Origin of the sequence: Hyalangium ruber (genome assembly GCF_034259325.1) — a bacterium.
Lineage (GTDB): Bacteria > Myxococcota > Myxococcia > Myxococcales > Myxococcaceae > Hyalangium_A > Hyalangium_A rubrum.
The window spans coordinates 516,103-573,773 of the sequence record NZ_JAXIVS010000007.1; the positions used below are offsets into that span (position 1 = coordinate 516,103).

The 57,671-nt window shown below is 71.1% G+C and carries 43 protein-coding genes (2 of these 43 only partly in view); 19 read left to right on the forward strand and 24 right to left on the reverse strand.

Going from position 1 to position 57,671, the window contains the following annotated elements; all coding sequences use genetic code 11:
- Positions 1-884, reverse strand: partial view of an amidohydrolase family protein gene (locus SYV04_RS22840; protein ID WP_321547966.1) — the 5' portion only. Its footprint begins 196 nt before the window's first position; 884 of the gene's 1,080 nt are visible here — the first part of the coding sequence; it begins with the start codon at positions 882-884; its stop codon lies beyond the left edge, outside the window.
- 51 nt (positions 885-935) lie between these two features.
- Positions 936-2,369, reverse strand: a complete 1,434-nt coding sequence (locus SYV04_RS22845) for a DUF1565 domain-containing protein (protein ID WP_321547967.1) — start codon at positions 2,367-2,369, stop codon at positions 936-938.
- Between the two features lie 305 nt (positions 2,370-2,674).
- Between SYV04_RS22845 and SYV04_RS22850 the strand changes: the two genes are divergently transcribed.
- A complete protein-coding gene (locus SYV04_RS22850; protein WP_321547968.1) occupies positions 2,675-2,944 on the forward strand; it encodes an HU family DNA-binding protein in 270 nt (89 codons plus the stop codon).
- Between the two features lie 58 nt (positions 2,945-3,002).
- Here the strand turns inward: SYV04_RS22850 and SYV04_RS22855 are convergent, their stop codons facing one another.
- Both SYV04_RS22855 and ltaE read right to left on the reverse strand, forming a co-directional pair.
- Positions 3,003-4,016, reverse strand: a complete 1,014-nt coding sequence (locus SYV04_RS22855; protein ID WP_321547969.1) for a M23 family metallopeptidase — start codon at positions 4,014-4,016, stop codon at positions 3,003-3,005.
- 32 nt (positions 4,017-4,048) lie between these two features.
- On the reverse strand, positions 4,049-5,074 hold the full coding sequence (ltaE, locus tag SYV04_RS22860; RefSeq protein WP_321547970.1) for a low-specificity L-threonine aldolase: 1,026 nt from the start codon (positions 5,072-5,074) through the stop codon (positions 4,049-4,051).
- 52 nt (positions 5,075-5,126) lie between these two features.
- Here ltaE and nth point away from each other — a divergent pair, with 52 nt between their 5' ends.
- Positions 5,127-5,837 (forward strand): endonuclease III, encoded by a 711-nt coding sequence (gene nth / locus SYV04_RS22865; RefSeq protein ID WP_321547971.1) that lies wholly within the window; start codon positions 5,127-5,129, stop codon positions 5,835-5,837.
- Here nth and def read toward each other — a convergent pair.
- The 6 genes from def to SYV04_RS22895 form a co-directional block, all read right to left on the reverse strand.
- Positions 5,803-6,324 carry a peptide deformylase gene (def, locus tag SYV04_RS22870; protein ID WP_321547972.1) on the reverse strand — a complete coding sequence of 174 codons (522 nt, stop codon included), beginning with the start codon at positions 6,322-6,324 and terminating at the stop codon, positions 5,803-5,805. The two genes, nth and def, sit on opposite strands and share 35 nt — an antisense overlap.
- A 64-nt stretch (positions 6,325-6,388) precedes the next feature.
- The gene (locus SYV04_RS22875) at positions 6,389-6,841 is read right to left on the reverse strand and encodes an inorganic diphosphatase (protein ID WP_321547973.1); all 453 of its coding nucleotides are present in this window, start codon (positions 6,839-6,841) and stop codon (positions 6,389-6,391) included.
- Between the two features lies 1 nt (position 6,842).
- Positions 6,843-12,161 (reverse strand): DnaJ domain-containing protein, encoded by a 5,319-nt coding sequence (locus SYV04_RS22880; protein WP_321547974.1) that lies wholly within the window; start codon positions 12,159-12,161, stop codon positions 6,843-6,845.
- Between the two features lie 15 nt (positions 12,162-12,176).
- Positions 12,177-14,459: a replication restart helicase PriA gene (gene priA, locus SYV04_RS22885; RefSeq protein WP_321547975.1), complete on the reverse strand. Its 2,283-nt coding sequence runs from the start codon at positions 14,457-14,459 to the stop codon at positions 12,177-12,179.
- 202 nt (positions 14,460-14,661) lie between these two features.
- Entirely contained in the window at positions 14,662-17,154 is a 2,493-nt protein-coding gene (locus tag SYV04_RS22890; RefSeq protein WP_321547976.1) for an HD domain-containing protein, read from the reverse strand.
- A gap of 66 nt (positions 17,155-17,220) precedes the next feature.
- Positions 17,221-18,015: a hypothetical protein gene (locus SYV04_RS22895; RefSeq protein WP_321547977.1), complete on the reverse strand. Its 795-nt coding sequence runs from the start codon at positions 18,013-18,015 to the stop codon at positions 17,221-17,223.
- A 61-nt stretch (positions 18,016-18,076) separates the two neighbouring features.
- On the opposite strand from SYV04_RS22895, the gene SYV04_RS22900 reads away from it, so the two are divergent.
- Positions 18,077-18,931, forward strand: coding sequence for a PorV/PorQ family protein (locus tag SYV04_RS22900; protein ID WP_321547978.1), 855 nt, complete (start codon positions 18,077-18,079; stop codon positions 18,929-18,931).
- 3 nt (positions 18,932-18,934) lie between these two features.
- Here the strand turns inward: SYV04_RS22900 and SYV04_RS22905 are convergent, their stop codons facing one another.
- Positions 18,935-23,428: a tetratricopeptide repeat protein gene (locus SYV04_RS22905; protein WP_321547979.1), complete on the reverse strand. Its 4,494-nt coding sequence runs from the start codon at positions 23,426-23,428 to the stop codon at positions 18,935-18,937.
- A gap of 21 nt (positions 23,429-23,449) precedes the next feature.
- On the opposite strand from SYV04_RS22905, the gene SYV04_RS22910 reads away from it, so the two are divergent.
- Complete coding sequence (locus SYV04_RS22910) at positions 23,450-24,463, forward strand: glycosyltransferase family 2 protein (protein ID WP_321547980.1); 1,014 nt, start codon at positions 23,450-23,452, stop codon at positions 24,461-24,463.
- Here the strand turns inward: SYV04_RS22910 and SYV04_RS22915 are convergent.
- Positions 24,414-25,388, reverse strand: a complete 975-nt coding sequence (locus tag SYV04_RS22915) for an RluA family pseudouridine synthase (protein WP_321547981.1) — start codon at positions 25,386-25,388, stop codon at positions 24,414-24,416. The genes SYV04_RS22910 and SYV04_RS22915 overlap by 50 nt on opposite strands.
- 113 nt (positions 25,389-25,501) lie before the next feature.
- On the opposite strand from SYV04_RS22915, the gene SYV04_RS22920 reads away from it, so the two are divergent.
- On the forward strand, positions 25,502-27,025 hold the full coding sequence (locus tag SYV04_RS22920; RefSeq protein WP_321547982.1) for a peptidase M3: 1,524 nt from the start codon (positions 25,502-25,504) through the stop codon (positions 27,023-27,025).
- A 20-nt stretch (positions 27,026-27,045) separates the two neighbouring features.
- On the opposite strand, the gene SYV04_RS22925 is transcribed toward SYV04_RS22920, so the two are convergent.
- From SYV04_RS22925 to SYV04_RS22935, 3 genes are all read right to left on the reverse strand, one after another.
- A complete protein-coding gene (locus tag SYV04_RS22925) occupies positions 27,046-27,387 on the reverse strand; it encodes a hypothetical protein (protein WP_321547983.1) in 342 nt (113 codons plus the stop codon).
- A 148-nt stretch (positions 27,388-27,535) separates the two neighbouring features.
- Positions 27,536-28,063: a hypothetical protein gene (locus tag SYV04_RS22930; protein ID WP_321547984.1), complete on the reverse strand. Its 528-nt coding sequence runs from the start codon at positions 28,061-28,063 to the stop codon at positions 27,536-27,538.
- Positions 28,064-28,242: 179 nt separating this feature from the next.
- On the reverse strand, positions 28,243-29,259 hold the full coding sequence (locus SYV04_RS22935; RefSeq protein ID WP_321547985.1) for a hypothetical protein: 1,017 nt from the start codon (positions 29,257-29,259) through the stop codon (positions 28,243-28,245).
- 425 nt (positions 29,260-29,684) lie between these two features.
- Between SYV04_RS22935 and SYV04_RS22940 the strand changes: the two genes are divergently transcribed.
- Both SYV04_RS22940 and SYV04_RS22945 read left to right on the forward strand, forming a co-directional pair.
- Complete coding sequence (locus SYV04_RS22940; protein WP_321547986.1) at positions 29,685-30,185, forward strand: DUF2058 family protein; 501 nt, start codon at positions 29,685-29,687, stop codon at positions 30,183-30,185.
- Positions 30,186-30,260: 75 nt separating this feature from the next.
- Positions 30,261-30,614, forward strand: a complete 354-nt coding sequence (locus SYV04_RS22945) for a hypothetical protein (protein WP_321547987.1) — start codon at positions 30,261-30,263, stop codon at positions 30,612-30,614.
- On the opposite strand, the gene SYV04_RS22950 is transcribed toward SYV04_RS22945, so the two are convergent.
- Entirely contained in the window at positions 30,607-31,788 is a 1,182-nt protein-coding gene (locus SYV04_RS22950) for an acyl-CoA dehydrogenase family protein (RefSeq protein WP_321547988.1), read from the reverse strand. The two genes, SYV04_RS22945 and SYV04_RS22950, sit on opposite strands and share 8 nt — an antisense overlap.
- 80 nt (positions 31,789-31,868) lie before the next feature.
- On the opposite strand from SYV04_RS22950, the gene SYV04_RS22955 reads away from it, so the two are divergent.
- From SYV04_RS22955 to SYV04_RS22975, 5 genes are all read left to right on the forward strand, one after another.
- A complete protein-coding gene (locus tag SYV04_RS22955) occupies positions 31,869-32,630 on the forward strand; it encodes an SDR family NAD(P)-dependent oxidoreductase (protein WP_321547989.1) in 762 nt (253 codons plus the stop codon).
- A gap of 101 nt (positions 32,631-32,731) precedes the next feature.
- Complete coding sequence (locus SYV04_RS22960) at positions 32,732-33,154, forward strand: hypothetical protein (protein ID WP_321547990.1); 423 nt, start codon at positions 32,732-32,734, stop codon at positions 33,152-33,154.
- Between the two features lie 127 nt (positions 33,155-33,281).
- Positions 33,282-33,704 carry a hypothetical protein gene (locus tag SYV04_RS22965; protein WP_321547991.1) on the forward strand — a complete coding sequence of 141 codons (423 nt, stop codon included), beginning with the start codon at positions 33,282-33,284 and terminating at the stop codon, positions 33,702-33,704.
- Positions 33,705-33,714: 10 nt separating this feature from the next.
- On the forward strand, positions 33,715-34,284 hold the full coding sequence (locus SYV04_RS22970) for a hypothetical protein (protein WP_321547992.1): 570 nt from the start codon (positions 33,715-33,717) through the stop codon (positions 34,282-34,284).
- 474 nt (positions 34,285-34,758) lie between these two features.
- Positions 34,759-35,781 (forward strand): hypothetical protein, encoded by a 1,023-nt coding sequence (locus SYV04_RS22975; RefSeq protein ID WP_321547993.1) that lies wholly within the window; start codon positions 34,759-34,761, stop codon positions 35,779-35,781.
- 130 nt (positions 35,782-35,911) lie between these two features.
- On the opposite strand, the gene SYV04_RS22980 is transcribed toward SYV04_RS22975, so the two are convergent.
- Complete coding sequence (locus tag SYV04_RS22980) at positions 35,912-37,744, reverse strand: methyl-accepting chemotaxis protein (protein WP_321547994.1); 1,833 nt, start codon at positions 37,742-37,744, stop codon at positions 35,912-35,914.
- Between the two features lie 171 nt (positions 37,745-37,915).
- On the opposite strand from SYV04_RS22980, the gene SYV04_RS22985 reads away from it, so the two are divergent.
- Genes SYV04_RS22985 through SYV04_RS22995 form a run of 3 tightly spaced genes read left to right on the forward strand, consistent with a single transcriptional unit; the run spans position 37,916 to position 42,946 of the window.
- Positions 37,916-41,254: a hypothetical protein gene (locus tag SYV04_RS22985; RefSeq protein WP_321547995.1), complete on the forward strand. Its 3,339-nt coding sequence runs from the start codon at positions 37,916-37,918 to the stop codon at positions 41,252-41,254.
- A gap of 11 nt (positions 41,255-41,265) precedes the next feature.
- Complete coding sequence (locus SYV04_RS22990) at positions 41,266-42,183, forward strand: DUF6310 domain-containing protein (RefSeq protein ID WP_321547996.1); 918 nt, start codon at positions 41,266-41,268, stop codon at positions 42,181-42,183.
- A gap of 1 nt (position 42,184) precedes the next feature.
- Positions 42,185-42,946, forward strand: coding sequence for a DUF5953 family protein (locus SYV04_RS22995; RefSeq protein WP_321547997.1), 762 nt, complete (start codon positions 42,185-42,187; stop codon positions 42,944-42,946).
- A 46-nt stretch (positions 42,947-42,992) separates the two neighbouring features.
- Here SYV04_RS22995 and SYV04_RS23000 read toward each other — a convergent pair whose 3' ends face one another.
- Positions 42,993-43,949, reverse strand: a complete 957-nt coding sequence (locus SYV04_RS23000; RefSeq protein ID WP_321547998.1) for a serine/threonine-protein kinase — start codon at positions 43,947-43,949, stop codon at positions 42,993-42,995.
- Positions 43,950-43,971: 22 nt separating this feature from the next.
- Here SYV04_RS23000 and SYV04_RS23005 point away from each other — a divergent pair, with 22 nt between their 5' ends.
- Both SYV04_RS23005 and SYV04_RS23010 read left to right on the forward strand, forming a co-directional pair.
- Complete coding sequence (locus SYV04_RS23005; protein ID WP_321547999.1) at positions 43,972-45,324, forward strand: sigma 54-interacting transcriptional regulator; 1,353 nt, start codon at positions 43,972-43,974, stop codon at positions 45,322-45,324.
- Between the two features lie 285 nt (positions 45,325-45,609).
- Complete coding sequence (locus SYV04_RS23010; RefSeq protein WP_422723963.1) at positions 45,610-49,095, forward strand: glycoside hydrolase family 78 protein; 3,486 nt, start codon at positions 45,610-45,612, stop codon at positions 49,093-49,095.
- Between the two features lie 128 nt (positions 49,096-49,223).
- Here SYV04_RS23010 and SYV04_RS23015 read toward each other — a convergent pair whose 3' ends face one another.
- Both SYV04_RS23015 and SYV04_RS23020 read right to left on the reverse strand, forming a co-directional pair.
- Entirely contained in the window at positions 49,224-49,748 is a 525-nt protein-coding gene (locus SYV04_RS23015; protein ID WP_321548001.1) for a hypothetical protein, read from the reverse strand.
- Positions 49,749-49,785: 37 nt separating this feature from the next.
- A complete protein-coding gene (locus SYV04_RS23020) occupies positions 49,786-51,189 on the reverse strand; it encodes a CPBP family glutamic-type intramembrane protease (RefSeq protein WP_321548002.1) in 1,404 nt (467 codons plus the stop codon).
- A 172-nt stretch (positions 51,190-51,361) separates the two neighbouring features.
- On the opposite strand from SYV04_RS23020, the gene SYV04_RS23025 reads away from it, so the two are divergent.
- The gene (locus tag SYV04_RS23025) at positions 51,362-52,684 is read left to right on the forward strand and encodes a LysM peptidoglycan-binding domain-containing protein (protein ID WP_321548003.1); all 1,323 of its coding nucleotides are present in this window, start codon (positions 51,362-51,364) and stop codon (positions 52,682-52,684) included.
- Between the two features lie 13 nt (positions 52,685-52,697).
- Here the strand turns inward: SYV04_RS23025 and SYV04_RS23030 are convergent, their stop codons facing one another.
- The 3 genes from SYV04_RS23030 to SYV04_RS23040 are packed head-to-tail and all read right to left on the reverse strand — an operon-like array spanning position 52,698 to position 56,629.
- Entirely contained in the window at positions 52,698-53,366 is a 669-nt protein-coding gene (locus SYV04_RS23030) for a DUF4956 domain-containing protein (protein WP_321548004.1), read from the reverse strand.
- Positions 53,353-55,032, reverse strand: a complete 1,680-nt coding sequence (tmk, locus tag SYV04_RS23035) for a dTMP kinase (RefSeq protein ID WP_321548005.1) — start codon at positions 55,030-55,032, stop codon at positions 53,353-53,355. Before tmk ends, SYV04_RS23030 begins: the two co-directional genes overlap by 14 nt.
- 7 nt (positions 55,033-55,039) lie before the next feature.
- Positions 55,040-56,629, reverse strand: coding sequence for a CotH kinase family protein (locus SYV04_RS23040; protein ID WP_321548006.1), 1,590 nt, complete (start codon positions 56,627-56,629; stop codon positions 55,040-55,042).
- Positions 56,630-56,872: 243 nt separating this feature from the next.
- Between SYV04_RS23040 and SYV04_RS23045 the strand changes: the two genes are divergently transcribed.
- The gene (locus SYV04_RS23045; RefSeq protein WP_321548007.1) at positions 56,873-57,208 is read left to right on the forward strand and encodes a TerB family tellurite resistance protein; all 336 of its coding nucleotides are present in this window, start codon (positions 56,873-56,875) and stop codon (positions 57,206-57,208) included.
- 24 nt (positions 57,209-57,232) lie between these two features.
- Here the strand turns inward: SYV04_RS23045 and SYV04_RS23050 are convergent, their stop codons facing one another.
- Positions 57,233-57,671, reverse strand: the 3' portion of a protein-coding gene (locus SYV04_RS23050) for a PP2C family protein-serine/threonine phosphatase (protein WP_321548008.1). Its footprint extends 308 nt past the window's final position; only the last 439 of its 747 coding nucleotides appear in the window; its start codon lies off the right edge, out of view — the gene reads right to left on this strand; the stop codon is at positions 57,233-57,235.

Sequence of the window (57,671 nt, forward strand, 5' to 3'; positions counted from 1 at the left end):
TCCGGTAGCTGGAAGTCGCGCCAGAACTTCTCCAACGCCGGCTGGGGATGGCAGAAGACCGTGCCAGAACCCCACATGATGCGCGCCGGGCCCGCCCACTTGAGCAGCCCCGTCAGCGCCTCCGCGAACCAGCGCTCGCGCTTCACGATGAGCGCTCCCGTCACCTCGAGGTTCACGTACACATTGGGGAACAGCGACAGCTGCATCCCCGTCTCGTCCAGGAACGCCATGCCTCCGTGGACGATCTCGAAGTTCAGATCCGGGAACGCGTCGGCCGCGCCACCAATGTCGTCCACCTTGTAGGCCTCGATGGGCACTGAGCCCATCGGCAACCCCTTGTGGACCGCGATGTTCTTGATGCCCAGCTTTCGCGCCCGCTCGAAGAGCGGAAAGGCGATGCGCGCGTCATCCATGCGCCAGCCCGTGTGCTTGAACGCCTCTCCCAGCCACGCCGCTGGGTACAGCTTCAGCCCACTGGGACGCAGCGCCTCGACCTGCTGCTCGAGGTCATCCAGCGCCGCGGTGCCCCGCAGCGGATCCACGCCCGCGTAGAGCAGGAAGCGGTCCGGGTAGAGCTTTCGGATCTCCAGGCTCTTCTCGTACGAGCACAGCCCATCGTCATAGAGCGTCTGCAACGGCAGGACGTGGTGTACCGCCAGGTCGATGCCACTCTCGACGAACAGGATGTGGGCCAGTTCCTGGACCGACCAGTTCTTGAGGAACCGCTGAGGCTCCTCGACCCGATAGCCGTCTCCCGACAGGCCGACATGCAGCCCGTAGATCAGCTGCGCGAGCGACTCCGCGTACTTGCCGGCTCGATAGTTGGACCGATCGAGGTTGTAGGCATGAGTCACCGCATCAATGACGAAGCCGCCGTCAATCACCGCGCATCTCCTTGCGAAGAGAGCCCCCAGGATACAGCGGCTCCTTCGAGCTCACCGAGGGAGTGTCTCCACACAGGGCGCGGGGAGGCCCCGGCGATCCTCCGTCTTCAGGCGTCCCAGGCGCACCCGCGTGGCCCCCTCGCACTCGGCCCAGAGCAGGCCCTCCTCGAGCCCGCTCGCGCTCAGCACGTCCACCGAGACCTCTCCGTCTCGCAGCACCGCCAGCGCCGTGCCCTTCGTGCCGCGCACCTCGAGCCCCTGCGCCTTCACCCGCGCCAGGCTCTCCACCAAGAGCCCCGTGTTCTCGCACCCGCGCAGCGTCACGTCGCGCAGCGTCACCTCCGCCCCCTGCGCCGCCAGCACCCCCGCTCCCTTCGCCTCGCGCACCTCCACCGACTCGATGTCCGCCTCCACCCCGCGCAGGTGCAGGCCATCCCCCGTGAAGCCCTCGGAGGAGCGCACCCGGGAGATGTTCCCCTCCCGCGCCCGCAGCTTGCCCTTCGTGGCCGCCACGCCGTAGCCGTCCACGTCATCCACCCGGAAGCCCCGCACCTCCAGGTCCGAGTCCACGAGCTGCAACGCCCCGAAGCTGCCGCTCTCGCGCACCCGCAGGTCCTCGAGCAGCCCCGTGGACCGCGTGAGCCCCAACCCCGCCCGCTCCGCCCGCACCGAGGTGAACCCTCGCACCTCCAGCTTCGCGCCGTGGCTCGCCAGCCCGTACTCGTGCCCCGTCACCGTCACCTCCTCCACTTGGAGTGTCCCGTCACGCACCAGCAGGCCCGCGCCCCGCCCTCCCTCCACGCTCACCCGCCGCAGCCGCACCCGCCCCCCTTCCTGGTCCAGCGCCATCACCGCCTCGCGGAAGCCCACTCCTTCCAACAGCGCCTCCGCCCCCGCTACGCGCACCCCTCTCCGAAAGGGCCCGGTGAAGGTGCTCTCCCGTACCTCCGCCGTGACGGGCCCCTCCAATGCCAAGCCCACCGTCTCCGAGATGCTCGCCTCGAAGCGGCTCTCCTTCGCCACCAGCCGCCCCGCCGTCATTCGCACCGCCCCCTCCCGCTGCCCGCTGAAGGCCACCTCCTCCAGGCGCACCGCCCCCGCCCCCTCCACGCCCCATCCCCCCCCCTGGATCGTCAGCCGCTCCAGCGAAGCCCCCGTCGCGATACGGGCCACCGGCTCTCGCCCCTCCACGTACAGCACCGTGCTCGGCCCTACCCCCACCAGACGAGCGCCCGTGGGCAGCACGAACGGGCCCTCATGCAGGCCCGCGGCGACGTACACAGTGGGCGGGGGACGTAGGGCCAGCGCCTCTCCCAGGGTCCGGAACGGCCGCTGCCGCGAGCCATCCCCCGATTCCCCCCGTGCGCCATCCACCCACACCTCGGAGAGCCCGGCCGCCGGCTCCGGGATCGGCGAGGGGGGCACGGTGGACGCACGGCAGGCGGCGATCAGCAGCAGCGCGAGGAGGGAGACGCGAGGGCTCATGCGGAGGGCCACTCTAGCCGCCGTCAGGATCAGCCAAGGCGCGTAAACGATCGAAACGACGAAGAAAAACCATTTCAATCGATCACAATCCCTCTCATTGCGTCGCGGATGGGACGTGTGACGTTGTATCGAATTTCGCGATCATTCCCTCTCTACCGCGTGTGTTTCACACGTCAAAATTTCCGATCACGGGCCAGTTTTCAGAGGGGCGGGGACGGTCTATCATTGACAGGGAAAAGAGCGATTTGTTACCAAGCCCAACCGATTTCGCATTCAACGCCAGACAACCCCAGACGGAGGGGCGAATGACCAAGGCAGAGCTCGTGGAGGTGGTGGCTGCGCAGTCCAAGCTGACCAAGAAGTCAGCGGCGGAGCTCCTGGACATCGTCTTCAGCAACATCGGCAAGGCCGTGAAGAAGGATGCGCGCTTCAGCTACCCCGGCTTCGGCACCTGGTCGGTCCGCTCTCGCAAGGCGCGGAAGATCCGCAACCCCCAGACCAACGAGATGATGAAGCTCAAGGCCTCCAAGACCATTGGCTTCCGCCCCGCCAAGGAGCTGAAGAACTCGCTGTAGTCTGAAGTCATACCCCGCGCATGCGCCCACCCAAGGAGCGCGCGCCGGGGCCTTTCACTCAGGGGCGTCGTCCGGAAGGGCGGCGCCCTTGGTGCTTCTTGGGGGGCTGAGCGGGGGACTCGCCCACCACCACGGCCTCCGTGGGCTGCCCCAGCTCGTCCAGCGGGTTCATCGGCTGCCCGTCCTTCCACAGCTCGAAGTGCAGGTGGACCCCGGTGGCCATGCCCGTATCCCCCGCCAGCCCCAGCACGTCCCCGCGCTCGAGGATCTCCCCCGGCTCCACCAGCACCCGGGAGAGGTGGCTGTAGCGGGTGTAGATGCGCGAGGCGTGCTGCACCTCCACCTGGTAGCCGTGCGAGCCGTTCCACCCGGCGCGCAGCACCACGCCGGGGGCCGCCGAGAGGATGGCCTGCCCCCGCTTGGCCGAGAGGTCCACCCCCAGGTGGTCCCTCAACTCGCCCTTGATGGGGTGCTCGCGCTCTCCGAAGTCGCTCGTGACGTAGACGGGGAACAGGGGCCAGGTGAAGCGCGGCACCTCGCGCACCGTCTGCACCATCAGCCGGCGCACCTCCGACATGCGCGCCGAGAGCTGCCCCACCCTCCCCATCACCGACTCGGCCAGCTCCGCGGGGATGTCGCCGTAGGTCCGCGCGTCCTCCTCCAGCTCGGCCTCCAGCGTCACCCGCGCCCGGACGATGTCCAGCGAGGACGTCTTCGCCGCGGGACGGTCCAGGAAGTCGTCCAGGGCGCCCGTGACGTCGCCCCAGTTCTCCACCTGGTCGTCCGGCATGGCGCTGCCACGCTGCACCGTGCGGCGGTACTCCCGCGCCCGGTTGACGAAGGAGGCCAGCGCGGCCTGCAGCTCCGGCGAGATGCTCGCCGTGGGCAGGTCCTTCCCCGGCGCGGCGGCGGCCTTCGGCTTGCGGCGCACGGGTACCTTCGTCAGGGAAGGCGGAGGCTCCAGCGACTCGGGGCGGGCCGCGAACGCCTCTTCAAAGCTCACCTTCTCCGTGTGCGACGTGGCGCACGCGGTGAGCACGAGCAGGGAGAGGGCGGCAAGGCAGCGAGGCAAAGCCCCCCGAGCCTACCACGCCCTTCCCCGCGTCAAGATTCCACGGCCCGGCGGATCCGGGCGAGCGACTCCTCGACGTCGGCGGCCGACACGTCCATGTGGCACACCAGGCGGATGGTGTAGGGGCCGAAGGCGTTCACCAACACGCCCAGGGCGTTCAGCCGGGAGGCCATCTCCCCCGAGGGCCGAGCGAACTCCACCAGGAGGATGTTGGTCTCCACCCGGGCCGCCTCCACCTTCACTCCCGGTAGCTCCGACAGGCCTGCCGCCAGCCGGCGCGCGTGGGCGTGGTCCTCGGCCAGCCGCTCCACGTGGTGCTCCAGCGCGTGGAGCGCCCCGGCGGCCAGCAGCCCCGCCTGACGCATGCCGCCTCCCAGCCGCTTGCGCAGCCGCCGCGCCTCCTGAATCAGCGCCTTCGAGCCCGCCAGCGCCGAGCCCACCGGCGCCCCCAACCCCTTGGAGAAGCACACCGAGGTGGTGTCCGTCAGCTTCGCCCAGGAGGACGCCGGGGTGCCCGTCGCCACCTGCGCGTTGAACAGGCGCGCTCCGTCCAGATGCACGGCGAGCCCCGCCTTGCGGGCCACCTCCACCACCGCCCGGAAGCGCTCCAACGGCCACACCGTTCCGCCGCCCCGGTTGTGGGTGTTCTCCAGCGAGAGCAGCTTCGAGCGCGGGGCGTGGATGTTCTCGGAGCGCACCGCGGCGGCCACCTGCTCCGGCGTGAGCAGGCCATGGGCTCCCGGCAGCCCCTGCGGCTGGATGCCCCACAGGGCCGACAGCGCGCCGCCCTCGTACTGGACGATGTGGCTGCCCAGCTCCGTAATCACCTCATCCCCCGGTCGGCAGTGCAGCCCCATGGCGATCTGGTTCGCCTGGGTGCCCGAGGGGACGAAGAGGGCCGCCTCCAACCCCAGCCGCTCGGCCACCCGCTCCTCGAGCCGGTTCACCGTGGGGTCCTCTCCGTACACATCGTCGCCCACCTCGGCCTCGGCCATGGCGCGGCGCATGGCGGGGGTGGGCTTCGTCACGGTATCGGAACGGAAGTCGATGGGTCTCATGAGTTTCGGCCTACCTGTCAGGTGGGATGCCTCTTCAAGCGCGGACGGCGTTATGCCATACAACACGGGCGTGGGGCGCGAGACGAAAGAGGCGAGGAAGCAGCGGGCCGTGCAGGTGCTGGATCGGCTGGGCACCGAGATGCCAGAGGTGCGCATCGAGCTGGACTACCGCACCCCGCTGGAGTTGCTGGTGGCCGTCATCCTGTCCGCCCAGTGTACGGACAAGCGGGTGAACATGGTGACTCCCGCCCTCTTCCAGCGCTTCCCGGATGCCCAGGCGTACGCCGGGGTGAAACCGGAAGCGGTGGAGCCCTTCATCCAGACGTGCGGCCTGTACCGCGCCAAGGCGAAGAACCTCGTCGCGGCGGCCAAGGCGCTGGTGGCCGAGCATGGCGGCGAGGTGCCCCGCTCCCGAGAGGCCCTGGAGAAGCTGCCCGGCGTGGGGCGGAAGACGGCGGGCGTGGTGTGCATCCACCTGGGCGGGGACAACTCCTTCCCGGTGGACACGCACGTGAAGCGACTGGCGTACCGGATGGGCTTCAGCTCCCAGCAGCACCCGGACAAGATCGAGCTGGACCTGCAAGCCCTGCTGCCCCCGGAGCGGTGGATGAACGGTCACCAGCTCCTGGTGTGGCACGGGCGGCGGACGTGCTTTGCCCGCTCACCCGCCTGCGAGCGCTGCGTCGTGGCGGACCTCTGCCCCAAGCGCGGCGTTCGCGAGAAGAAGCTCACGCCGACGGGCGATCCTCGCGCTCCGTCTTGAGCTTCTTCATCCGCTTGCGGATCAGCTCGCGCTTGAGCGTGGAGACGTGGTCCACGAAGACGGTGCCGTTGAGGTGGTCCGTCTCGTGCTGCACGGCGATGGCCAGCAGCCCGTCACAGGTGAGCGTCTGCTCCTTGCCGTCCACGTCGAGGAACTTCACGGTGACGACGGCCGCGCGGTCCACGTCCTCGGCCTCGCCAGGGATGGACAGGCACCCTTCCGTGTACGACGTCTCGCCCTCCATGCCGACGATCTCCGGGTTGATCATCGCCAGGGGCTTGGACTCCGGCTGCCGGGGCGTCGTGTCCAGGACGATGACACGCTGCAGGATGCCGATCTGCGGCGCCGCGAGGCCCACACCATCGGCGGCGTACATCGTCTCGAACATGTCCTTGACCAGGGTGCGGACAGCGTCGTCCACCTTGGCCACCGGCTTGGCCTTCTGCTTCAGGATGGGATCGGGCCAGATGAGGATCTCACGAACCATGGGCCCCTCTTAACCCCGTCGGAGCGGACGGGCAACCGGGGCCGTGCCCCATGCGTCACTCGCCCTACAGGCCCCCGGACGGGCCGGCGAGCCAACCCCGGAACCGGGTGTCGGGTTCATGACCTCGGACGCGGTGGAGCACCCGCTTGAACTGGGCGTAGACGCGGAAGAAGCGCTCCAGGCCCACACGCTCCGCGTCCCCCAGCGGCTGGGTGCTGCAGATGACCTTCGGGTCGCCCCGCCCCGCGTCGATGAAGTCCACCACCCCCACCACCGGCACCCGCAGGCGCTGGCCCCGGGGCAGGCGTGGACCGAGCACCACCACGTCCAGAGGGTCTCCATCGTCCGACGGGAGGTCGGGGATGCAGCCGTAGTTGTAGGGACAGGGCACCGGGGAGATGAAGTCCACGCTGCCGTCGTTGCGCCGCTTCACCAGCGACCCGCGCGGGCACTCGATGAGGACCTCCGGCTCGGGCGGCAGTCCGGAGAGCAGCGGGGCTTGGGGTCCAGAGGCCATCTCAGTCCATCAGGTTGCGGGCGTACTCGGCCCGGAGCCTGTCGTCGGCGAGCGCTCGCACCGCCTCCGACAACACGTCGCGGATCTGCTGCGCCCGGAACTGGAGCGAGACGTCCGGGTGCCCCGCGAAGCGCAGCGGGTGGAACTCCGTCGACAGCCGCTCGTAGGCGCGCTTCACGTCCTCGCCTCCCGCCGTACGCGCAAGGCCCAGCACCGTGAAGTAGTCCGCCTCCTGGACCTCCTCGAACTTGGCCTCCAGGCGGAGGACGTCCAGCTCCGGCGGCAACTCGCCCGGAGCCTCGCTTCCAGGCCGCAGCGCCACCAGCCCCAGCGCCCGCGCCACCGCGAACGTCTTCAGGGCCGTCTCCTGCGGCAGCCCGGCTCCCAGCAGCAGCTCCTCCAGCGTCCGCTCTCCGTCCACCTCCGAGAGCAACTGCAGCTCGCGCGAGGGGAGCCCGAAGAGCTCGGGCATCAGCCCCGCGTCTCCCCGGGCCACGATGGCGCGCAGCCCTCCGGACTGCTCCATGAAGGACTCGGTGGAGATGGAGTTGCGCAGCGCCTCGGCCAGCAGGTGCGGAGGTGGGCGTGTGGCGGCCGCGAGCGCCACCTCGTGCGGCGGCGGCTCGTCCACCAATCGGTAGAGCGAGGAGGGCTCGGAGAGCGCGTCGAGGAAGACCTGCTCGGTGTAGCGCTGCACCAGCGGCACGGCCTCGGCCTCGCGCAGGTAGCCCCGGCCGCGCAGCGCGTCCAGCAGCGCTCCCGTGGAGGCGGCTCGCACCAGGCGCAGCTCGTTCTCCTGGCGCGCGTTGATGAGCCCGTCCCGGCGCGCGCGGTCCACCAGCGACTCGCCCGGCGCCGAGGAGAGCGCCCCCACGAGGCTCCCGCTCCGCAGCCAGAGGATGCGCAGGGCCTCGGTCGACTTGAGCTCCAGGCGCACCTCGGCCCGGCCCTCGCAGAGCCGGAGCAGGAGCTGCGCGAGCCCCTCCTGCGTCACGCTGCCGCTCCGGGGGACCGACACGTGGGGCTGTCCCGGCGCATCGAGCTGGAGGATCGCCGACTGCATCCGGATCGCCAGCTGCTCCGCCTCCGCCCGCGCCTTGGCGATGACCTCGGCCTCGCGGCGCGCCGCCTCCTCGGCCTCGCGGCGCGTGCGCTCGGCGGCGGCGAGGCGCTCGGCGGCTTCGGATTCCACCCGTGCCTTGTCCGCGTTGAGCCGCTCCAGCTCCTGGCTCAGTCGCGTGAGCTGTTCCTGGAGGTGCTGCTCGCGCTGCGTGGCGGCCTCCGTCTCGTGGCGTGCCGCTTCCTCGGCCCGCTCCGCCTGGGCCTTCCAGCGCTCCAGCTCTTCTCGCGTGTGTGCTTCCGACTCGGTGCGCGTCTGGAGCTCGCTCTGGAAGCGAGCCTCCGCGGCCATGCGCTTCTCGCGCTCCTGGCGGGCGCGCGTCTCGGCCTCGCTTCGCGCCTGCGCCTCGGACTCGAGGGTCGAGCGCAGCTCCGCGATGGCCTGCGCCTCGGCATCGAGCCGCGCCGTCTCGGCCTCGGCCTGGAGCCGGAGGGCCTGCTGGAGCCTCTCCACCGCCTCGGACTGAGCCCGCGCCGCTTCCTCCGCCCGTGCCTCCGCGGTGGCTCGGGCCTGGCGCTCCTCTTCCGCGCGCGCCTCCGCCGCCTCGACCCGGGTCCTGGCATCGACTCGGGCATGCGTCTCGGCCTCGGCCCGGGCTTCCGCCTCGGCGTGCCCCAGGGCGACCGTCTTGAGCCGTGCCTCCAGGTCGGTCCGCGCCAGGGCCTCCGCCTCCGCTCGCGCCTCCGCCTCCGCTCGCGCCAGGGCCTCTGTCTCGATTCGGGCCTCGACCTCGGCCCGCGTCAGGGCCTCCGTCTCGGCCCGCGACTCCGCCTCTCCTCGCCCTCGCGCCTCGGCCTCCGCTCGCGCCTCGGCTTCCGCTCGCGCACGGGCCTCGGCCTCGGCTCGCGACTCCGCCGCCGCGCGCGCCTTCCCCTCGGCCTCGGCTCGCGACTCCGCCGTACGCCGCGCCTGGTCCGCCTCCTCCGCCCGCTCCTCTGCCGCCACCCGCGCCTGCTCCGCGGCCTCGGCCCGAGCTTCCGCCTCCGTACGCGCCTGCTCCGCGGTCTCGGCTCGCGACTCCGCCTCCGTGCGCGCCTGCTCCGCGGCCTCGGCCCGGGCTTCCGCCTCCTGGCGTGCTCGCGCTTCCGTCTCCGCACGCGCCTCGACTTCCTGGCGCGCCCGCTCCTCCCCTTCCGCGCGTGCCTCCGCCTCGCTCCGGGCCTGGAACGCCGCGTTGACCCGAGCCTCGGTGGCCGCCCGGGCCTTCGCCTCCTTCTGCAGCCGTGCCTCGAGCTCGGCCCGCTTCTGGTGCTCCTCCGTCGCCCGCTCTTCCGCCTTGCCGCGCGCGAGCGCCTCGGCGTCCGCGCGAACCTGGGCGTCGAACCGGGCCAGCTCTTCCTCGCTGACCCGCGCTTCGATCTCGGCCCGTGCCCGCGTCGCGCGAGACTCCGCCTCGGCTTCGCCCTGGGCAGCGGCCTCGGCCCGCGCTTCCGCCTCGGCCCGGCGCTGAGCCTCCGCTTCCGCCCGCGCCTCCGCCTCGACCTGCGCATGGCCGGAGATCTCCGCCTGCGCCTCCGCTTCCCGCCGCTTCCGGGACTCTTCCTGCGCGCGTGCCTCGAGCTCGGCCTTCACCCGCCCCAGCTCCGACGCCTCCTGCTGAAGCGCCGTCACCTGCGTCCGCAGCCGGGACAGCTCCGACGCCTCTTGCTGGAGCGCCGTCACCTGCGTCCGCAGCCGGGGAAGCTCCACCGCCTCCTGCTGGAGCGCCGCCAGCTGCAGCTTCAGCCGGACCAGCTCCTCATCCTGCGACTGGAAGCGGGATTCCTTCGCGCGCGCCGCCTCGGCCTCGACCTCCATGGCCTTGCGGCGCTTCTCCTCCTCCGCGCGCGCCTTGGCGTTGGCCGCCTCGCGCCCGCGGAACTCCATCACCCAGCGCTCCGCTTCGGCGCGCAGCCGGGCCTCGTGGTCCCGCTCCTTCGTCAGCGTCGCCAGCTTCGCCTTGAGCCCCTCCGCCTCGCTCTCGGCCGCGCGGCGCAGTTCCTCCTCCTGTGCCCGCGCCGCCTCCGCTTCGGCCCGCTGCGCGGCCTCGCGCTCCATCTCCGATTGCAGCGCCTCGAGCCGCTGCCGCTCCACCTCGGCCTCGTGCTCGGCCTGCAGCCGGAGCACGGACTCCACTTCCAGCTCGGCCTTCGCCGCGCGCATCAGCTCGCGGGAGTCCTCGAACCCCGCGGCGCTTGCCTCCGGTGTCGGCTCCTCGCTCTCCTCCACGGGAGGAGCCGCCGAGTCATCCGCCACGGGCGGTGGGAAGGCCTCCGGCGGCAGGTCCTCCAGCTGCTGCGCCGACAGCTCCTCCGAGAGCGATGGCTCCTCGGGAGTCGTCCCTGGCTCGACCCACTGCACCGGCGCGGACCGCTCCACCGGCATCTCGGGCTCCGGGCCTCCCAGCTGTGCCCAGCGTGCCGTGCGCTCCATCCGCTCCTTGAGCGTGGCGCCACTCCCATCACCGAACTGTGCCCAGCGCGCCGTGCGCTCCATCCGCTCCTTGAGCGTGGCGCCACCCCCATCCGCGAACTGTGCCCAGCGCGCCGTGCGCTCCATCCGCTCCTGCGGCGTGGGCCCCGGCAACGCTGGCTCCTCGCCGCTCGCCTCCGGCGCCTCGACGGGCGCGGCGGATTCCTCCACGCCAGCGGCGGGCGCTTCGCTCTCCGTGCGCAGGGCCTGGAGCTCGGCCTCGGCCGCCGCCAGGGCCCGGGCCCGCTCTTCGTCCGCGTCGGAGACGTCGAAGAACCCCTCTTCTCCGAGCCGAGGCGCCGCCGCCACCGGGCCCTCCGGAGGGGCTTCCGGCGCGGAGTCCTCCTCCGCCGAGGGCGCCACCGGCGGGGGCATGCTCGCGGCCGCGAGCGCCTCCTGCTCGCGAGCGAGGGTCGCGTCGATCTCCAGCTGCGCCAGACGCTCGGCCTCCGCGCGCAGCTCCTCCTCCACGCTGCCGCCCGCCGAGGCGGCTCCCGGGGCGATGCCCGCCCAGCCCTCCACACGGCGCCGCGTCGGCTCGGACACCGGCGCATCGTCCTCGGTCTCGGAGAGCGAGAAGGCCTCTTCCGCCGGCACCGTCACGAAGGTCTCACGGGGCTCCGGCGCGGGCTCCACGGCGGCCTCGGGCTCGGAGGGCTCGGAGGGCTCGGCGCTCACCTCCTGCTTGCGTCGGCGACGCTCGGCGGCCTCGCGGCGAACCTCCTCCTCCATCCGCCGCAGCTCGTCCTCGTCGACGTCCGTGGCCGCTGCCTCCGCCGGGGGCGCCGACTCCGGTACGGCCTCGGCCACGGGCGGCGGGGACGACGGATCCTGTACGGTGATCTCCTCCGCGCCGGAGAAGATCGCGTCCATCCCCTCCGAGGGCGCCTCGAGGGTGTCGGGCACCGACTCGGACGGCAGGCCCGACTCCAGGCCCTCGGAGAGCGGATCGTCCAGCACGGGGTCCCCCGCGACGGACAGGGCCTCCTGCACGGAGACCGGCTCGCTGCTGACGAACGTGAAGGCAGGCCCGTGCGGCGCGGCCTCCTTCGTCGTTGGAGTCGACTCCACCCCGGCGGAGGGCGCACCGGAGGCCAGCGCCGTCTCCACCGAGGCCAGCGCCTCGGCCTCCATCTCCTGGTGGGCCTGCTCGAAGGCCGCGTCCATCGCGAGGGTCGCCTGCTGCTCGCGCAGTCGCGGCCCCTCGGGTACCGCTGGCACCGCCTGCGACTCCACCCAGCCAGCCGGCTCGGCGGGAGCCATGTCCCCGAACAGGGCGTTGACCAGCGCGGGGTTGCTGGGCTCGGAGGGAGGCGGCACCTGCCAGGGCTCGCTCTCCGGCGTCACCTCGGGCGCGGGCGCTACCTCGATGGCGCGCTGCTCCACCACGCGCCAGGCATCCGCCGGCGAGGGCGAGCGCACCAGCCCATCCACGGTCTGTAGGAAGCTCTGTGTGTCCAGCGGCAGCGGCGCCACCGGGGCGCTGTAGCCAGGGATGGACCCGCCCAGGAGCAGCACCCGCGCCTGATGGCCCTCGGGGTGCTGCGAGAGTTCCTCCAGCACCAGGTGCCCACGGCTGCTCTCAACGGCCGGCGCCAGGATGATGAGGGCCGGCTGGTGGTGGCCGAAGCCGATGAGGGCATCCGCGACCGACGTGGCGAGGATGACCTCGTACCGCTCTCGCAGCAACCGGCGAACGGTGGCGATGGTGGCGATGTCGTCGTGAACGAGGAGGACCGGGGCGGCCATGGAAGCCGCGCGAGTCTACAGCATGGCCCCAGGGTCTACATCGATAGTAACTTTGACCCCCGAGGGGACATCCTCCAGCTTCATCTCCAGGCGGGCGAGCAACGGGGCGAGGGCCGCGTGTGTCGGCCCCTTGAGGAGCAGCTGCCAGCGCGTCCGGCCCCTCAGCCGGGCGATGGGCGCCAGCGCCGGCCCCAGCAGGCGCACCCCGACGGAAGGCGGCGGCATGCGGCGCGAGAGGAACTCTCCGAGCATCCGGGCCACACTGGCGGTCTGCTCCGGGTGCTCTCCCTCGAGCCGGATGGCCGCCAGCCGGGTGAAGGGCGGGTAGGCCAGGGCCCGGCGCCACTCCAGCTCCTGTAGGGCGAAGCCCTCGAAGTCATGGGCGAGCACGCGCTTCACCGGCTCGGAGTCCGGGTTGTACGTCTGCACCAGCACCCGGCCCGGATCCTTGCCGCGCCCCGCCCGCCCCGCCACCTGGGTGAGCAGGTGGAAGGTACGCTCGGCGGCGCGGAAGTCCGGGATGGCCAGCGAGGTGTCCGCCATCACCACGCAGACCAGGGTGACGCCCGGAAAGTCATGCCCCTTGGCCACCATCTGCGTGCCCACCAGCACGTCGATCTCCCGGCGCGCGAAGGCCGCCAGCAGCTCGGTGACGCGCTCGGCGCTGGTGGCCGAGTCCCGGTCCAACCGCGCCACGCGGGCCTGGGGCAGCCGCTCGGCCACCTCCGCCTCCACGCGCTCGGTGCCGATGCCCAGCTTGAGCAGCGGACCGGTACACTCGCGGCACCTCTCGGGCACGGGAGTAGCCAGCCCACAGTAGTGGCACATCACCCGCGAGGCGCTCCGATGGAGCGTGAGACACACGTCGCAGTCGCTGCACTTGAGCGTCAGCCCGCACACCTCGCACAGCAGGAACGTGCTGTGGCCGCGGCGGTTGAGGAAGAGGATGACCTGCTGTCCCTTCTCCACCGTCTCCCGCATCGCCTCCAGCATCGGCGGGGAGAGGATGGGGGCCTCCTCCGTGACGGGGCCTCCGTCGCGCGGCCGCTCCACGCGCAGGTCCACCAGCTCGATGGTCGGCATCGGCCGGTCGTCCACGCGGTGCTTCATCTCCAGCAGCCGGTAGCGGCCCTTGCGCACATTCTCCAGCGACTCCAGCGCGGGCGTGGCCGAGCCCAGCAGCACCAGCGCCCCGGCCTGCTTGCCGCGCACCACCGCCATGTCGCGCGCGTTGTAGCGAAGCTTGTCCTCCTGCTTGAACGAGGGGTCATGCTCCTCGTCCACCACCACCAGCCCCAGGTTCTCCACCGGGGCCCAGATGGCCGAGCGCACCCCCACGGCGATGCGCACCGTGCCCTTGCGCAGCGCCTGCCAGTGGAAGAGTCGCTCGCGGTCCTTCAGCCCCGAGTGCAGCACCGCCACGTCCGAGCCGAAGCGGCTGCGGAAGCGCCCCACCAGCTGCGGGGTGAGAGCGATCTCCGGCACCAGCACGAGGCTGCCCTTGCCCTGGGAGAGCGCGTGCTCCACCGCGCGCAGGTACACCTCCGTCTTCCCGCTTCCGGTGACGCCGTGCAGGAGCACCGTCTGGAAGCCCCCCGCGTCGAGCGAGGCTTGCAGGGACTTCACCGCGACGTCCTGCTCCGGGGTGAGCAGCTCCGGGCGGCCCTGCGCCAGCCCCTCGCGCACGCCCGGCTTGAGCACCTGTTCCTCCAGGCGCACCAGCCCGCGCGTGGCCAGCTTCTTGAGCATCTCGCGCGCGCCGGGGATGGCGTGGGCCACCTCATCCAGCGGGGCTCGGCCTCCCACCGCCAGCAGATATGCGAACGCGGCGGCCTGGGCCGGAGCGCGGCGCAGCTCGGGCGGGGGCTCGGCGACGAGCGCCACCGCGAAGTGCTGCACATCCGGCCGGGCCTCCTTCTCGTCCTCGGCCTTGCTGAGCCCCGGCGGCAGGGCGCCGCGAATCACCTCGCCCAGCGGATAGCGGTAGTGCTCGGCGGCGAAGCGCAGCAGGGCGATGAGGTCCGTGGGCAGGGAGGGCGACTCCTCCAGCACCCGGTGGATGGGCTTGAGGTTGACGCCCTCCTCGGCAGGCGGGGAGGCAGGCCCCAGGAAGAACCCCAGCGCCGTGCCGCGCCCGAAGGGCACCAGCACCCGCTGGCCGGGGGCCAGGCGCCCCGAGAGCGTCTCGGGGACGACATAGGTGAACTCTCCCCGGACAGGGCGGCCGACGGCGACGGAAGCAAGGGCGGCAGGCGAGCTCACGGGGGTCACTGTAGCGGGATGATCCGACACGACCATTTCCCGTCCAGGCAACCTGGAACTCTCGGTGTGCTCGGGCGTACCACTCTCCGTGGTCGAGGGCTCCAAGCTCAAGTTCCCCTGGGAAGGCAAGTCCATGACATTGCCTACAACCCGTGGAGTGGGCCCGACCGTCCTGAGTTCCCTCGCGAAAGAGAGGAAGAAGGGAGAGGGTGTGGACTTCCCTCTCCCCGCGCTCAGCTCAGTGGATGCGCGGCGTCGTCGGACGCTGGAAGACCCAGGTCCTCCGCTTGCGCCCATCCACCACGTTCCACTCCTTCTCGGACACCTGCACGTTCGCCACGATGTCCTCGAGCGGCAGGCCCCACGCCTTGGCGATGTACACGCCGATCAGCGCCGGCAAGTGGACCAGCAGCCGGCCCGCCGCGGTGTGACCCGCCTCGTGGCACGGAATCACCACCAGCTCCTGGAGCTTGCGCACCGAGCGCTCCGAGCCGTCCACCAGCGTCACCTCGTCCCGCTCCGCCACGAACTCCTGGAGCTGCGCCAGAGTGACAGGGTTTCCGCCCCGATAGCCGACGGGCAGCTCTCCCGGCTCGCCTCCCCAGGAGAGCACCGCCAGGCCGATGTCGTGCCGCTTGCCCAGCTCGTAGCCCTCGAAGTTGAGCTGGTACTTCTCCCACAGCCGCGCCTGCTCCGTGGCCCACCGGGCCAGGTCCTCGCGCAGCGCCAGCGGCTCCGCGTCGTCTCGCGTGGCCACGTCCGTGGTCCCCAGCAGCGCTCCGGTGAACTCGCGCGAGTACCGGGCCCGCAGCCCTCCCGCGCTGATGACCGACAGCCCCGCCCACCGCTGCATCGCCCCCGAGGCGATGCAAATACGCCCGATGCACTGGCCGTTGGCGTCCAGCACCGGGCGCACCATGGGCGCCAGGAACGACATCAGCGAGGTGTTCACCCCCCGCGTGGTGTTGCCGATGCGGCGCAGCAGCCGCGTCGCATCCAGCGTCCGCCAGTCGTTGGCCTCGATGACCGTCGACGCCTGGCCCGGCCGCTCCTCCAGCCGCAGCGTCACGTCCAGCGTGGGAGCAATCCGCCCCAGCAGCTCGGTGAACGAGATGCGCTCCTCCGCGTCCGACCAGTGGTCCCACTGGTCACTGCGGTCCAGCAGCATCTGCTCCCAGTCCCGCTCACGCGACAGCCACACCCGCACCCGCGTGCCCCCGTCCGCCAGCTGCTCGTCCGGCTCTCCGGGCCGCAGGATGGGGTGCGCGCCGAGCCCGTTGTCGAACTCCAGCACGTGCGTCACCGACTCCTGGAACGGCCGGGAGGTGACCCGCAGCCGCTCTCCCCACATGAACACCGAGAAGAAGCCGATGCCGAAGCGCCCCGCCGGCACGAAGCCGCTCGCCGACAGCCCCGGGTAGTCGCGGCGCATGTCCTCCGTCATCCAGTAGCTCGTGCCGAAGTCGAGCAGGTGGCGCGTGAGCACCCGCTGCGTCATGCCCACGCCCGTGTCCGCCACTTCGATCCACCGCCCGTCCGAGTCCCGGCCGGTGCGCACGGTGATGGTGCCCCAGTTGTCGCGAAGCCCCACCAGCGCCCGCCGGGCCCGCACCGCGTCCGCCGCGTTCTGGATGAGCTCTCGCAGCGGAACCGAGGGGTCCTTGCGGTAGAGCTGGGCCCCGCCAATCTGAGCGATGAGGCTCGGCACGTCCGAGACGTGGACCCGCGCATCCACCGGCATCCAGCCCTGCGTCTTCACGTGCGTGGCCAGCCGCGTCGCGTCGTCCGCGTCCAGCACGCCCCGCGCCAGGAAGCGCGGCCGGCCGCTCGTGGTGAGCAGCGCGTCCACGTCATGCAACTCGCGGTCGATGGCCCGCAGCGCCTCGAAGCAGCTCCAGAACACCTCCGCCTCGGCCCGGGAGAAGGGCTCCCCCGGCTTATAAAGGAGGCGATCATGCACCAGCGTGGGCCGGCCGAGCCGCCGGCGGCGCTCCTCCACCAGCACCGTGTCCGCCGCCCGCAGCGCCGCGGCCACCTTCAGCGCGTCCACCGTCCACTCAGCCGGAGCCGGCGCCGGGGCTTCGATCTTCCGCCCCGACAGCATGCGGCCCACCTCGGCGATGTCCCACCCGTGGCTGTAGGCCAGCTCGCCCAGCAGCTCCCCGAAGTGCTTGCGCAGCCCCGCCTCCTCCACGAGGGACACGTCCTCCCCGTCCGTCCCCTTCCACGTGCGCAGCGCCAGCAGCCGGGACTGCTTCAGCGCCAGCATCTGGAGCGCGTCCTCCGTCGCCATCCGGGCGTACTCCTCGGAGGGACTCTCCATCTCCGTCGGCGTGGGAGCCCGGTCCGTCTCACGGCGGATGCGCGCGGCCAGCGCGTCCTTCCACTCCTGGGTTCCCCTCAGGCCCGCCTCTCCCTCGGGCATGCCCGCCAGGCCGTGCCCCAGGTCGTAGACGATGAGCGCTCCACCCAGCACGAAGGCCTCGGCGGGGTTGAGCGGGTACTGGGGCCCGAGGATGAGGTCCATCCGCTCCCACAGCGCATCGAAGCGGTTGCCGCCCGTGGACTTCAGGGACGGGTAGGCCTTGCGGATCTGCTCGGCGAATCTCCCCGCCCGCTCCCGAGCGCGCCGCAGCTGCTCACGCAGCCAGGCCCGCGCGTCCTGAGCGGCGTCGGCCTCCCGCTCGCCCAGGGTCCGCTTCCAAAGTTCCGTTCGCTCGCAATCGAACATGCCCCCAGGATAGGGGCGGGCAGCCAGCGGGAGCTACATTTGAAACGCCCACGGGTGCGCCGGGGCTCAACGCCCCGTTGCTTCGGGCACGAAGAGCTTGTCGGGAATGGAGGCGCGGGAGTCCGACTTGATGGCGGTGAAGCGCAGCACCCGCTCGCCGCCGCGCCAGACTTCCAGGCTCCGAGGCATGCCTTCCCCCGTCGCCGGCGAGGCGTAGTCGATGAAGCGCACGTCCCACGCCGTCCCCGCCTTGTCCGTCCAGCGCACCCGCGCCGGGCGGAAGTCGTCCTTGTATACCCAGAACTGGGGTTTAGCCTCATCGGGCTCGCCGAGAACGTACGCCACCTCACCGCCAAAGCGCGCCAGGCTCGTGGTCCGGGTGGCGATTCCCAGGCTTTGCAGGTGCTGCTCCACCAGGTCCCGGGCATCCCCCTCCGAGGTGGAGCGCGTCGCCAGCAACGGGCAGAGCTGGCTCAGGGCCGTGGACAGCGAGGGAATCTCCGTGCCCTCCACGCGCCGGCGCCCGGCCACCTGCACCACCGCGAGCTTGTTGCCGTCGGGCACGGACACGTCGAAGCGGCAGCGCGCCGGCATCTTCATGAGGATGAGGCCGTCGGCGACCAATTCGGAGCGCTCGGTGGCCAGCCCCAGCGCCGCCGAGGCCTCCTTCACCGCCGAGCCGGAGAAGACGTAGGAGCCCTCCACCCGGAGCGAGGACACCTGCGGGGCATCGTCGCGCGAGCCCGTCATCCGGCGGAGGATGGAGCCTCCGGGGAGCACATACGCCCCCGCGGCCATCGAGGTGAGCACTCCCACCAGGACGAGAATCACGGGCGCTGGCTTCGGTGTGGTAGCGGACATGGGCTGGCGAATCTAGTGATGCACCCCCCAGGCATCAAGGCGGACTAGGATGCGCCCTCCCATGTCGCATCGATTGATACTCCTGCTCGCGCTCTGTCTGTCCACCACCGTCCACGCCCAGACCGATATCGAGGATCTGCGCGACATCCACAGCGCGCGGAGCTATGCCATGGGCGGGGCCTACCGCGCCCTGGGCCTGGGCACCGAGGCCGTGCAGGGAAACCCCGCCGCCATCGCCCTGTACCGCATGTACCGGATGGAGCTGCACGGCTCCTGGGACGCCCAGGGCAAGGACACCCTGGGCGGCGTGTCGGTGATGGACGCCAAGACGAGCGCCCTGGCCGCCGGACTGGACTACCACCTGCTGAGCCTGCGCAACGGCGAGGGGCGGGCCACCGCGCACTTCAGCACGCTGGCGCTCGCCTTCCCCATCACCCCCGGGGTGCTCATCGGCTCCTCGGTGCGCTACCTGCGCCTGGGCGGCACCCCTCTGACGCGCGCCAACGCCTCCACCGTGGACGCGGGCCTGCTGCTGCGCTTCTCCGACGCCATCACCGTGGGCTTCTCCGCCCACAACCTCATCGACACCCAGAACCCCGAGCTCAGCCGGTACTTCTCGGCCCACGTGGGCTACCTGTCGGGCATGCTCGTCCTGGCGGCGGACGTGCGCGCCGACTTCCAGACGCGCGAGCAGTCCGTCTTCACCTACAGCGCCGGCCTCGAGTACATCCTCGGGCAGGCCATCCCCATGCGCATCGGCTACACGTATGACGGCTTCAACGAGGCCTCGCAGCTCGGGGTGGGCTTTGGCTTCATGTCGCAGGAGGGCAGCGGCATCGACTTCGGCTACCGGCACGATCTCGGTGGGGAGAAGGGCCGGGTGCTGGCCCTCACCCTGAAGATGCAGGTGGGCTGAGCCTCAGCGGGCGGCGAAGAGCTGAAAGTAGCGCTCGGAGGCGGCGAAGCGCACCAGCTCGATGATCTCGCGCTCCAGCGCGCGCTTGAGCCTGAGCGCCGCGAGCGCCGGCCCCACCGCCCCACAGGCGATGAGCCCCGCGCGGTTGGCCGAGTCCCGCGCCGCGTCCGACAGGGCCGACACGTCGAACTGGCGCGTGGCCGCATCGAACAGGGACGCGGCCCGCTCGATCTGCTTCGGCTGCAGCGTCTCGTACACCACGAGGGCCTCGGGGCTGGAGGCCGGGCCCGCCTTCAGCACCCCGGAGATCATCGCCAGGCCGCGCAGCACCTGGTCCTTCTTGAGGCTGCGCAGGGCGAGCAGGTCCGGCCCGAGGCAGATCAGCGCCCGCCCGGCGTAGAAGCGCAGCTCGGGAGCCGGCAGCACCTGCTTCACCGCGCCCTTGCCCACCAGCACCCGGGGCGTCTCCGTGTGGACCAGGGAGAACGGGGGCCCGTTGTCCTCGGCGAGCACCACCTGCGGAGCCTGGATGCCGAGCAGCCGCTGCGTGGTCTCCAGGGCATCGAGGGTCGCGGGCGCTCCGACGCCCAGGTCCGGGCGGAACGCCTCCTTGGAGCCGGCGGCGCGCCCATACGCGGGGAAGAGGCGGCAGAGCGCCATGCCCACGCACGCGAGCAGCTCTCCGGGCGGCGTGCGCAAGAGCGGGTGGCGCAGCCCGGAGCGATCGTCCGCGGAGAGCGGCTTGCGCGGCAGGTGCGAGGCGGGCGTCTCCTTGCCCTCGAGCGCGTCGCCGATCTCCCGCATCAGCGTGGCGCGCGCCACGTCTCCCCGCTCCTCGAAGTAGTTGGCGATCTGGTAGTAGAGCCGCGAGTCGAGGGGGTGCTCGCGCACCTGCTGGAAGACCGCGGGCTCGGCGCCGGCCTGCTCCGGAGGCGGAACCCGGGCGGAGGTGGTGTCCCCGCGCCCTCGGGCGAGCCGGCGTACGGGCTCCATCCGCCCAGGAGGCGCCTCCCAGGAGATGAAGGCCGTGTTCTGCACCGGCGTGTTGCCGTACGCGGGCTGCTGCTGCCCCTCGGGCTCGCGGGGAGAGACCTGCTCGAAGGGCGACTCCGGAGCCGTCGGACGCTTGGCGACCGGCACCTGCACGGCGGCCCGCTTGGCGGTTCCTCCTCCTCCGGCTCCGGCGGGAGGCGCCGCCGGGCGAGCGCCCGAGGCGGTGGAGGTCGTCACCGCGCTCCGTGCCCCGGTCGCTTCCCGAGGCGGAGGCGGATTCGCCGCGGCCTTGATGCCAGGAGAGGTGTCCTCGTAGCGAACAGGAGGAACAGGAGCCTTCGGCGCGGGCGCGGGCGCGGGGGGCGGGGCGGGAGCGTCGCCCTTTCGCCGCACGTTCCAGATCGACAGGGACGGACTGGTGTGGCCGGAATCGCTGAGGAGATCATCGAGCTCGCGGGAAGCATCCAGCGACGGCTCGGGGAGGCTCGGCTTCTTGCGGGTGTCCTTGGCGGGGGCGGCCTTGGAAGGGGCGGGGGCGGGGGCGGCCGGCTCGCCGGGCGGAACGAAGCCCTCCGGGGCCTCGGTGGCCGTGGGCTCCTCTTCCCCGAAGGGCATCCGCCCTCCAGGGAAGTTCGCCATGGAGAACTCGATGGTCGGCCGGGCGGCGTCATCCGGCGGAACGGCCACGGGAGCGTGCGTGTCGGTGGCCGGCTCGTCGTCCGGCGGGGGGAAGGCCTGCCCCGAGGGCGTCAGCTCCACGTTCCCTGGCGGAGGAATGAGCACCTGGGTGCGCGGGGCGCTCGGCTCGCGCTGAGGCCTGGCGGTCCGAGGGGGCTCGGGGATGGGAGGCGCGCTCGGCTCGGCCAGCGCCCGCCGCAGGTTCTCGGCGCGCCGGGCGTACACCTCCGCGCGCGCGGGATCCTTGAGGACCTCTCGACAGAAGGTGGCGAGCCGGGCCCAGGTGCGCTGCCGCTCCTCCTCGTCTTCCGTCGCGGTGGCGGCGTGCTCGAGCGCCCACGCCGCCTCGCCAATCTGCCCGCGCGTGGTGAGGCGGTCGGCCAGCAGCAACCACGCCTCCTTGTGGCCGGGTTCGAAGCGCACCGCCTGCCGCAGCTCGGTCAGCGCGCCGTCCGCGTCACCGGCGGCCTCCAGCGTGGACACCAGCTCCAGCCGGGCCTTGCGCGCGGCGAGTCCGCGAGGCTCCCGGGCGAGTTGCTCCCGCAGGGACTGGCTGAGCGTGGCCTTGTCACCAATCACCCGCGCGAGCGCCAGCAGCCGCTCCCGTGCCTCGGGATCCGCCGGGTCCTCGGCGAGGACCTCCGTCCAGGCCCACTGGCCCAGCCGCGCGTCCTTCAGCAGCTCGTCGGCGGCGGACGCGAGCGCCCGGAGCGCCTCGAGCCTGTCGGGCGAGCGGCGGGGCGCCACGGCGATCGCACCGCGCAGGCGCAGGGCGATGGTGGGGCGCTCCACGTCGGAGACACAGCGCACCAACCCCGCGAGCACCAGGAGCAGGCCCGGGGTGAGTGCCTCCGCCGTCTCGAAGTCCGTCTTGGCCTGGGCGCGTTCTCCGGCCGAGAGCGAGAGCTCGGCGCGCGTGAGGTAGGCATCGGCCCGGGCCCTGGGAGTGCGTGCGCCCTGCACAGCCTCGTCGAGCGCCCGCCGCACCAGGGAGGGGTTCCCCCGCAGGGACAACAGGCGCACCTGCTCCTTCAGCGCGGCGCGGTCGCCCGTCAGCGCGACGATCTCTCCATACATGCGCGCGGCGCCCGCGGGATCATTCAGCTCGTCCTCCATCACCTCCGCGAGCTGGGTGAGCACCTCCGCGCGAGCCGCCGGGCCCTTCGCCCGCTCGGCGCGCGCCAGATAGAACTGCGCCAGCTCGCGCCAGGCCTTGCGCGCGATGAGCTGAGCCTCCTGGCGCTGCAGGGCCGCGGGGTCATCCCGTTCCTCGGCGGGGGGAGCCACGGGCGCGGCGGGCTCGGCACGGGTCGCCGGGAGCTCCTCGTCTTCCGTGAAGGCGACGGGCGGCGCGCTGCGCTCGGCCTCGTCGGGAATCTCCAACAGCTCGGTGAGCGGCCCGGCCTCGGCGGCGTCCAGCTCGGAGTCCATCTCCACGTCCTCGGGCGCGGAGAAGTCCTCATCGTCATCGCGGGGAGGCGCCACGGCGCTCGCCTCGGGAGGCGCGTCGGCGGTGGTGCGCTCGTCCGAGGAATCCGCGCCGGCCAGCGACAGGCCCGGAGGGGCGCTCGCCTTCAATGCGGGCGGAGCGATGACCACGGGCGAGGCCACGGAGAGCGGCGCGGACTTCTCGGCGACGGGGCTGGGCGGGGGCGCGGGCGGCGCATCCAGGACCACGGCCGGGAGCTCCAGGCTCGTGGGCCGTGCATCCGGCGTGGCGAAGGGAAGCTCCACGCGCGTGGGCCGTGCCTCGGGCGCGACGAGCGGCGGCGGAGGAGGCGGCGGCGAGACCACGGGCACCTGGAGGCTCGTGGGCCGCGCCTCGGGTGGGATGATCGGCACCTCGACTCGGGTCGGGCGCGCCCCGAGCGGGATATAGGTGACCTCGTCCCCGAAGGGGTGAAGGTCCGGCACGGTGGCCACCCCCACCGCTGGGCCCTTGCGCGCGACCAGCGGTCCGGTGCGTTGCGGCTGCGCCGGAGCCACCTCGGCGGCGGGAGCGGGCTGCTCGGGAGGAAGCTCGAGGCGGGCGGGGATCAGCCCCAGCTCCTCCAGCACCTCCCGCGCCTGGGCGTCTCGGCCCAGCCGGGCCGCCGAGGACATGACCACCGAAGCGGCCGCGGTGAGCACGGCCTCCGAGGCGCCCGAGGCATGGAGCACCCGGAGCCCATCCAGCCGCACGCTGAAGGCGCCGACCGCGTCCTCCATCTGCTCCAGGTAGGTGGCGGCCTTGCTGTAGCTCTCGGCCGACCGCGCCAGGTTGCGAAGCTGCTCGGCCTGAACGCGGGCACGCCAGCGGGTGGCCCGGGCCGCGTGCCCGTACTCTCCGCGCTGGAACGCCTCCTGCGACTCGCGCTCCAGGGAGGAGACGAGCGCCTCCCACTTCCCGGAGCGCTCCAGCAGCGCATGGTAGACGCGGCGAGAGCTGTGGTCGTCGGGGAACGCCGCCAGCAGCGACTCCAGGGACTCGAGGGCCCGCGGCAGCTGATCCACCCGGCGCAGCACGCGCGCGAGCTGTCGGTGGACGTCCCGGCGCGCCTTGCCCTCCACCTTCTCCATCGCCGAGCCGAGAATCGTGATGGCGGCGGCCTCGGTGCCCGCCTTGAGGGAGACAGTGACGAGCGCCGCCGCGAGCCGCCGCGTCATCGGCAGCGAGCGACTGGCGCGCACCAGCTCGCCGAAGGCCTTGGGGGCCTGGCGCTCGCGCAGCAGGCGAGCGGCCACCTGGAGGTGCCGCTCCACCAGCCCGTTGGCGGCAAGCGTCTCCTGTCCGGCACCGGAGGGTCCGGGCTCGGTGTCGCTCTTGCCGTTTCTCACGCCACCCATCGCTGGGGCAGTCTACACACGATGGCTCCTCCGGTCGTCACTGTCCTCCTTCCTGCCCGAAACGCCGAGGCCACCGTGGCCCGGGCCGTGGAAAGCCTGCTCGAAGGCACCCTGAGCGACCTTCGGGTCCTTGCCGTGGACGATGGCTCCACGGATGGCACCCGGGGGGTGCTCCAGGGCCTGGCCGCGCGAGACGCCCGGGTGGAGGTGCTGGACGGCGGCGGCCAGGGGTTGGTGGCCGCGCTCCAGCTCGCGCTCCGCCACGCCACATCCCCCTACGTGGCCCGGATGGACGCGGACGACGAGGCCCTCCCGCGCCGGCTGGAGGCCAGCATCCAGGCCCTGGAGGCGGACTCCCACCTGGCGGGGGTGGGTACCCGCATCGAGCTCTTCCGGGAGGACCGGCCGGTGAGCCCCTCGCTCCAGGCCTACGCGGACTGGCTCAACCGCCTCACCACCGTCGAGGCGCTCGTGCGCGAGCGCTTCATCGAGAGCCCCCTGTGCCACCCCTCCGTGTGCCTGCGCCGCGAGGTGCTCCTGGCCACCGGCGGCTGGGAGCACGGCGACTTCCCCGAGGACTACGCCCTGTGGATGAAGCTCCTGCACGCGGGGTATGGGTTGAGGAACCTGCCGGAGGTGCTGCTGCGCTGGCGGGACAGCTCCGGGCGACTCACCCGCACGGACCCGCGCTACGACGTGAAGCGCTTCACCTGGGTGAAGGCCCGCTACCTGGCGTGTGGCCCCCTGGCGGGCGGCCGGCCCTGCACGGTGTGGGGCGCGGGCCCCAGCGGCCTGGCGCTCACCCGCTTCCTGCGCGAGGAGGGCGCCACGGTGGAGCGGCTCGTGGACGTCCACCCGCGCAAGGTGGGCACCCGCATCCATGACATTCCAGTGGTGTCCCCGGAGGTGCTGGGCCCTCCAGGCCAGGGGCTGCTGGTGGTCTGCGTGGGCGTGCGCTGGGCCCGGGAGGAGATCCGCGCGGACCTCACCGCCCGCGGCTGGGTGGAGGGCGTGGACTACCTGTGCGCGGCGTGACGGGGGAGATGGGGCCTTCGGGTACGGCGAGGTGTACCTGGGTGAAGAAGCGCCGGAGGTCCTCGGGCACGGGCGCTTCGATGCGCAGGGGCTGGCCGGTGCGCGGGTGCGCCAGCTCCAGGGCCTGCGCGTGCAACAGGCAGCGGGGCGCGGGGAGTCCTCCCACTTGAGGCAAGCCCCCATAGCGCGCATCGCCGAGGATGGGTGAGCCGAGCGCCGTAAGGTGCGCGCGAAGCTGGTGCGTGCGCCCCGTGTGCGGCAACAACTCCACGAGGCAGAAGTCCTCGCCCGCGTACAGGGTGCGAAAGTCGGTGAGCGCGGGCACGCCGTTGGCGGCGCGGCTCGCGCGCCAGCGCCCAGGCCGGGAGGGGTCCTTCGACAGGGGCAGATCCACCGTACCGGAAGGAGGAAGCCCCGGCGCCGTGGCCGCCACGTAGCGCTTGCGCGCATGGCCCTCGCGGAACTCCGCCGCCAGCGCCGTGGTGGCCGGGGGCGTCTTGCCGAAGACCGTGACGCCCGAGGTCTCCCGGTCCAGCCGATGCACGAGCCCCGCGGGCCCGCCGAGCCGCGCGCTCACCAGGTCCACCAGGCTGTCGCCCACCCGCCCTTCCGTGGGCTGCGCCGTGACTCCCGCCGGCTTGTCCACGGCGATGAGCGCCTCATCCTCGAAGAGGATGCTCAGCGGGGGAGGCGCGGGAGGAGCCTCCAGCGAGCTGCGGCCGCCTTCTTCCAGCACCACCGAGACCACCTGCCCCGCACCCAGGCGCACTCCCGCGTCCCGGCAGCGTCGGCCCGCGAGGTACACGGCGCCCGCGTCCACCAGCCGGCGCGCCTCCTCCACCGGAGTGCCCAGCTCCCGCGCCAGCGCCTCGGTGAGCGGGCGGCCCACGTGGTCGCCCTCGGCTCGGAACGTCCGGCGCTTCACGGGTGGGCCTCCGCCGGGAGGCCCCAGGTCTCGGCCCCAGGTGTCATGCGCTGACACTCTATGCCCGGCTTCCCCTTCCCTGTCGCTGGCTTCCTGTTAGCTTGCCGCGCTCCATGGACCGTCCCGTGTACTCCGTTCGCGCGAGGCTGGACGACTTCCTCGCCGAGCTGGCCACGCTCCACTACCGCCACGGCGCGGGCCTGTCGTCCGAGCTCCCTGTCGCCTCGCTCCACGCCTCCTTCCCCGAGCTGTCCGCTCCGGACACCTTCGCCGCCGCCACCGAGGCGCTGGAGAAGGCGCGCTCCAAGACGGACGACCCGCTCGCCGCCCGCCGCCTCCAGCTCCTACGCGAGCTCATCGCCGGGCAGGTGGAAGAGGGCCTCGCCGCCCGCGACGCCGAGGCCGTGGCGAAGCTGGAGGCCCAGGCCCGGCTGCCCGTGGACGACCAGACCCTCTCCTTCGGCGAGGCGCTCGCCCAGATTCCCCGAGAGACCCAGCGCGGCCGGCGCACCGTGCTGGAGCGCGCCGTGGGCAACTTCCTCTGGGGCGAGCGCGGCCGCTATGGCGCGCGGCGCGAGGCGGCCCTGCGCACCGCCGAGCGGCTGGGAGCCCGCGACTACCCCACCCTGCGCGAGGACGTCTCCGGCATTCCCGTGGGCAAGCTCCTCGAGGCGGCCCAGGAGACCCTGCGGCGCACCGAGGACGCGTACCGCGACGTGCTCGGCTACGTGCTGCGCAAGGTGGAGCCCACCCTGCGCTCCCTGCCCGGCGGAGAAGCGCGGCGGCATGACTTGCAGCACGCGCTCCAGGCCCCGTGGATGGACGGCTTCTTCCGCCGCGAGGACCTGATGCCCGCGGTGACGCGCTGGCTCAACGAGTGGAACCTGCCCCCGGCCGCCGGAGGGCGCATCCGCATCGACGACGAGGCGCGGACCGGCAAGGCGCGGCGCCCCTTCGTCGCCGCCGTGCGCGTGCCCAACGAGGTGCGCCTGGTCCTCCACCCCGAGGCGGGACTGAACGCGCTCGGAGACTTGCTCCACGAGTTCGGCCACGCCCAGCACCTGGCCCACGTGTCGGACACCGCGCCGCTGGAGCTGCGCCGCCTGGGAGATGCCTCGGTCACCGAGGCCTACGCCGCGCTCACCGAGCGGCTCCTGCTCTCACCCGAGTGGCTGCAGCGCTACCTGCGCCTGCCGAGCACCGCCGCGAAGGACACCGTGCGGCTGGCCGCCTTCCAGGCGTTGACGGTGATGCGCCGGCACTGCGCGAAGCTCTCCTACGAGCTGTCCCTCTTCACCCGAGGCCCCTCGGAGGAGCGCGCCGAGGAGTACGCGGCCGGGCAGCGCCACGCGCTCTTCGTCGAGCCGCACCCGGGCTTCTTCCTCTTCGACGTGGATCCGCAGCTCTACTCGGCGCGCTACCTTCGAGCGTGGGCGCTGGAGACGCGCCTCACCGCCCGGCTCATGGAGCGCTTCAACGAGGACTTCTGGCGCAACCCCTCCGCCAGCGCCTGGCTGAAGGGGCTGTTCTCCCGTGGAGGCACCGATGACGCCGAGGCGCTCTCCACGGAAGTCTCTGGCGCGGCGCTCTCCCTGCCCGAGGCGGGTGCGCGCCTCGTGGCGATACTCAACAGGTAGGAGCCGCGTGCCCCGAGGGGCTACTTCTTCTTGCGCAGCGCGCGGACGATCTTCTCCTTCGCCGCGTTGGTGGCGCCCTCGCTGGCGCGGGGCGCGGCCGCCTTGGGCTTGCTGGCCGTCTTCGTCTGCCCGGTGCGCTGGCGCATGGCCTTCATCAGCTGCATCTCGATGACGAGCAGCTCATCGGCCAGCTCCTCGTTGCCCCCCGCGGCACGGGGAAGCGGAGCGCGCGTGCTCGGAGCGCCAGCGCCGTGACGCATCCGCAGCACCTTCTCCTCTTCGGACGTCAGAGTGCGCGCCTTCTCCAGCGCCGTCTTGACCTCTTTCGTCGTCACCGTGCTACTACCAGCCTTGCGCTCCATCTCCGCTCCCCTGAGTGTCGGCATCTGAACACATGAGCATGTCCGATGCGTCTGGGCCGCAACCAGTGGGGATTGTAGAGGACGCAAGAGGTCGGTCAAATTTTCTTCCAACATCCTGATCCGCATCTGTAGCGAGCGAACAGCCGAGCTACAGGTGCAGACCCAGCCCCAGGAAGGCCGAAAGCATCTCCTGGCGCTCCCCCGAAAGGGGGTCCCCCTGGGCCGAGAAGTTCTGGTAGCGGGCCTCGGAGGTGAAGAAGAAACCCCCGCCCAACTCTACCCCCAGTCCGCCGCTGAGTTCCGCCCCCACGAGCAGGCCGGGATGGGTGGCCAGGCCGGAGACCGCCCGCACATGGGGTACGAGTAAGCTGGCCCCCAGGCCCAGGAAGGGGCGGAAGGGCGCGTCCCGGAGCGGGGTGAAGCGCACCGTCATCGGCGTGGCCGTGGTGAGCACCTGGCTGGTGGTGATGTTGCCCCCCACCTCCACGAGCGCATCCGCCCGGCGGTAGGACCAGCCCAGCGCGGCGCTGTAGCCCGCGACGTGGCCCTCGGTGGCGCGGGTGAGCAGGAAGGCCCCCGCCGGCGCCACGGTCACGCCCAGGCTCTGGGAGCTCGCCCACGCGGGAGACGTCATCAACCAGGGCAGCAGGAGCAGGAGCGAAGCGAGGCGGCGCATCCCCGCGCACGGAGCAAGCCCAGGGCCAGGGAAGAAGGCCCGGATTCCAGGCACTTGCGCGCTGGGACGTACACCTGGCTGCACAGCGCTCGGACACCGCCGTCAGAGCAGGCAGCCAGGCAACGCATCAGGTAGGGGGACTCACGAGGTGTACCCTTCCCTACACCGCACTGTCCGTCCTACTCGTCCTCGGGCTCGGGCTGCTCGGAGGGAACGCCCGCATCGGTGGACTTGGAGCGGGGGATGCCGAAGCGGTCGAGGGCGTCGGCGATGCCCTCGGGCTTGTCGGCGTCGGGCAGGAAGTTCTCGGGTGGCTTGAGCTGGGGGTCCTGGCCAATCTCGGTGAGGGCGGACTCCATGGACATGCGCAGCTCGGCGGCCTCGGGCGTCTTCTCCGCGGGCACCACCAGCCGGCCGTCCAGGCGCGTCTTGAGGACGACGGAGGTCTCCGCGTCCACCAGCACCTGGCCCTCCAGGCTCTGGGGCACCCGGTGCTCGAAGAAGGCCAGGCGGCGGCGGGTGGTCTCGTCCTGGTTGCCCTTGGGCTGCAGCAGCGCGGGCAGGGGGCGGGGGGTGCCGACCTCCGCCTTCGGGCCGAGCTTCACCTCGTACTTCCACGCGGTGCGGCCCTCGTAGGTCTCCGTGCCCTGGGGCACCAGCTGCATGCGCCCCTGGAAGAGGGCGTCCACGTCACGCAGGGCGCCGGTGAGCTCCGAGCGGGTGCGCTCGCCCATGCCGCGGTCACGGAGGCGCTGGCGGAAGGGGCCGAAGCGGTTGCGGGCGTACACCTTGCCCTCCACGCGCAGCACCTCGAGGCCCTGCTCTCGCGTGTTCTCCAAGATGCCGTGGAAGTCGCCGCTCACGCCGCCCGGGCCGGCGCGGAAGGTGCGCGTCTCGGTGAGCTTCACCGGCGGGGCGTCCTTGTTGGTCCACTCGTAGTTGACGGTGGCCTTGTAGGTATGGGGCCCCAGGCGCTCGGTCACCTCGGAGGCGTCCATGCCCAGGATGCGGCGGGCGACTTGCGGGTTGTCGGCCACGTCCTCGGGCGGCAGCTTCTCGGCGGCCGAGGCCACCACCTTGGGTGGGTCCTCGGGCGAGAAGATGCGGACCTTGGCCGCCTTGTCGACCGGATCGGTACAGGCCGCGGCGGTGAGCGCCAGGGCGGCGATGAGTGTGGACCTCTTGAAACGCCTCACAGATCCTCCGGCAAACGGGCAGCGCAAGTTATGTGGGCTGTACAGAGGCGGCAAGCGCCCCTTGCGCTCCGCTGTGCAAGGGATAGAACGCCCGACACATCATGCAGAACCTGCGCGACAAATTCCTGAAAGCAGGCCTCGTATCCGAGGATCAGGCCAAAAAGGCAGAGACGAGCGCTCCGGCCCCCCGCCGCTCGCCCTCTCCCCAATCGCAGCGTACCGAGGGCGGTGCGCCCCAGCGGGACGAGCGTCCCCCGCGTCGGGATGACCGTCCCCCGCGCCGGGATGACCGCCCGCCGCGTCGGGATGACCGCCCGCAGGCCCGGGATGACCGAGGCCCTCGGAGGGACGGAGGTCGCCCGCCGCACGGCCGACCGGCTCCTGCCGCCGCGGCCGCGGAGCGCCCGATTCCCAAGCTTCCGCCGATGCCGGGCTCGAAGGAGTACCAGCGCATCGAGTCGAAGAAGCAGGTGGAGTTGGACCGGGCGCTGCGCGAGCTGGTGCTCGGCGGCCAGGTGCCTACCGAGCCGGGAGAGACGGCGTTCTACTTCATGACGCGCAAGGGCAAGCTGCGCCGGTTGGAGCTAAGCCCGAACCAGGCGAAGCAGCTGGAAGACGGCGTCCTGGGCGTGGTGGAGAGACCGGAGCCGGCGCAGATCGAGCACTCGCTGGTGCCGGCGGCGACGGCGGAGCAGATGTTCGCGCTCTCGAAGAAGGCGGTGCGCTTCCTCAACCGCAAGGAGAGCCCCATCGGCTTCATGAGCGATGACGACGTGAAGGCCCAGCAAGAGGCGGAAGCCTCGGGCACGGCGCCGGAGATCGCGGACGAGCCCAAGACCGATGAGCCCGCTACCGAGGCCGAGGCCGCCGTACCGACCGAGGGCGGCACGCCCGAGGCTGGAAGCTCCGAGCCCCAGGCGCAGTAGCTTCTCTGAAAGGCGCCGCGCCCTCTGCCATGCAGAGGGCGCACGCCCCTGCCCCCGTCAGGTAGCGTGCGTGCCATGGGGCTCTACGCGACGGTAACCGCCGAAGTGACGTGTCCACGCTGCGGCGCAGCATCGCCCGGCGAGTGGCAGTTCCACTTCGGGGGCGTCGGCGACCTTCCTATCTATCGCGTGGGAGACCTCATCCGCTGGGATGAAATCCAGCGGAGCAATCAATGCTTCGGCTCTCCCGACATGGCTGCGGTCGTGGCGATCGGCTACCTCGCGGACGATATGTGGTGCGCCAGCTGCAAGCATCCCCACGCACTGGTCAACGTGCTGATTCGGGCCGGTCGCATTGAGCAGGTCACCTTCCGCTCGTTCGAGCCCTGGGTGCCAGAAACGCTCATCGTCGGCCCTGCGCTCAGTTGAACGCGTCGATGCCGGTGATGGCCTTGCCCAACACCAGCGTATGTACCTCGTGGGTGCCCTCGTACGTGAACACGCTCTCCAGGTTGAGCATGTGCCGCACTGGCGGGTACGCGTCCGTGATTCCGTTCGCGCCGTAGATGCTCCGGGCCACCCGCGCGATGTCCAACGCGGCCTTCACGTTGTTGCGCTTGGCCAAGCTCACCATCACCGGCGTCACCTTCCCCTCGTCCTTCAACCGCATCAGCCGCAAGCCCAGGAGCTGTGCTTTGACGATCTCCTGGAGCATGTCCGCCAGCTTCTCCTGCGTGAGCTGGTAGCCCGCCACCGGCTTGCCGCCAAACTGCGCGCGCGACATCGAGTACTCCCGCGCTCCCTCGAAGCAGGCGATGGCCGCTCCTGTCACCGCGAAGGCGATGCCCAGCCGCGCGTTGTTCAGGCACGACAGCGGCCCCTTGAGCCCCATCACCTTCGGCAGCACGTTGCGCTCCGGCACCCGCACGTCCTGGAAGGACAGCTCGCTCGTCACCGAGGCCCTCAGGGAAAACTTGCCTGGGATTTCCTTCGCGCTGAAACCCGGCATGCCCTTCTCCACCAGGAAGCCTCGCACCGACTCGGCGCCCCCCTCCTCCGTCTTCGCCCACACCACCGCCACGTCCGCGATGGCGCCGTTCGTAATCCACGCCTTCGTGCCGTTGAGCACCCAGCTGTCGCCGTCCTTGCGCGCCCGCGTGCGCATGCCTCCCGGGTTGGAGCCGAAATCCGGCTCCGTCAGGCCGAAGCACCCGATGATGTGGCCCCGCGCCATGCCCGGCAGGAAGCGCTCCTTCTGCTCCTCACTGCCGTAGGCGTGGATGGGGAACATGCACAGCGAGCCCTGCACCGACGCGAACGAGCGCAGCCCCGAGTCCCCGCGCTCCAGTTCCTGCAGGATGAGGCCATAGCTCACGGTGTTCATCCCCGCGCAGCCGTAGCCCTGCAGGTTCGCGCCCAGCACGCCCAGCTCCGCTAGCCCGGGGATGAGGTGCGCGGGGAACGTGCCGTCTCGGAAATGCTGGCCGATGATGGGCAACACCTCCTTGTCCACGAAGCGCGCCACCGTGTCGCGCGCGGCCTTCTCCTCGTCCGTCAGCAGATCCTCGATGAGGAGCAGATCAGTCACTTCCGCGCGGGGCATGGCTCTTCCTCGGAGCTGGGAGGTGCGCGGCTTGTAACCCTCGCTCCCGGGGCCGTCAAACCCCGCTATCTTCTGGCGCCATGACGACTCCCAGGAAGACGGCGGTGGTGACCGGGGCCAGCCGCGGCATTGGCCGCGCGGTGGCGCTGGCCTTCATTCGAGAGGGCTATGACGTATGGGCCCTGGCCCGCTCGGCGGAGGCCCTGGACGGGCTGCGCAAGGAAGCCGGCGAGGCCCTGCGCCCACTCGCCGTGGACGTGGCCGACGAGGCAGCGGTGCTCACCGCCTGCCGCACGGTGCTCCAAGCTGGCACGCCGCAGGTGCTGGTGAACAACGCCGGCATCAGCCTCTCCGCACCGCTCACGAAGACCCGCACCGAGGACCTGCAGCGCGTGCTGGCGGTGAACGTGACGGCGCCCTTCATCTTCTGCCGCGAGCTCGTCCCCGCCATGGCGGCGGCGGGCGGCGGGCGCGTCATCAACATCGGCTCCATCACGGCGACGCGTGGGGCCCGCTACACCTCCGCCTACTGCGCCTCGAAGCACGCACTGCTGGGCATGACGCGGGCGCTGGCCATCGAGTACGCACGCAAGGCCGTGACGGTGAACCAGATCAACCCAGGCTGGGTCGAGACGGACATGTTCAGCTCGGCCGTAGGCGCCGTCACGCAGGCCACCGGCCGCTCCGCGGGCCAGGCCCGCGAGGCCCTCGCCTCCATGAACGCCATGGGCCGCATCATCCAGCCCGAGGAGGTGGCCGCCATGTGTCTCTTCCTCGCCTCGGATGCCGCGGCGAGCATCACCGGCGCCGCCTACGCCATCGACGGCGGCGAGCCCGGATAGAGCCTGCCCGCACGCCACGGACGCCAGCGCTACGACCGCCGTACGTTGTCTCGGACAGTGGCGGTGCCCAGCCTCCCCCATCTGCTTTCCGGGAGGTACACGTGAGGTGGTCGTGGCGTGTGGTGGTGGCGGCGTGCGCCCTCGGGGGCTGTATGCCAGAGAACGAGTCTCCTGATTCCCTGACACTCCCTGGCGCCAACGCGCCCGCACCGACGGGCCGCCTCGAGGTGGAGCCCGGCGCGGTGACCTTTCCCCGTGCCGTCGTCGGTCAGGTGGCCGTGGCGACCCTCCGCGTACACAACGGGGGAGACACCCTCTCGCGGGTGGCGCTCACCATCCCCTCGCCCTTCACCGTGAGCGTCGCGGAGATGAACCTCCCTCCCGACGCGGAGCACACCGTGGAGCTGCGCCTGCAGCCCACCACTCCCGGCCTCACCGGCGCCGTGCTCACGGTGAAGGCGGATGCGCGGACGATGGAGCTTCCCGTCATGGCCCAGGTAGCGCCCGCTCCCACCGGTCCGTGAGGAGTAGGACATCATCACTCCCGGGCCGCCATGCCCGGGGCGAGCGCTATTGCCGCTCCCAGCGGGTTCTGTCACCCTTCCAGCCCTCCCACGTCTCGCGGATTCGCGACACCGACAGGCTGCCTTGATGAAGCTCTACGCCCTCATCCTGGTCCCCACGACCCTGGCGCTCGCGGGGCACGCTTCTCCCCCGTCCACCACCAACGCCCCCGCTGCCTCGGACATGGCGCGCTTCATGGAGAAGGACCTCAACCCGGCCTTCACCGACGTGAGCTACCAGCTCTTCCATGCGCGCAAGCCGGGCGATGAGCCGAGCCCCGAGTTGCTCGCCGCGTTCGAGCGGCTGACCGCGAAGTCCGCCCAGCTGGCGCGCTCCCCTCTGGGCCAGGGCGAGAAGGGCGCCTCGTTCCGCATCCACGCCGTGCAGCTGCAGATCGCCGTGCGCGGCCTGTCCGAGGCCAGCCTCTCCCAGGACGAAGCGCAGATCGGCATGTGGCTGACCCACGTCTCCTCCGTCTGCAACTCGTGCCACGCCGAATACCGTGAATGAGGTGCCCCTCATGAGACTCGCCGTCGCCGCCGTTGCCTGTGTCCTCGGGCTTCCCGCTGCCGCGGGGACCGTGAAGGGCAAGCTCCCCGTCGCCGATGCCCAGGAGGCAGAACGCACCGTCATCTACATCGAGGAGGTGCCCGACAGCAGCTTCACCCCTCCCGCGGCCACCCCGGTGAAGCTGTCCCAGCGCGGCGCCCGCTTCGCGCCCGCTGTGCTGCCGGTGCTCAAGAACACCACCGTGGACCTCACCAATGACGACTGGGTCACCCACAACGTCTTCTCCAAGTCCAAGGTGAAGGCGTTCGACCTGGGGCTCTACGGCAAGGAGCAAGCCAAGGTGGTGAAGTTCGAGCAGACCGGCGCCGTGGAGGTCTTCTGCTCCATCCACCCGCGCATGAATGGCGTCATCCTCGTGCTGCAAAACCCCTTCTTCACCAAGCCCGAGGCCGACGGCAGCTTCACGCTGCAAAACGTGCCCGCCGGGGACTGGAAGGTGCGGGTGTACCGCCCCGGCCTCGACAAGGCCCCCACTCCCGTCAAGGTGCCCGCCAAGGGCAACGTCCAGATCGACCTCTGACGCGCCGACGGTTCCTGTCCCTGCGACGGCGGTCGTGAAGAATCTTCCAGGAGCAAGCCTCGACGGGGCGATCGTGCGTATGCGCTTTAGCGGGCTCGCACAGGCGATTCAGTCTCACTTCAGTGAGACGAAGTCCTTCGTAAATCACACCGATGTTGGGGCGATTCTCGGGTCCGACCTGAAGCCGAAGACCTATGAACTCGGCGAGTGGAACCACTTCAACCCTGACTTCGTGTACCGCTACCGTCCTGTGAAGCCGTCAGTCTCCACCCGCGTCCTAGCCCAAGCGCTGGCCTCGATGACATGCCGCGTGGACGAGTGGGCAAAGCGAAGCGGCTACAGCGAGGACTCCCTGGCCGCAGCCGAGTTCGTGCAACTCATCCTCCAGTGCCCATCTCAAAAACTCGCCTCCCCGTACCTCGCTGCTATAGCTGGCGGTGCTTCCCGAGCCTCTTCTTTCGCAGGTCGCGAGTCATGCCAGCCGACAATGTGACTTTCACCGCGATGGGCGCGCGCAACTTCCTGATGAACTACCCCCTCGTGCGGCTCGGCGCTGGAACGAGCGCTCCGCCGGTGCTGGGGGCCCTGCCCCCTCCTCCCCGCAACAAGGGCAATGCGGCTCAGGGGCAGGGGTCGGTCTCGGGGCAGCGCCGCGTGCTCTACGGCACCTTGCAGCATGACACCACCAACCCGGGGCAGCTCACAGCCACCGCCAACGGCCAGCCCGCGGCGCTGCTGATCGGCAGCGCGCCCACCACCCTCCCGCTGTTTCACCTGCCCTACAACAACAACGAGAACCACCGCATCACGCTGCTGGACAAGCAGGGCGTGGGCAACGTCCGGTTCTTCATCACCGAGCTGGTGGATGGGTGCTCCGTCTACGTCGAGGGCACGCCTCACCTGCCGACCGTCTACCACATCAACGCGATCTCCAGCCGGGTCAATCACTTTCCCAAGGGTGTCTCCGAAGATCAGAAGGTCTTCTTCAACTTCCAGCTCAAGTCCCTCGTGATGGACAATCGGTTCAAGACGGACGCCGCCAAGCCCAAGACGGTGGCCAACAACGATCCCACCCTGATTCCGGCACGCAAGGTCGAGAACCAGGACTACATGCTGGAGACGAAGACTCAGCGCGACGCGTTCGAGCAGACCCTGCCGGCGCTCAAAACCGCCAACCGTGCGCCCACGCACGTGCATGGCCAGAGCGTCGACTTCATGGAGGTGCGGAGCACGCAGGGGACTGTCTTCGGGCTCCGCACCCCTGGGGGCATCTGGCGCTTCTACGTGCAGCAGCGCGTGCTCGTCGAATACTTCCACCGGCTCTACGCCGCCCCGGCCACCCCCCTGCAGGCCAAGGTCTGGCAGGGGCTGAGGAAGGTTCAGCCTCAGGGCCCCTCCGCGCCCGTCATCACCCCCGTGTCCCTGGGCATGCAGTGGCTCATTCGCGGAGTGCCCGAGTTCTGGCCCGGCACCACGGTGGGCCGGCAAGTGGCCTGAGCAGCACCAATACCCGCCGCATGCCTCCACAGCCTGAGCAGGCGAAGACGTCAAACGCAAACGTCCTGCGCAGCAGCACGGCCCAATCCAAGCGCGGCGGACGCTCCTTCCTCGGCTCCTCCACCGGCGCCTACAGCTTGTAGCGGCGCACGATGGCGCTCACCTCGCGCGAGGCCGTCGAGAGCCGATCCGCCGCCTCCTCCGTGCCCGCAAGGCGCGAGGCCGTCTCCTGCGAGAACGAGGACAGCTCGCTCAACGCGATGAAGAGCTGGGCAATGCCCGCATCCTGCTGGCTCGCAGTGTCGGCGATCTCCCGCACCGCGAGCCGATGGTCGTGGACGATGGCCGCCAGCGCCCGCAGGCTCTCGCCCGTGGCGCGCACCTGCGCCAGCCCTCCCTCCACCTCGCGCACCCCGCTCTCGCTCGTGCCCACCGTGGCGGAGATGGCCCGGGCGATGTCCGAGAGGATCTCCTGCACCCGCCGCGTGGCGCTCGCCGACTTGTCCGCCAGGGTGCGGATCTCCCGCGCCACCACCGCGAAGCCCTGGCCGTGCTCGCCGCTGCGCGCCGCCTCGATGGCCGCGTTGAGCGCCAGCATGTTCGACTGGTCCGCCAGGTCCTTCACCGTCTGCGTAATCCCGCCGATCTGCTTGGTCTGCAGCTCCAGCTCCTGGCTGGTGCTGGCGATCTGATCCACGTGGTTGCGGATGTACGCCAGCCCTCCCAGGCTTCCCTCCAGGGCGATTTCCCCGGCGCGGCCCAGGGCATCGGCGCGCTCGGCGCCCTTGAGCACCGCCTTGGCCCGCTGGGCAGCCAGCTGCGAGGCGCGCTGGAGCTGCTCCGCTGTCACCCGCGTCTCGTAGAGCGCCGCCGCCTGGCGCGCGGCGTCCCGGTTCTGCGCCACCGCCTCCGAAGACAGCTGGCTGGCGGCCGACTCGAGCTGCTCAGAGGCGGTCCGCAGCGCCAGCAGCACGTCCCTCAGCCGCCCCATCATCTGCCCGAAGGAGCTGGCCAGCTCTCCAATCTCATCGCGCGAGCGCACCTGGAGCGTGCCCCGGAAGTCCCCCTCGGCCACCACGCGCGCCGCGGCAGCGGTGAGCTGGCGCAGCGGCCCCGTCACCCGCCTCGCCAGCAAGAAGGCCACACTCCCCGCGCCGATCGCGCCCGCCAGCCCCAACCCCAACAGGGCCAGCAGCGTCACCTGGAAGCGGGCGAACTCCGCCTCCCCGCTGCGCACGAGCACCAGCCGCAGGTCCTCGCCCATCTCCACCCGCGCCGCGAGGTTGCGCGTGCCCTTCATATAAAGGAAGCGGCCCGGCTCCCCCGTGGAGGGCAGCGCCGCGAGCACGTTCTCGATGGCCACCGAAGTCAAGCTGCTGGCGCTCACGTTCCCCTTCACCATCAGCACCGTCTCCGCGCCGCTCTGCTCCCGAAGTCGCCGCAGCAGCCCCTCTCCCAGGCGGATGCCCATGGCCAGGTGGCCCACCACGCGCCCGTTCGCCTCCACCGGACGCACCAGGCTCCAGTACGGCACCTCCTCCACCATGAGCAGATCGGCGTGCTCCGCCCCTAGCAGGGCGGACAGCTCCCGGGGCAGCGGGCCGGTGAGGCTGCCCGCGCGCACCTTCCCCTCCGGATCCAGGAGCAGGAAGAGGTCCACCCCCATCAGCGAGCGCTGCTCGTCCGCGATGCCCTGGAGCGTCTCCCTGTCCACGCTGTCGCTGGTGAGCACCGCGTGCAGCACCGAGCCTCCCACCGCGCCCCGCGCCGCCGCCGAGAGCACCCGCCCCTCCTGCACCAGCAGGCTGCGCCACCCGGCGATGTCCTGCTCCAGGCTGCGAACGAGCCCCTCTTCGAAGCTGGTCCTCAGCGACATGGCGACGAGCGCCACACTGCCAAACGTCAGCACGAGCACGACGAGCAGGAAGGCGGCTGTCACCCGGGCGGCGAGGCTGAGTTTCATGAGGGATGGATGAACTGAGAGGGCCGTGACCAAAAACGAGCGTAACCTGAAAGCGTTGGGCGGTGATAAGCGGACCTGCTGCCCGGCACCCCGGTCCTCTAGCAAGTGTTTGCCTGCTAGCGCGGTCAACGAGGCGGCTGGTCTAGGCTCCCGGTCCCTCCTGGAGGTCGCATGCAGGTTCCTTCACGCGCCGCGCTGCTTCAGCAACTCGACTCCCTTCCCTATGGGGCACGCATGGCGCGGGTCGGGCGCCTCGGCCGGGACGCACGGGGGACGGCGGAGCTCACGCGGCTGATGGACGAGCTGCTCGTGGGCGATGCCTATGAAGCCACCCTGGGTTTGCAGATGGCGTGTGGCGCGCGAGCGGAGTCCTCCGTGCTACGCGGCCTCACCCACCCCTCCCGAAGCGTCCGCGCGCTCTCGGCCTCGCTCGTGGGCGTGTACGTCCAGGATGACGCCGCGCTGGAGCGCATGCTGCCGGAGCTCGCCCCGGCGATGCGGCGCCGGGTGCTCAAGGCCGTGGCCCTGGCCCGCCGGAGCGCGCTGGCCGCCCGGCTGCTGCCACAGCTGCTCGCGCGCCATGGCTCGGCCGAGGCCCTGCTCTTGCTGCCCGCCCTGGACGAGGCGGCCGTGCGGCGCCTGTTGCCGGAGCTGGGCCATGAGCTGAAGAGCTGGCACACGCTGGTGTGGCGCTACCCGGACGCGGTGCTCGAATACCTCCAGGCCTCCTTCGCCGCCGCTCCCGAGCGCATGCGCTCCATCCTCTTCTTCCGCTACCACGAGCCCCTGGCCGAGCTCACCCACCTGCGCAGCCAAGAGGTGCTGGCGCTCGCACGGGACTTCGCGCCCTTCGACGTCATGCCTACGCCCCTGCTGGCGGGGATTCGGCGGCTCACCCGGCGCCACCCCGAGCAGATCACCGCCCTGCTCCTGCGGCCCTCGCTCCGGGGGTGGCTGCACAATCAGGGGCTGCCCTCCGGCATGCTGCGGGAGGCGGATGCGTTCTCGCCCGAGCAGCAGCGGGCGCTGGCGAGGGCCCTCGCGGAGACGCCCCACTACCTCGCCCCCTTCCTGCAAGCGCTGCCCCCCTCCCAGCGCGGCGCCCTCTTCACCCACGCCTATGAAGGCATCCCCGCCCGGGACCTGCCCGATGCGCTGCTCGCCGAGCTCCCCCACGCCCAGCGGGACGCGGAGGCGGCGCGGCGGCTCGAGTTCCGCGAGGTGCGCGAGAGCCGCGCACGGCAGCTCGCCACCCATGCGCTGCGCACCATCGAGCACGCGCGTGAGCCGCTGGCCAAGGCCGCCTTCGCGGCGAAGGCGGAGGACCGGGCCGAGGCGCTCGTCTACCTCGTGCGCGCCACCGGCCGCTCGCGCCGGGGCATGGCGGAGACGCTGACCCACCTCATGCGCCTGCGCAACGAGCAGGACCCCGTGCGCATGGCGGTGCTCCAGGAGCTGGCCGCGGTGCCGCTGTCCTCCTTCACCGCCGAGCACATCCCCTCGCTCACGGAGCTGGTCATCTGCGTCGTCGAGGCACGCGACTCCTCGCACAGCACGCGCGCCGCGCTGCAGCAGCTCGCCTTCCGGTTGATGCAAGGCCACGCCACCGAGCCCCAGGGCCCGCTGTTCCAGTTCGCGCTGGACACGCTCAAGCGCCTCGCGGGCCAGTCCGGCACCCTCGCGCTTCCCTCGCTCGAGAAGAACCTGCCGCGCGGCGCGGAGCTGAGCATCGTCTCGACCCTGCTGCCGATGATCCGCTCCGCCGCCGCGCGCGACAGCCACTTCCTCGCCATCACCCTGGCCCAGGCGCTGGGCCGGCGCGCGTGGAACGCGGACCTGCTCCAGGCCGTGCTCGAGCCGGCAACGGAGGCCTCGCACGACGCGACGGCGCGAACGGCCATCACCCTGTGGCTCGCCTCGCCGCGGACACGCGAGGTGCGGGTGCGCAAGCTCCTGGACCGAGACGAGACGACGGTGACCCTCCCCGCCGTCTTCGCGCACCTCCACCTGCGCCGCCAGGACTGGTTGGACCCGTTCCTCCAGGTGCGGCAACTGCGCGGGCGCTTCGACTCGGGCAAGGCGGCCTGGGTACCTCCCGCCACGGACGGCTTCCACCGTTGGCTGCCGCGACAGCAGCGGGCCTTCATGTCCCCGCTCCTGCGCATCGCCCAGGACGGCCAGCGCAGCGCCTGGGAGCGGATGCGGGTGCTCAGCATCCTTCCCCGCCTGTTCGTGGTGACGGCGGACACGCTCACGCCGTTCCTCGCCTCCCAGGACGTGCCCACCGTGGAGGCCGCCCTGGGGGCCCTGGCGTGGCTCGACCAGCCGGAGACGGGGCTGCCGCTGCTGCTGGAGCACCTCGATGGAGACCGGGCCCGCGTGGCCATGTACGCCATTCCCCGCGTGGCCAGCCAGGTGAGCGGCGACACGCTGTCGGCCACGCTGGCGAACCTGCTGGCGCGCGAGAAGCTGAAGGTGACGGTGCAGAAGGAGGTGGTGCGCCTGCTGGGGACTTTCCGCTCGGCGCGCAGCCTGGCGCTGCTGCGCCAGCAGTGGGAGCGGCCCCAGCTCCACCGGGACGTACGCATCGCCGTGGGCCACGCGGCGCGCCGGCTGCTCGATGCGCCCGAGGCCTGGGAGATTCTCGGCGCCATGGCCCAGAGCCCGGACACCTACGTGGCCGCGAGCCTGCTGGACCAGCCCGCGATCGTGCTGCGCCCCGAAGTGCGCCCGCGCTACACGGCCCTGGTGCTCCAGGTGGCGCGCCACCCGGATTTGACGGTGCGCCGCCAGGCCTTCGATTCGCTCTCGGCCTGGTCTCCCGGCTCGGAGGACGCGGTGGCGCGGGCGGCGGCGGAGCGCATCCTGGACCTCGCGGGCGGCGCCGAGTGGCGCGAAGCCACGAACGCGCTGGTGGAGGCTGTGCGAGACGGTATCGCCGTGGAACACGTCATCTCGACCACGGCGGCGCTCGTCAGCGCGCCCCTGAGCGTGGAGCAGAACGCGACTCCGGAGCGGGATTTGCCTGCCCGCCAGCGGCTGCTGACGCTGTGCGCGACGCTGCTGAACCTGCCCCGACCGGTGCGCCTGCGCCTGCGCGCGCACTTGCATGAGGTCGCGGGCCTCATCGCCACCGACGCCTCGCTCTGGCTGGAGAGCGTGGGGCTCCGGCTGGGAACTCTGGATTGGAAGGACACGGGCGGAGCGATTCAGGCATTGAGGGGGCTCGCGGAGGAACTCCGGAACGAGCCCTTGTTCGCGCCAGCGCTGGCGAGCACGGTTAGCACCTCAGTGTCCCAGGGCGATGCGGAGTGGGAGCCGGAGGCCCTGCTGGAGATCTCCGATGGGGTGGCGGAAGCGGCGCCACTCGTCTCGGTGATGCTCGTGAGCGCGGCGGGAGAGAAGCTGCACTGGCGCGAGGATGCGGCCAGCCGGCTCCGCGCCCTGCGCGAGCACTCGCGCCCCGCGATTCGCGCCCAGGCTCGGGCCGTCCTCACCGCGAGCGAGTAGGTTGGGGACACATGCGTTTCCGCGCGTGCATCGCACTTCTGCTCGTTCTCTCGGCCTGCGCCTCGTCGACGCCGAGCCCGAAAGAACCAGCGGTCCGGAGCCCGCGGCTCGCCAACCTCCAGAGAGCAGCGGCACTGCCCTGGACGGACGACGGGCGATGCGTCGCGCAAGAGGCTTCCCAGCCCTGGCCCGTGCTGGCGGAGCGGTGCTTTCACGCTCTTGACCATGACCGGATCCGGTTCAACGACCCCACGAGAAGATGCGCGGTCGCCTCGGCGGGTGCGGCTGCCGTGGGAATCGGGATCTGCGTCCTGGCGGCACCGGAGATCATCGTGGGAGCGGTAATCGTCACCGGCGTGGTGGTGGTGGGCGTCGCCATCAAAGAGGCACTGGATGCCTATGAGCGGGGGGCATCCCGCGAGCGTGCGAGTCCTCGACCCGAAACGGAGTCCGCCACGCGGGAAGCTTCGGCGAGTCGAAGACCCAAGCCGGAAGGGTCCCCGTTGGGCAGGGACGGGGCTCCTCCAGACCCGCCAGACCTGGAGCCGCGTGCTCGTCGCCCTGAATGCACGCCCAGACGCGTGCCTCCCAAGGGAGGACACCCCTTCCATAACGAATGCGCCGATAACATCCCGCACAGCGCCTTCCGTGGCGCCAACGTGCTCGTCAACGGCAAGGCTTTCGATGCGCTGCAACCTGCCACGCGAACGCTCTGGGAGGTCAAGACCGACAACTTCGATACGTACACGGACGACCTGCAGGACATCGTGATCAAAAGTCAGGTACCGAAGCTGCTGATCGAGCGCGACCTTGCCAAGGCCTGCGGTTTTGACTTTCGGGTGGGCGTACGCAGCGCGGCACACAAAGTCGAGTTGGAGGCCGCAGCCCGAGAGCTCAGGGGGCTCATCGTCATCATGGACTGGTGCTGAGATGCCTGCCACGCCACGAAACGACCTTCGATTGACCGTCCACGCGCCCGCGCTCACGCGCGAGGATGACCGCCCTGTGGCCGTTGTTCATGCCATGGAACGCGCGCTCCCCGGCTTGCACCTCGGATGGATGATTTCCGACGAGGGGCAGCGCATTCCCCTTCCGGACCGAGATGCCTTTGTCGCCCGCGAAACGAAGGACGGAGGCTTTCCGCTCCTGCGCAATGGCGATGACACGTTCCGGGTGACCGTGACGGGATGGGAAAGCCCAGCGGGCAGTTCTCCAGGTGGTCAGGCCCATTTGGAAGTCCATGCCAAGCTGCCTCTGAATGCGACCGGAATCGCGGCGGCACAGGAGGTGCTGGAGGCCGTGGCGGAGGCCGCGCGAGCGTTCTGGGGGCATGCAACGTCCTTCCGCGCGGGGTTGGACATCGTGCGCCAGACGAAGAATGGGCCGGCTGACCTTGAGGCGCCCCCCCGGGGACTGCCTTCGATCAAACCCCCGAGGGACATCCGCTCACCCGAGATCCCGCAGTGCCTGGGATGGCTAAACTACTGGTCGGCGCCTACCGCGCGCGCCATCGGGTTCCCGGACTCCGCCCGCGACACCGAACTGCTCTCACGGGCGCGGCGCACGCCAACGGGTGGGTGGGTTGTGAAGCTCACGGATGCATCGCTCGATCTCGATGACCCCACCCACCTGGACACGCTGCTGCGGGCCTACGAGCGCTTCCCTGAGATCGGCGGGCGCTCAGCCCTTTGAGCGAGGTCGGCGCGCTCACAGCGCATGGCTTCCATGGCGCCCCCGCTCACTCGGGTTCCGCGCCCTCATCCTCCAGCACGGTCTCCGTGGGGCGCCGTGCTCCCGCGGGACCGCCCGCGCTGCCCTGAACCCACCGGGCCAGTTCGAAAGGCCCTGCCTCCGGCCTCGCGCGCCTCAACGGTGAGAGCAGCGCGCGAAACGCCTCCGCCGAGGCCACTCGCTCCTCCGGCCGGCGCGCCAGGCACGCGCGCAGCAGCGGCCGCAGCTCCGCCTCCACCTCCTCCAGCGGGCCGAGGTGCGCCTCGCGGACGCGGTCCATCGTCTCCAGCGGCGTCTCTCCATCGAAGGGCCTGCGCCCCGTGAGCAGCTCGTGCAGCGTGGTGCCCAATGAGAAGAAGTCACTCGCCGGGCTCAGCGCCCCGCCTCGCACCTGCTCCGGCGACATATATGCGTACGTGCCCTTGCGCACCCCGGCGCGGGTGATGTCCCGAAGCAGCGTGGCCTTGGCGATGCCGAAGTCCGCCAGCTTCACCTCCCCGAGCCGTGACACCAGCACGTTGGCCGGCGTCACATCCCGATGCACCACCCCCAGCGGCCGCCCCTCGTCATCCGTCAGCCCATGCACCGCCCCCAGCGCCAGCGCCAGCTCGTCGGCGATGTGCAGTGCCAGCGCCGTACCCGGCAGGCCTCGGGCCAACAGGCTCGCCAGATCCGCGCCGTCCACGTAGTCCAGCCGGACGTAGTACGTCCCCTCGACACACCCCAGGTCATGCACGCCCACGAGGTTGCGGTGGCTCAGCCGCGCGCCCAGCCGCCCCTCCTCGATGAACATGCGCTCGTACACCGCGTCGCCCACGTGCTCCGGGCGCAGCACCTTGAGCACCACGCGCTTCTCGAAGCCGCTCGCCCCGAAGGCCAGCGCCAGGAACACCTCCGCCATGCCCCCCGCGCCCAGGCGGCGCACGAGGCGGTACGGCCCCAGCTGTCGCGGCAGCTCCCTCACCCGCCCTAGGATAGCGCCTCCCTTGAGCGAAACCGTCCTCATCACCTCCCAGGAAAGCGCCGGCCCTCCTTCCCCCCGGCGCTGCCAGCTGCTCGTCATCGATGGCCCGGACGCCGGTCGCGCCGTGCCGCTCGGCGCCGAGCCCGTACGCGTGGGCACGCGCGAGGGCTGCACCCTGCGCCTGACCGACCCTCGCGTCTCCGGTGAGCACCTGGAAGTACGCGCCGACGGCCTGGACTTCGTGGTGAAGGACCTGGAGAGCCGCAACGGCACCCTCTACGAGGGCTCGCGCATCCGCGAGGTGCGCGTACAGCCAGGAGCCACCTTCAAGCTGGGCCGCAGCTTCCTGCGCCTCCAGCCGGAGAGCCAGCCGTGGGAGGTGGCCCCCAGCCAGGCGCGCAGGTTCGGAGAGCTGGTGGGCGAGAGCCTCGCCATGCGCGAGCTGTTCGCCGTGCTCGAGCGCGTGTCGCCCTCGGACGTGACGGTGCTGCTGCAGGGAGAGACGGGCACGGGCAAGGAGCTGGCGGCGCGCTCCATCCACGAGGCGAGCGCGCGGCGCAAAGGACCCTTCGTCGCGGTGGACTGTGGCGCCCTCCCCGAGGGGCTCGTGGAGAGCGAGCTGTTCGGCCACGTGAAGGGCGCCTTCACCGGGGCCCTCGCCGCGCGCTCGGGCGCCTTCGTCCGCGCCAACGGCGGCACCCTCTTCCTGGATGAGCTGGCCGGCATTCCCCCGCCCGTGCAGGCGCGGCTGCTGCGCGTGCTGGAGGAGCGCAAGGTGCGCCCCGTGGGCGGCGACGCCGAGCAGCGCGTGGACGTGCGCGTGGTGGCCGCCTCGCGCCAGGAGCTCGCCCTCGCCGTGGCCGAGGGCACCTTCCGCCCGGACCTCTACTACCGCCTCGCCGTGGTGCCCTTGCCTCTGCCCCCGCTGCGCCAGCGCCGCGAGGACCTGCCGCTGCTCATCGCCGAGATCCTCCGCCGCCGGGGCCTCGAGCCCGGGCCCATCCGCGGCCCCGCGCTGGAGCTGCTGTCCGGCCACGCCTGGCCCGGCAACGTGCGCGAGCTGCGCAACGTGTTGGAGCGCGCCCTCGCCCTGGCCCCCGGCGCCAGCCGCTTCGAGGAGCTGCGCCCCTCCCTCCAGCCCGTGGGCGCGGGGCCCGAGCTGGCGGTGCGCACGGATCTCCCCTTCTCGGAGGCCAAGCAGGCACTCATCGAGCACTTCGAGCGCCACTACCTGCGTGACGTGCTGGCGCGCGCGCGCGGTAACCTCTCCGAGGCGGCGCGGCAGTCCGGCGTGGACCGCAAACACCTGCGCGCCCTCGCGCGGCGCCACGGCCTGCTGCCCTCCAGCGATGAGCCGGATGACGCCGAGCGCTGAGCCACGCGCGTGACACATCCGAGACGGTTGACGCGAAGTGTAAATCCCCAGTTTCTCAGCTCTTGGGAGTTACGGGGTGAGAGACCCTGTCTTGTGTCTCGGATGGTTCTATTTTAGACGTCTTATCGTAGAATCTTCTTCTTCTGGCAGCCTGCTGCCGCTCCTCCCTTCAGCGCTCGCTGCCTCAGAAGTCGGGATCTCCCAACCCCGATCCCTGCAGTACGCCACAACAGGAGAGTCGTAATGCGCCAAGTAGCAAAATGGACCGCCTGTCTCGCGCTAGTGATGTCCGCGTCGAGCTGGGCGCTCGTCCCCCCCAAGCCGGGGCCCAACTCGCTCGCGAGCAAGGCCTTCTACAAGCCGGAGATGTATCTCCCCATCACCAACGTACATCTCCAGGAGGCGCAGGCACGACTCTCGTCGCAGAGCGCCAGCGCCTGGAATGACTTCTTCGCGCGCCATGGCAAGGACTTCAATGTCTACATGGACCTGCGCACCGGCGCGCCGACCTCCATCCAGGGCGTCATCCCCCTGCTGCCGGGCAAGGGCTCTGGCAACAGCGTCACGCTCTCCAGCCTGAGCAAGAAGCTCGGCCGGGCCGTGTCCAAGGTGGATGAGGCCGTCGTGGCCGACGTCATCACCCAGTTCATCGCCGACAACTCGGCCGTGCTGGCCGTGGACCCGCTGCAGCTGGGCGAGCCGCGCGTCACGCCGATCAACGAGAACCTGTGGCAGGTCCACATCCCCCAGCAGGTCAACGGGGTGAGCGTGCGTCACGCCCGCGTGGCGGCCACCATCAGCTACGGCAACCTGATCCTCATCGGCACCGAGTCGTGGGCCAACGCCAACATCTCCACCAAGCCCGCGGTCGCCGCGGAGCTGGCGATGGGCTCCGGTGGTGACTACCTGGGGATGTACGAGACTCCGAGCAACGTGTGGAAGCAGGCCGCGCTGGAGATCATCCCGATGACGCGCCCGGAGACGCAGAACGGGCAGACCTTCACGGGCGCCACGGGCAACGGCTACGTCCACAAGCTGGTGTGGACCTACGGCTTCCAGCGCGACGAGGAGCATGAGCGCTGGAAGGTCTCGGTGGATGCGCAGACGGGCGAGACGCTCGCCGTCGAGGACGACAACCACTACTTCGAGGCCTCCGTGAAGGGCGGCGTCTACCCGTCCACCAACATCGAGAGCTGCACCACCAACGAGACGTGCGGCTCCATGCAGCCGGACTCGCCGATGCCCTGGGCCAACACGGGCTTCGCCGAGCCGAACAACTTCACCAACGGCGCCGGCGTCTACGACTACAGCCAGGGCACCGCGAGCACCACCCTGGCCGGTAAGTACGTGCGCATCAGCGACACCTGCGGCCAGGTGACCTTCAGCTCGCCCAACGGCAACATCAACATGGGCGGCGTCAACGGCAACCACGACTGCACCACCGGCGGTGGCGGCCCTGGCAACACCGCGGCGGCGCGCTCGGGCTTCTACGAGCTCAACAAGCTGGCCGAGCAGGCCCGTGGCTGGCTGCCGAACAATACGTGGCTGAAGCAGCAGCTGACGTCCAACATGAACCTCAACAGCACCTGCAACGCCTTCTGGGACGGCTCCACCGTCAACTTCTACAAGAGCGGCGGCGGGTGCCGGAACACCGGTGAGATTGGCGCCGTGTTCGACCACGAGTGGGGCCACGGCATCGACGACTTCGACGCCAACGGCATGCTGTCCTCCTCCAGCGAGGGCTACGCGGACATCGCCGCCGTCTACCGCCTGCAGACCTCGTGCGTGGGCTACGGCTTCCTCCACACCTCGGATGATGGCTGCGGCCAGACGCCGGACGGTACGGGCTTCAACTCGAACGAGGCGCAGCAGGGCGCGGCCTGGTGCGACACGCAGTGCTCCGGCGTGCGCGACACCGACTGGGCGAAGATGACCCCCAACACCCCGGCCACCCCGCAGAACTTCAGCTGCTCGCGCTGCCTCTCCGGCAGCGGCCCGTGCGGCAAGCAGGTCCACTGCGCCGCCTCGCCCGCGCGCCAGGCCGCCTGGGACTTCGTCTCGCGCGACCTCGTGGCGGCTCCGTACAACTACGACTCGAACACCGCCTTCATCGTCGCCAACAAGATCTTCTACCAGGGCAGCGGCAACGTCGGCTCCTGGCACGGCTGCGACTGCACCGCCGGCACCTCGGACGGCTGCGGCGCCACCAACGCCTACATGCAGTGGCTGGCGGCGGATGACGACAACGGCAACCTGGCCGACGGCACCCCGCACATGACGGCCATCTACGCGGCCTTCAACCGCCACAACATCGCCTGCACCACGCCGGCGCCCGTGAAGGCCGGCTGCGCCAACGGCCCGGCCAGCACGCCCCAGGCCCTGGCCACCCCTGGCCAGAGCCAAGTGGACCTGAGCTGGAGCCCGGTCACCGGCGCCAGCCAGTACTGGGTGATGAAGACGGAGGGCTTCGCCGGCTGTGACTTCGGCAAGGCGCGCATCGCCAACATCTCCGGCACCAGCTACGTCGACACCGAGGTGGCCAACGGCCGCCAGTACTGCTACTCGATCGTCGCCGCCAAGTCGGAGTCCTGCGTGAGCCCGGCCAGCACGTGTACCTGCGTGACGCCGGCTTGCACCCCGCCGTCCGAGTCGCCGGTGCAGGCGGGCCCGGTCGACGGCTCCACCGACACCGAGTTCACCCTGACGCTGGACTGGGACGACCTGGCGGAGACCACCTATGACGTGCAGGTGGCCACCGACGCGGAGTTCGTCCACGTGGTGCGCTCGGGCGCCTCGCTGGCGCAGAGCACCTGGAACGTGTCGCCGGCGCTCTCGCCGGAGACGACGTACTACTGGCGCGTGCGCGCCCGTAGCCTGTGCGGCGGCGCCAGCGGCTGGTCCGCCACGCGCACCTTCACCACGCGCCCGTGCATCCAGCTGGCCACGCCCAGCCTGAGCACCCCGGCCAGCGGCGCCACCAACGTGGCGTACGCGCCCTCGCTGGACTGGAACGACATCGCCATGTCGACCGGCTACGACGTGCAGGTGGCCCTGGACGCGAACTTCACCAACGTGGTGCGTTCGGCCACCGCGGTGAACGCCAGCAACTGGACGGTGTCGCCGGAGCTGGCGCCCAACACCAAGTACTACTGGCGCGCCCGCGCGGTGGACACCTGCGGCCAGAGCGCGTACGCGGCCGTGGCGAGCTTCACCACCGCGAACGTCTGCACGCCCTCGCTGGCCACCTTCAACGCCACCCTGCAGGCTCCGTACTGCGCGGCGGGCTGCGGGTGTGACACCAACACGCTGGTCCGCGGTCGCGGCGCCACCTCGGCGGGCGGCTACGAGATGAACACGCCCAACACCCTCAACGACTCGTGCGCCGACGGCAACTCCGGCCGCTACCACGTGGACGAGAGCATCGACAAGCTGCTGCTCGCCACCCCGGACAAGGGCCTCATCGTCCCCGGCAAGCAGGTGAAGCTCGACGTGACGGTGTGGTGCGTGAACAGCACGGACAAGCTGGACCTGTACTACACGACCAACGCGGCCACGCCGTCCTGGTCTCCGCTGGCCACCTCGATCGCCTGCCCGGGCGCGGGTGCGAAGACGATCTCGCACACGTTCACCGTGGGCAGCACGCCGGGCACGCACGCCATCCGCGCGCAGCTGCGCTACGCGGGCGCGCCGGGCATCTGCAGCACCGGCAACTACAACGAGCGTGACGACCTGGCCTTCACGGTCGCCTCGCCGATCGCTCAGGCGAAGTAAGCCGTTCGCGGTGACTCCTCCCTGAGCCCACGCGCCAGGGAGGAGGCGCCGCCCTGAAGCGGGCATGAAAAAGGGCTCCCGGGTCACCCCGGGAGCCCTTCTGTTTTCCGGCCCGTGCGGCCGAGGCTTCAGCGCAGCTCGAAGTGGTCCACCGTCAGCAGCGGCGTGCGCGGATCGAACTCGAAGTCCACGTACTTCGCCGTGGAGGACTTCTCGTCCATCTGGACCTTGGACCGGCCAATCTCCAGGTTGGCGGCGTCATAGGCGCGCAGCTCCAGCGGGCCCGTGTACGCCTGATCCATCGTCACATAGACGGTGATGGAGTGCCGGGCGGCGGCGGCCTCGGCGCGGGTGGCCCGCGTGGCGCCCAGGCCCTTGGGCCCCAGCTCCTGATGCACGGCGAGCTTCACCTGGCTGATGCCCTTGTCGAAGCCCACGCCCACCGCCTTCACCACCTCGCCCGAGCCCTCGGTGACGACCTGGGCGGCCTCCTTGCCCTCCGTCTTCAGCGCCTCGCCCACGCCCTTGACGATGCGGGCCTTGGTCGACACAAGCATGTTGCCCTGGTCCTCGGCGGCCTGGAGCTTCTCTTCGCGGCTCTTGCAGCCGGTGACGACACAGGTGAAGACCAACAGGCCCATCAGGCGACGCATTCGTGCAAACCTCCGAAGATCCGAAACGCGCGCCAGCTTAATGGAAGAGGGTCCGCGCCTGCACCAGCACCGCGAAGCTGTTGAGGGTGACGTGTAGGAGGATGGGTGCGCACAGGCCGCCACTGCTCAGCCGCGCCCAGCCCAGCAGCAGGCCCAGGAAGAAGATCCACCCGGTGAACACGCCATAGAAAGGGTGCAGGGAGGCGAAGATGCCAGCGCTGACGACCAGCGCGGCCGTGCGCCCCATCCACCCGCGCAGCCAGGGCAGGAGCGCTCCCCGGAACACGAGCTCCTCGCCCACCGGCGCCAGGAGCGCCGCGGGGATGGCGAACAGCAGCCAGCCGAGCGCTCCCATGGGTCCTTGCTGCGCCATGCCGATCAGCGGGTGCTGGCTGGTCTCCAGGGGCGCCGAGAGCCGCTCGGAGAGCCACACCAAGCACACCATGAGGCGCGGTGCCAGGGTGACGAGCAGCCCCAGGCTGATCAGGTATGTCCGCAGCCAGCCGCGCGTCCCCTCCTCGGGGGGAGCGCCGGCGCCCCGCCTCCAGAGCAGCCACCCGGCGACGAGGAGCAGCCCCGTCTGCGTCCACATACCGAGGAACACCGCGCCCCGGCTCGGGCCGCCGAGCCATGCGGAGAGGCCCTTCACGGTCACCGTGAAGCCGAGCACCGCGACCGTCAGCGCCACGAGCACGCCGAGCGGGCTGGCACCGGCGCGGCGCCTGCGCCCCAGGAACCAGAGGGTGAGCAGCGCCACCACCGTCACGCCGACGCCGAGCTGCTCCCTGCGCAGCCCCTGGCTGGAGGCCGAGCTCCCCTCCTCCGGGAGCGGCTCGAACAACCCACGGGGCGGAGGCGCGAAGGAGCGAGCTTCCACCGGCACCACGTCCACCCGCCAGCGCTCCCCTTCCCGCTCCACCTCGAGCGCCACCGGCGCGTCGGGCGCGGTGTCCCGCACCACCTCCTGCAGCGACTCGAGGCTGTCGATCGGCTTGCCGTTGGCCTGGTGTACCCGGTCTCCGGGCCGCAGGCCGGCGGTGGCCGCGGGCCCGCGCTCGAACACCTGGCTCAGCCGCACGCCGGGGCCGGGAGCCTCCGTGTCCGGACGCACGCCCAGCACCCTCCGGGAAGCGGTTGGGAGCCCTGACTTCTTCTCTCCGCCCTTCCGCTCCAACGCCATGTGCAGCGAGGCGAGCGCCACCAGGGTGTCCACCACCGCCAGCGCCACCAGCCAGCGGTGCCAGGAGCGGGTGGTGGGGCTCGCCTCCTTGCGCCGGCCCATGAGGACGAGCGCCCACACCACGGGCAGGCCGAGGCAGGGGATGAAGCCGGCCACCAGCGCCCAGATGAGGGACAGCCGGGCCGCGGCCTCGGGGCCTCCCCCTTCAGGCGAGGAGCGTCGGTCTTCCAGCGGGGCGGACGGGGGTGGGGGTTCGGACACGAGGGGCCTTGGGTGGAGGCTCGGTAGCACACTGTCCTCCCCCCGGCTCGCACCCCGCGTCAAGTTCCGCGCCTGCTCGCCTGCTCTCAGCGTCTCGTCACTTTTCTCACCAGCCGGATCTTTCGGCCGTGCGCTTCAGGTTCGGACGATTTCGGGTAATCCTTTGAGCTGCGTGCGTTTCTCTCTCTGTCTGATCCCTCTGCTGTGCGTCGGCTGTGCCGCGCACGTTGGTCCCCCTCCCTCCGCGTCGGTGCGCCCCGAGCGCCCGGAGGCGGTGGCCGTCGCGCCTCCCGTGGCCGCTTCGGAGCCCGCTCCCGCCGCGCCCTCTTCGGTGACGCTCCCCGCGGAGCCAACCGCTCCGGCCGTGGCCCTCGTGGAGCCCGCGGCCGCCACGCCCGCCGAGAGCCCGGACGCCACCGAGGCCCCCGAGGGCGAGGGCGATGAGGAGGACGCCTCGCCCGAGGTCGCCGGGTTCGACTCCGCCGACGGAGACGAGGCCGAGACCCCCGCCGAGCCCGGCTCGGAGATCCCCGGCATGCTGTACACGGCCGACCTCTCCGACGAGGAGCTGGAGAAGCGGTGGAAGGACGACCCGGCCTCGCTGGGCTCGGTGTCCGTGGGCTTCGTGCACAGCGGCCGGCTGGTCAACAGCGTCCGCTTCCCGCAGGAGAAGGACTGGCTCGTCGTCTCCCCCGAGAAGGCGTGGACGACCCAGGAGACGGTCGACTACATGACCCGCGTCATCCGCGAGCTGCGCACGCGCTTCCCGGAGGCGCCCCTGCTGCGCGTCAACCAGATCAGCGGCAAGGACGGCGGCCACATCCGGCCCCACAAGAGCCACCAGAACGGCCGGGACGTGGACCTGGGCTTCTACTACCCGGGCGGCAACCCGGTCCGGGCCCGCGCGCGCGAGAACTACATCGATCCGAAGATGAACTGGGAGCTGGTGCGCGCCCTCGTCACCCTCACCGACGTGCAGATCATCCTCGTGGACCGGCGCGTGCAGAAGGTGCTCTATGACTTCGCGCTGAAGAACGGCGAGGACAAGGCGTGGCTCGACTCGCTGTTCCACGCTGGGGAGAACTCGATCATCAAGCACGCGCGCGGGCACCGGGACCACTTCCACGTGCGCTTCTTCAACCCGCGCGCCCAGGAGCTGGGCCGCCGCATCGCCCCGCTGCTGGCGCTGCAGCCCGAGCACAACATCGCCATGCACCGCGTCCGCTCGGGAGACACCCTGGGCGCGATCGCCATGCGCTTCAACTCCACCGTGACGATGATCCGCAACGCCAACCGCATCCGCGGCCACATGCTGCGCATCGGTCAGGTGCTCTCGGTGCCGCTGCGCGGGCCGTGCAACCGCTGCCCCGTTCCGCCGCCCGTGGTGATTCCGCCCCGGCGCATGCCCGCCGAGGCCAAAGCCGAGGCCGAGACCGCTCCGGCGGAGCAGCCCGCCGAAGAGGTGCGCACCGCCTCGGAGCTTCCGGGCTCCTGAGCCCCCGGCCCGCTCAATCCGGGTCGATCGAGGCGCTCCGGACTCCGGGGAGCCGGCTGCGCAGCCCCTGGAGCAGTTCGAGGCCGTCCGTCCGCGAAGGCACGGGCAGCTCCACCACCGCGGTGCCTCCCTGGGAGCCCGCGGCCTGCTCGAGCGCGAGGAAGCGGGCCTGGGGGTGCAATTCCCTCAGCGGCCCCACGGCGGCGTTCACGTCCTCGAGCCCCAGCGACAGCTTCACCAGCTCCATGCGCTGCTCGCTGACCGCGTCCAGCACCAGCAGCACAGCGCCGAAGAACGCGGTCGCGCAGAGCGCCACGGAGGCCGCTCCCAACCCGCAGGCCATGCCCACGCCGATCATCACGAACATGACGGCCGCGTCTCGCGGGTCCTTGATGCCCGAACGGAAGCGGATGAAGCCCCCGAGCCCCACCAGACCAAAGGCGCGGGAGACGCTGTCACCGATGACCGTGGTCATCACCGCGCCCGCCACGGCGATCAACACCTGGGTGTGGACCGACTTGGGCGGGAGCGGGGAGACGTGCGGCATGAGCTTGCGCCACGGCCGGTAGGCCAGGAACGCGCCGAGCACCAGCGCCAGGGTGAAGCGCTCCAGCAGCGCGGGGATGGTGAGGAAGTGCGGGCTGACGTCCAGCCCCTGCAGCGCGGTCTCAAGCGGTGGCATCGAGGGCTCTCTGGAAGGTGTCGGGGGCGCCTCGGGTGGCCTGGCGCAGGAGGGCGAAGTCTTGAGGGTGGCTGGCCAGGAGCCGCTCGGCGAGGGCGCGCCCGCGCGGCGTCTGGAGCAAGGGCCCCAGGCTCCGCACCGTCGAGGAGGGCCACGTGTCCGCCAGGGCCGTGCGCAGCCCCCAGGCCGGAGCGCCCTCCATGCCGACGATGGAGTCCAGCACCTCCTCGCACTGCGCGCCGAAGGACTCGCGCAGCGCCCAGGCCCGAGGGTGGTCCAACCCCTCGAGGGTACTGAGGACGGCGCGAGAGGCCCGCGCCACGTGCTGCTCGCGCAGCTCCCAGGCCCGGGGGCTCACCAGCCCCGCCAGCGAGCGCAGCACCGCATCCGGCGCGGCGGCCCAGGCCCGCTCACGCCACGTCCAGGCCCGCTCGCTCTCCAGCCCGCGAATGGAGCGGCACCCCGTGCGCGCCACGCGCTCCAGCGCGAGGGCGTCTTCTCCTCCGGCATCCGAGAGCCAGCGCAGCCGCTGGCTCCACGCCTGCGTCCCGTTGAGCCCTTCCAGCGAGGCAATCACGCTCTCCGAGGCGGAGAAGTAGATGCGCTCGCGCATCTTCCAGGCCTGCTCCGAGTCGAGCCCATTCAGGGATTCGGCGACCTGCACCGGTACACGCTCGATCAGCCGATCTCGAAGCTCCCAAGACTCGGGCGCATCGGCCGCCGCGTCCCTCAAGGAGCCGAGGACCTGCCCCGGCGCCTTGTCCGCGAGCTGCCGCCGCAGGTGCCACGAGGCCTCATCCGTGAAGCCCACGAGGCTGTAGGCCACCAGCTCCGGGCACCGCTCGGCCAGGGCCTCGCGGCGCTCCGTCATGTCCTCGCCCTCCATGCCCGAGAGGAAGTACGCGGCCAGGGAGGGCTCGTCCTCCCTCCAGACATCGAGCTGGCGGAGGAGTCTCCCCCGCGCCTCCTCCAGGGAGCGCACGGGGGACGGAGCGGCCCGCAACGTGCGCGCGGACGGGGAGATGCCCTCGCGGGCCTGGAGGATGTCCTGGACCACCTGGCGCACGAGCGTCTCCAGCGTCACCCCCGCGTTCTCCAGCAGCGTCCAGCGCTCGGGAGCCTCGGCCGCCAGCGCCCGGTAGCCCGAGCGCAGCCGCACCTGCAACCCGCTGCCCGCGAGCCCCTTGCGCGAGGGGGCACCGGGCTTGGGCGTGAGGATCTTCGAGATGCGGCGGCGGGCCCGGGCCAGGGCCGGGTCCACGTCCATCAGGAAGACGCGGTCCGGCGTCAGCCCCCGCGCGCAGGCGTCGAGCACGGGCCGCACCACATGCTCCGGCATGCCGCGCCCCCACCGCGCGAGCACCTCGGCGGTGTAGAAGAAGCGGTCGGTGATGACGACATCGCTCTCCGCCAGCGCCGGGCGCGTCACCTCTTCCAGGAGCTGAGCCTCGCGCGCCGCGTAGAGCAGCAGCTCGGCCGTGGGCGTGAGCGCCAGGTGGGCGGGGTCCCTCGTGAAGCGCCGCAGCCCCTCCGAGACGGGCGAGGCGAGCAGCCCTCCCTCCCGGACGTGCCGAACCCGGAGGCCCGCATGTCGCAGCTCCTGGGCCACCCGGTTGGACAGGGTGGTCTTTCCCGAACCATCGATGCCTTCGAAGACGATCAACATGAGCGGGCTACTCTCCGAAGGTCGTCCGCACCGCCGCCTCGCGCTGCTCGGCGAACTGGAGCAGCCCCGAGGTGCCGGTGAGCGCGTCCTGGAACTGCTGCGCGCTGGAGTAGGTGAAGCCCTGCCGCTCGGCGTTCTCTCCCACCACATAGGGGGCGATGAGCGTGTGCGCCTGCTGCATGCGCTCCTTCATCGCCGAGGCGGCCAGCGGGCCCTGGATCGACTCCCGCACGTATTGCTCGTACTTCGCCTTGTAGACCGGATCATCCATGAGGTAGCGGATGAGCGGCCAGCTCTCGTTGACCTCGGCCAGCGTGAGCGAGAGCGACTGGCCCGCCGACATCGACAGGTTGTGGTCCCACGTAATCCAGTGCAGCCGGTTCCCATCGTTCGGGTCCGCGTACAGGTAATAGTTGTGGGCCATCCGCCCGTAGCTGTCCCAGTTCGCCAGCACCGTGTTGGTCGCCAGCCACTGCAGGAAGCCGTCCACGTCCAGCGTCCCCTCCAGGCGCGCGCGCCAGGCCGCCGCGTCGCTCCGGTCGGAGTGGAGCGCCGCGATGGCCGCCTCCACCGACTCCCAGCCCAGCTCGGCCGCATCCGACTGCGCCTCGAAGGACGCCGAGTCGAACGTCCCCCACGTGGCGCCCGTGCCGTCCGCCTCGTAGAGCGCGCCCTTGTGGTTGCCGAAGTGGGTGTCCAGCAGCGAGTCCTGCGGATCCTCCGCCACCGTGTAGAGGCCGAAGTACTCGGGCCCATCGCCGTGGTCCACGTACACCGCCATGAAGCCCGTGTGGGCCGCGGGCACGCCCGCCGCGCGGAAGGTACTCGAGGCCACATGGTCCCGGATGTACGAGGCATCGCCCTGGTTGCTGGAGAGCGACAGCTTGCTGAAGCCGTAGAAGTGCTGGCCTTCAATCTCCGGGTGCTCGTCCTCGAACTTGTCGAAGTTGAGCCGGAACGGCAGCTTGCCGATGCCCGAGCGCCAACCCCCCGACAGCGTGGAGTTGCCCTTGTAGCGGATGCCCACGTTCCACCACGTCTTGCCGGTGAAGTTCACCGTCGAGGGCACATAGACCGGCGTCTCGGGGATCAGATCCGCGGCGCCTCCACCTCCGCCTCCCGGGGCTCCGCCTCCGCCACCTCCCGGCGCTCCGCCTCCCGGCCCTCCCTGGGGACGGCACAGGAGCGCCCCATCCGGCGCGGCGCCGCACGTGGACGTGAAGGTGCTGCCGTTGAAGGTCGCGCTGCACGCGTCGCCCGCCGCCTTGCCCTCGCAGGCCGCCGTCAGCTCCGCCGGCGGGCCTCCTCCGCCCGGCATCCCTCCCCCACCCCCTCCGCCCGGCATCCCGCCGACGCCTCCGCCCGCGCCAAACGCGCCCAGCATGCCCGTCATGTCGTCCTGCATCGCCTGCCAGTCCGCCGCGGCGATGACGATGTCGAGCCGCTGGACCTTGTCGGCCGGGAAGACGGTCTCGAAGGAGGGCTCGGCGTTCTTGCCGTGCGTCTCGTCGCTCCAGCCTTCCGGGCGGTTGTCGCCGCAGGCCGTGGCAAGGACCATGAGCGCGGCAAGCGCCGCCCGTCGCGAAACTCCGTGCATACCACTCTCCCCGAGGGGTGAAGGGAACCCTCTGCCAGGACCGGCTCCCTGCCGGCGCTGGGGCTGCGAGGTGACACCCTGCCCAGGGCTCGTGACCCGTTCGTTTCACGCGTGTGACGAACTATTTCCGTGATTCCCTTGCTCGCACAGTGTTGACGGGGCGGCGCGCGGTGCCATTCCCGCCCCGGTCCCGCCCTCGCCCGGTGTAGAGTCGAGCCGAGTCGCGCTTGCCAGAGGATGAGGATGACGCCCTCCGCCGAGGACCGCTTCAACACCGAGGTCATCAAGCTGCTGCTCCAGGTCGCCTGGAGCGACCGGAGCCTCACGCACGCCGAGCACCTGGTCATCTTCGGCCTGGGCCGGAGCTGGAACGTGCCCGAGCTGGAGCTTCAGGAGCTCCTGAAGACGCTGAAGGCCGGTGGCGCCCTGCCCGAGCCCGACCTGGCCGTGCTGCGCACCCGGCCCGATGACGTGCTGGAGGCCGCGCGCGCCCTGGCCGTGTCCGATGGCCGGGTCGCCGACGCCGAGAAGGAGCTGATCGCCCGCGTCCAGGCCCGGCTCAACGACTCCCAGGCCTGAGCCAGCTTCCCTTCAGGCCTCCGCTCAGGCCTCGAGGATGCGCACCACCACGGCGGTGATGTTGTCGCGGCTGCCCGCCTCGTAGGCCCCGGAGACCAGGGCCGCGCACGCCTGGGCCACGTCCGACAGGGCCAGGCTGGTGGCCATGCGCTCCGGCCCCAGCGGCTCGTACAGCCCGTCCGAGCACAGCAGGTACACGTCCCCGGCGCGCAGCTCCACCCGATGCACCGTGGGCTCCGAGCGCTCCGTGCCCAGCGCGCGGGTGATGATGTGGCCGAAGGCGCTCTGTCCCCGAGGCGGCGGCTCCAGCCCCGCCTCGCGCAGCTCCTCGGTGATGGAGTGGTCCCGCGTGAGCGCCTCGAGCTGCCCCTCGCGCAAGCGGTACAGGCGGCTGTCTCCCACGTGGGAGACGGCGGCCCCGCCCTCACCCACCGCGAAGGCCACCACCGTGGAGCCCATCTCT

Coding starts and splice junctions, on each gene's coding strand:
- SYV04_RS22845 (WP_321547967.1), bottom strand. CDS start 2,369: ATGAGCCCTCGCGTCTCCCTCCTCGCGCTGCTGCTGATCGCCGCCTGC.
- SYV04_RS22850 (WP_321547968.1), top strand. CDS start 2,675: ATGACCAAGGCAGAGCTCGTGGAGGTGGTGGCTGCGCAGTCCAAGCTG.
- ltaE (WP_321547970.1), bottom strand. CDS start 5,074: ATGAGACCCATCGACTTCCGTTCCGATACCGTGACGAAGCCCACCCCC.
- nth (WP_321547971.1), top strand. CDS start 5,127: ATGCCATACAACACGGGCGTGGGGCGCGAGACGAAAGAGGCGAGGAAG.
- def (WP_321547972.1), bottom strand. CDS start 6,324: ATGGTTCGTGAGATCCTCATCTGGCCCGATCCCATCCTGAAGCAGAAG.
- SYV04_RS22875 (WP_321547973.1), bottom strand. CDS start 6,841: ATGGCCTCTGGACCCCAAGCCCCGCTGCTCTCCGGACTGCCGCCCGAG.
- SYV04_RS22880 (WP_321547974.1), bottom strand. CDS start 12,161: ATGGCCGCCCCGGTCCTCCTCGTTCACGACGACATCGCCACCATCGCC.
- priA (WP_321547975.1), bottom strand. CDS start 14,459: ATGGTCGTGTCGGATCATCCCGCTACAGTGACCCCCGTGAGCTCGCCT.
- SYV04_RS22890 (WP_321547976.1), bottom strand. CDS start 17,154: ATGTTCGATTGCGAGCGAACGGAACTTTGGAAGCGGACCCTGGGCGAG.
- SYV04_RS22895 (WP_321547977.1), bottom strand. CDS start 18,015: ATGTCCGCTACCACACCGAAGCCAGCGCCCGTGATTCTCGTCCTGGTG.
- SYV04_RS22900 (WP_321547978.1), top strand. CDS start 18,077: ATGTCGCATCGATTGATACTCCTGCTCGCGCTCTGTCTGTCCACCACC.
- SYV04_RS22905 (WP_321547979.1), bottom strand. CDS start 23,428: ATGGGTGGCGTGAGAAACGGCAAGAGCGACACCGAGCCCGGACCCTCC.
- SYV04_RS22910 (WP_321547980.1), top strand. CDS start 23,450: ATGGCTCCTCCGGTCGTCACTGTCCTCCTTCCTGCCCGAAACGCCGAG.
- SYV04_RS22920 (WP_321547982.1), top strand. CDS start 25,502: ATGGACCGTCCCGTGTACTCCGTTCGCGCGAGGCTGGACGACTTCCTC.
- SYV04_RS22925 (WP_321547983.1), bottom strand. CDS start 27,387: ATGGAGCGCAAGGCTGGTAGTAGCACGGTGACGACGAAAGAGGTCAAG.
- SYV04_RS22930 (WP_321547984.1), bottom strand. CDS start 28,063: ATGCGCCGCCTCGCTTCGCTCCTGCTCCTGCTGCCCTGGTTGATGACG.
- SYV04_RS22940 (WP_321547986.1), top strand. CDS start 29,685: ATGCCGGGCTCGAAGGAGTACCAGCGCATCGAGTCGAAGAAGCAGGTG.
- SYV04_RS22945 (WP_321547987.1), top strand. CDS start 30,261: ATGGGGCTCTACGCGACGGTAACCGCCGAAGTGACGTGTCCACGCTGC.
- SYV04_RS22950 (WP_321547988.1), bottom strand. CDS start 31,788: ATGCCCCGCGCGGAAGTGACTGATCTGCTCCTCATCGAGGATCTGCTG.
- SYV04_RS22955 (WP_321547989.1), top strand. CDS start 31,869: ATGACGACTCCCAGGAAGACGGCGGTGGTGACCGGGGCCAGCCGCGGC.
- SYV04_RS22965 (WP_321547991.1), top strand. CDS start 33,282: ATGAAGCTCTACGCCCTCATCCTGGTCCCCACGACCCTGGCGCTCGCG.
- SYV04_RS22970 (WP_321547992.1), top strand. CDS start 33,715: ATGAGACTCGCCGTCGCCGCCGTTGCCTGTGTCCTCGGGCTTCCCGCT.
- SYV04_RS22975 (WP_321547993.1), top strand. CDS start 34,759: ATGCCAGCCGACAATGTGACTTTCACCGCGATGGGCGCGCGCAACTTC.
- SYV04_RS22980 (WP_321547994.1), bottom strand. CDS start 37,744: ATGAAACTCAGCCTCGCCGCCCGGGTGACAGCCGCCTTCCTGCTCGTC.
- SYV04_RS22985 (WP_321547995.1), top strand. CDS start 37,916: ATGCAGGTTCCTTCACGCGCCGCGCTGCTTCAGCAACTCGACTCCCTT.
- SYV04_RS22990 (WP_321547996.1), top strand. CDS start 41,266: ATGCGTTTCCGCGCGTGCATCGCACTTCTGCTCGTTCTCTCGGCCTGC.
- SYV04_RS22995 (WP_321547997.1), top strand. CDS start 42,185: ATGCCTGCCACGCCACGAAACGACCTTCGATTGACCGTCCACGCGCCC.
- SYV04_RS23010 (WP_422723963.1), top strand. CDS start 45,610: ATGTCCGCGTCGAGCTGGGCGCTCGTCCCCCCCAAGCCGGGGCCCAAC.
- SYV04_RS23015 (WP_321548001.1), bottom strand. CDS start 49,748: ATGCGTCGCCTGATGGGCCTGTTGGTCTTCACCTGTGTCGTCACCGGC.
- SYV04_RS23030 (WP_321548004.1), bottom strand. CDS start 53,366: ATGCCACCGCTTGAGACCGCGCTGCAGGGGCTGGACGTCAGCCCGCAC.
- tmk (WP_321548005.1), bottom strand. CDS start 55,032: ATGTTGATCGTCTTCGAAGGCATCGATGGTTCGGGAAAGACCACCCTG.
- SYV04_RS23040 (WP_321548006.1), bottom strand. CDS start 56,629: ATGCACGGAGTTTCGCGACGGGCGGCGCTTGCCGCGCTCATGGTCCTT.
- SYV04_RS23045 (WP_321548007.1), top strand. CDS start 56,873: ATGACGCCCTCCGCCGAGGACCGCTTCAACACCGAGGTCATCAAGCTG.